The organism is Roseibium sediminicola, from assembly GCF_023156505.1.
GTDB lineage: Bacteria > Pseudomonadota > Alphaproteobacteria > Rhizobiales > Stappiaceae > Roseibium > Roseibium sediminicola.
In genome coordinates, this window is sequence record NZ_JALNMJ010000002.1 from 268,392 (window position 1) to 326,062 (window position 57,671).

The window sequence follows — 57,671 nt, forward strand, 5'->3', positions numbered from 1 at the left end:
GGTTGTGGTAGCGGCTTCTGCGTTGCCGACCGTGGGTCCAACCTGGGTGCCAGCCGTTGCGTCTTCGGCGATGGTGTTGGCAGAAGCGTCGCTGTCGGTGACGGCTGAGACATCGCTTTCATTCACATCAGAGACGCTGATCGTGAAAGTCTCTGTGGACGTCGAACCATCCGTGGACGTCGCCGTCACGGTGATGTCGATGGAGCCTTCGGTCTCCGCATCAAAGCTGGCGCCGCTGGCGACGGTGACAACACCGTCGGCATCCACCGAGAAGCGGCTGTCGTCGATGGAGTAGGAGACGCTGTCGGTAGCGTCTGCATCGGTCGCGAGCGCGGTGACGCCGACCTGCGTGCCGGCCGTTGCGTCTTCGGCGATGGTGTTGGCCGAAGCGTCGCTGTCGGTGACGGCGGAGACGTCGCTTTCATTCACGTCGGAAACAGAGATCGTGAAAGTCTCGGTTGAGGTCGAGCCATCCGTGGACGTTGCCGTCACGGTGATGTCGATGGAACCCTCGGTCTCTGTGTCAAAGCTTGCACCGTCTGCCACAGTGACAACACCGTCGGTGTCCACGGTGAAGCGGCTGTCATCGACGGAATAGGAAACACTGTCTGTGGCATCCGCGTCGGTTGCAAGTGCGGTGACACCAACCTGAGTGCCAGCCGTTGCGTCTTCGGCGATGGTGTTGGCCGTGGCGTCGCTGTCGGTGACGGCTGAAACGTCATACTCGTCGACATCGGAAACAGAGATGGTGAAGGTCTCTGTCGAAGTGGACCCATCTGTGGACGTTGCCGTCACGGTGATGTCGATGGAACCCTCGGTTTCCGCATCGAACGACTCGCCGTCGGCGACGGTGACAACACCGTCGGAATCCACCGTGAAACGGCTGTCGTCGACGGAGTAGGAGACGCTGTCAGTAGCGTCGGCGTCGGTGGCCAGGGCGGTGACGCCGACCTGAGTGCCGGCCGTTGCATCTTCGGCAATGGTGTTTGCAGACGCGTCGCTATCCGCCAGATCCGAAACCGCATATTCGTTTTCGTCAGCGAGTTTCAGCGTGAAAGTTTGTTCGGACGTGGAGCCGTCGGTCGAGGTGGCGGTGACCGTAAAGGAGACCGAGCCTTCGGTCTCCGCATCGAAGGTGGCGCCTTCCGCAATGCTGACGATGCCCTGAGCGTCGATATCAAAACGTGGGTCGTCGATGGCATAGGTCACCGTGTCCGACACATCGCGGTCGGTCGCACTGACCTGGATACCTGTCTCGCTGCCGCCCTCGGCATGTTCCGAGATCTCATCGGCCACGGTACCGACCGTACTGATCGGGCTGACGTCATATTCGTTGACGTCGCGCACCGTGATGGTGAAGGTTTCGGTCTGGGTTTCGCCATCGGAGGCTGTTGCCAGGACGACGATCTGGTGATTGCCGGCCGCCTCTGCGTCGAGCGCGCCCGCGACCGTGACAATGCCGGTTTCAGGGTCGATCGAGAACAGGCCGCCCGCGTCGTCCAGCAGGCTATAGGTCACGGTCGCGCCGGCGGCCACATCGGCTGAGGCGCGAATGCCCGTGTCGGCGCCGATCCCGGCATCCTCGTCGACCACGTCCACGGCGGTGTTGATATCGGTCACGGCGGACAGATCGGACTCAACTTCGCCTTCTTCAGGCGTGTCGTCTTCGGAGGGTGCCGCTTCGGTGCTGCGCGCCTGGCTTTCCTGAACCTGTGCAGACCCGCGCGCGTTCGGTTCAAGTCCAAAGCCATTGGTTTCCGGCTGGTTCGATCCGTTCAGACGATTGGCGGGATCTGAAAAAGACCCATTTGAGGCCGAAGACGTGTCGGAGCCGGTTTCCTCGACCGGCAACGCACCGGCCGCGACAGACTGCAGCGCGGCGGTTTCGCCAGTTGCAAGGATGTCTTCATGGTTCCCGGACATGGTCGGCGACAGGTCGATGGCGTCGCCGTTCTGCTGGCCGCCGCCCGGGGTTTCTTCCAGACCGTAGGGTTGTTCTTCGGTTTGGCTGCCTAGATGCAGGTTGGCATTGACCTGCTCCATGGTTTCACCCATGTCCTGGTCAAGATGATAGTCATGCGCCTTGTCGAGATGTTGGTCGCGATCGTCAAGAAGGCCCGAATGCAGAGCGCTCTCTGAATTCAGAGTCGATCTGGTTTCGGTAGAGCCGCCATCTTTCGATGCGGCGTCTTTGTCTTCGCGGTTCTCAGTATCTCTTGCCATTTCGGTCGCACATCCGCACAATTTCCGATCATGCCAATGAACGTTGCTGTCCTTAATAAAGAGGAAAATTCCCCTTAGTTTCTGGAGTTTAGTTCTAATAAAATTCTGAAATTGGCTCGTAAGGTAAACGCTTTTTAAACCCGATCAGAACAGTTTGAACGAGTAGCTACTCGATTCTGGCCTGGTAATGCTGAATTCGGTTTTTTCATCCTTCTTCCTGCCCCGAATGCGGGTCAGGCACTCGCCGACAGGAAAGTGGATATCCTCGCCCGGATTGCCGCGCGATGTCGTCGTCGCGTCTGTTTTTGCAAACATTTTGAGCCTGGCAATGCCGCTCGCCATTCTGCAGGTCTATGACCGGGTCCTGCCGAATGCCTCGACCGACACGCTTTTGGTGCTCATGCTTGGCGTTTCGGGTGTGCTGGTCGCAGATGCCTGCATCAAGATTTCACGCGCGGCAGTGGTCGGCCGCCTTGGGGCGGGCTTCAACCACCAGGCCCATACGGAGCTGTTTCGGCGAGTGCTCGACGCAGAGCCGACGCAATTCGCCAAAACACCGGTCTCTGTCCAGGTCCACCAATTGCGCTCCCTGCAATCGATCGCCGACCATTATGGAGATCAGCGGCGATTGCTTGCCATTGACTTGCCTGCCGGCGGTATCTTCCTTGCCGTGCTGATCTTCATTGCCGGTCCGTTGGCGCTTGTGCCGGTATGTCTGCTGGCGGTTTTCATGCTGTTCGCGCTGCACCGGAACCGGGAGCTCCAGCAGGTCGTCTCCGACAGGGCGGACCAGGATGACCGCAAGTCCGATTTCATTCTGGAAGTGCTGTCCGGCGCCAAGACCGTCAAGTCTCAGGCCATGGAGGCCCTGATCATGCGGCGTTTCGAGCGTCTGCAGCGGGCGACGGCAGACTTGAGCGCCAAATACATGCGTCTGTCTGGCCAGGCGCGGGACGCATCGGCTCTGTTCGGTATTCTGACCACGGTGTTCGTGGTTCTGTTCGGCGCACTGATGACAATAAATGGCAATTTCAGTGTCGGCGGCGTTGCTGCCAGCACCTTGTTGTCGGGCCAATTCGTGCAGCCGTTTTTGCGTGCGATCAATCAGCTGACCGATATGCAGCGTCTCAAACACGACTATCATCAGGTTCAGGACCTGTTCGAGTTGCCGGAAGTGGCGCCGCAAGAGCCTCTGCCCTTTGAGACAGACGGCTCCATTAGGCTGGACAACGTCTCCGTTGAGGTAGGTGAGGGCGGTCGCAGCATTCTCCAGGATATCAACCTGGCCATCGGCTCCGGCCAGTCTGTCGGCTTCCGGGGCGCCGATGGCAGCGGCAAATCCACCCTGATGAAGATCCTGACCGGAGAACTTGTGCCGACAAGTGGTTCGGTTGCCATCGGCGGTCTGTCCTATGAGGGGGGCTATCAGCAGGCGCTGCGCAAGACTGTGGCTTACGTCGACAACCAGTCGGCCATCTTTAACGGCACGATCCTGGAAAACATCACCATGTTCGGCGCCGTCTCCGACATTGCCCATGCCCGCATGGCCGCCAAGTTGATCGGCCTGGAGAAGGAAATCCATCTTCTGCCGCGCGGTTATGAAACCCAGCTGGGTTCGGATCTCGGCGGCAAGGTGCCGACAGCCACCCTGCAGCGGATCTGCATTGCCCGGGCGCTGGCTGGCGAGCCGAAGATCCTGATTCTAGACGAGGCCAACGCGCAACTCGACCAGCAGGCGGAAAAAGGCCTGACAGACGCGCTCGCCCGGCTGAAAGGCTACCTGACCGTCGTGATCATCTCTCACAGGCCCTCCATGCTGGCCGTGGCGGACCAACAGTATGAATTGCGCGACGGCGCGCTGCACAGCCTTCAACAGGCAGGACAGGGTGCGGCCGGACAAGCAGAAACCGGCCAGCAAGTGAGGCAACCGGCGTGAGCAGGCCTCTCTTCAACCTCGACGACGCACAGATGGGCGAAAACGCCGTTCACCGGCAATGGCAGGATCTGTCCGCGGAACTTGAGCCCGACTCGGGCGCTCATACCCGGCTCGGCCACGCGCGGGAAGGCGCGGCCGCGGCGGAACGCTGTCTTGTGCCGCTGTTGCGTGAGATGCGCTGGCAGGGCAACGACCGGCTCCTGTTCGAAGCCATGCCGCATTTCGATCGCGTGGAAACACTTCAGCATCTTCGAACCGTTCTGACCCGGCTCAACGTCAAGACCGAACTCTTTCGCGGACGGCCGAGTGAACTGAACCAGACCCATTTCCCGTGCCTGCGGGTCACGCCGAAGGACCTGCAGGTCATTGTCGGCAAAACCGAAACGGGTGAATTGCGGGCCTATTCGGGCGACATGGACGAAGCGGTGATCCTGTCGCCGGCCGAAATCGCCGCCGGGCAGATCTATCTGGCGTTCGAGGACACCGAAGAGCAGAGCAATGTGCAGAACGGCAGAAGCTGGTTCTCATCCGTTTCGAAACGGTTCCGCACCAGCATTTATGCCATACTGGCTCTCGGTTTCGTGCTCAACATCCTGGCGCTTGGCCCGCCACTGTTCATCATGGCGATCTACGACAAGGCCATGGGCGCGAAGTCAACCGAAGTGCTTTTGACCATGGCGGTCGGCATCGGCATCATTCTTCTGTGCGAGATTGCGCTCCGGCGCACGAAAACCTGGCTGCAATCCTATCTGGGTGGCCGGATCGACGCGATTGTCGGCAACAAGACGTTCGAACGGATCCTGCATTTGCCGTATTCCATGCTGTCCGAGGCACCCATTGGCACGCAGGTGATGCGGCTGCGCTATTTCGACAGCGTTCGCGATATCTTCCAAAGCTCGCTGTTCAACGCCATTGTCGATATCCCGTTCACGCTGATCTTCATCTTGGCGTTATTCCTGATCGGCGGGCCGGTCGCGTTGCCGCCGCTTGCCTTGCTGGGCATTTACGCGCTGATGGCGGTCTATGTCCTGCCCAAGGTGCAGCGGGAAGTGGCCGCAGTCGGGGAGCAGAAATCCAGGCTCAACAGCTTCATGATCGAGACCTTCCGCAACCAGCGGGCACTGCGGAACCTCTCCGTGGAAGACATCTGGCTGGACCGGTTCTCGATCCTGTCGACGCAGTTCAACAAGCTTAACATTCACGCGCGCAACATTACCCATGTGCTGCAGACCGTGTCGCAGACCTTGATGACGATCTGCGGTGTGCTGGTGCTTGGCATCGGCGCCATGCAGGTGATGGAAGGTGAGATGAGCCTGGGCGCGCTGATCGCGACGATGGCTCTGTGCTGGCGGGTGCTGAACCCGATGAACCAGGCGTTCCTCAGCATTACGCAGTTGGCTCAGAGCCGTACGGTCGTCGAGCAGATCAACAATCTGATGCAGGTGCAGCTCGAGCGCGAGCCGGGCCACTTGCCGAAGATCGCACGTGACATCAAGGGCGACCTGAAGATGTCTTCACTTGTGCTGCGCTATCCAGGCGCAACCGAGGCATCCTTGAAGGGCCTCGAAATGACGGTCAAGGAAGGCGAACTGGTCGCCATCACCGGCCCGAGCGGTTCGGGAAAGACGGCCTTGTTCCAGGCCATCATCGGCCTGTTCCAGCCTCAGGTCGGCTCGATCCTGTTCGACGGTCTCGACGTGCGCCAGCTGGATGCCGCCGAATGGCGCGCTGCGATCGGCTATGCGCCGGACGACCTGGACTTCTTCTACGGCACCGTGAAGCAGAACCTGCTGATGGCCGAGCCGGGCGCAAGCGATGCCCGCCTGATTGAAATCACGGAACAGCTCGGTCTGCTTTCCTATCTGGACGAGCACTTTGACGGTCTGGAAACCCGGCTGAACGGCGAACTGTTGAAGCAGATTCCGGACAACATGAAGCAGCGGATCGTTCTGGCGCGCGCCTTCGTCAAGTCCGTGCCGCTTTACCTGTTCGACAATCCGGGTACGCATCTCGATTTCGAGGGTGACAAGAAATTCATGGCGATGGTCGAGGCGCTCAAAGGCAAGGCCACGGTGATCATCAACACCCAGCGCCCCAGCCACATGAAACTGGCGGATCGGGTGGTGGTGCTGAAATCCGGACAGATCGCCATGATGGGGCCGCCGGAGCAGGTTGTCCCGGCGATCATGGGCCAGCCTGCAAAGGCGGGTTGATCGCAGCTCGGCTGAACCGGGCGTTGGTTGCCGCTTACAAGACCGACGTCATGCCCCCATCAACATAGATGATCTGTCCACTGACATAGTTCGAGGCGTTCGAAGCCAGAAAGATGGCGGTGCCAACCAGTTCCTCAGGCGCGCCCCAGCGCCGTGACGGGGTGCGGCTCTTGACCCAGGCGTTGAAATCATGGTCCGCAATCAGGGCTTCGTTCATGTCGGTTTCCATGTAGCCGGGGCCAATGGCATTGGCCTGGATGCCCATCGAGCTCCATTCGGCCGCCATCGCCTGTGTCAGCAGCTTGATGCCGCCCTTGGAAACCGAATAGGGTGCGATCGTCGCACGCGCCACCGTGGACATCACCGAGCCGATATTGATGATTTTGCCGGACCCGCGACTGCTCATCCGGCAGGCAGCCTCCCGCCCGACCACGAAGGCCGCCGTCAGGTTGACGTCGATGACGCGCTGCCAGTCGGCGGTTTCCAGTTCCAGCATCGGCTTGCGAAACTGGATGCCGGCATTGTTGACCAGAATATCGACCGTAACGCCGTCCTTGTCGAACTTGTCAAAAGTGCCTTTCACGGCAGTTTCATCGGTGATGTCGAAAGCCGCGGTGGTGACATCCAGCCCGTTTGCGCCAAGTGCTGCGGCCGTCTTGGCCAGCCCGACCTCGTTGGTCCCGTTGAGAATGATCCTGGCGCCGGCTTTGCCCAGCCCTTCGGCAAAGGCCCGGCCGAGGCCCCTGGAAGACCCGGTGACGAGTGCCGTTTTGCCGGAAAGATCAAATAGCTGCAGACACATGGGCTTCCTCGAAACAAGATTCGGAGCAATCGTCGGTAAAGCTTACAGGCGGATGCCCGCCACAAACAACAACGGCCGCCCGATGGGCGGCCGTTGCCTGTAAACTCAGTGCGGTTGGGTTAAAGCACGTCGTTGACTGCCTTGACGGTTGCCGCGACCACCTTGTCGATTTCACCTTCGGTGATGCAGAGCGGCGGAGCGAATCCGAGAATGTCGCCCTGGGGCATCGCCCGGCCGATGACACCTTCCTTCAGCAGCGCACCGGCGATCTGCGGACCGGTCTTGGCGGCCGGGTCCAGGTAGGTGCGGCTGTCCTTGTCGGCGACAAATTCTACCGCGCACATCAGACCTTCACCACGGATGTCACCCACATTCGGGTGAGCGCCCAGTGCGTCCTTCAGCGCCGTCTTGAAATAGGCACCGGTTTTGCCCGCATTGCTCACCAGACCAAGCTGATCGATCAGCTTCAGGTTGGCGACGCCGGCGGCAGCGCCGATCGGGTGGGCGGAATAGGTCCAGCCATGACCGATCGGGCCGAATTCGTCAGTGCCGTCCTCCAGGACCTTCCAGACCTTGTCGGAAACAATCGAACCGGACAGCGGCGCATAGGCGGAAGTCAGGCCCTTGGCGATGGTGATGAAATCCGGCTCGATGCCGTAATGCGCGGAGCCAAACATGCTGCCGAGGCGGCCGAAGCCCGAGACGACCTCGTCGGCGATCAGCAGGATGTCATGTTTCTTCAGGATCGGCTGGATGGCCTCCCAGTAACCGGCCGGCGGCGGCACGATCCCGCCGGTGCCGAGAACAGGTTCGCCGATGAAGGCGGCAATGGTGTCGGCACCTTCGCGCGCGATCAGCGCCTCCAGTTCAGCCGCGCAATGGGCGACGAAATCTGCTTCGGACATGGACAGGTCTTCCCGGCGGAAATAGTCCGGAGCGATCGTGTGCAGCACGGTGTCGAGCGGCAGGTCGAATTTCTTGTGAAACAGCTCCAGACCGGTCAGCGAGCCGGTCATCAGGCCTGAGCCGTGATAGCCGCGCCAGCGCGAAATGATCTTCTTTTTCTCCGGACGGCCGAGAATGTTGTTGTAGTACCAGACCAGCTTGACGTTGGTCTCGTTGGCGTCGGATCCACCCAGTCCGAAATAGACCTTGGACATGTTGTCCGGGGCGCGGTCCAGAACCATCTTGGCCAGCGTGATCGAGGCTTCGGTGCCATGGCCGACATAGGCGTGGTAATAGGCGAGTTCCCGGGCCTGTTCGGCAATCGCGTCGGCGATTTCGCTGCGGCCGTAGCCGACATTGACGCAGTAGAGGCCGGCAAAGGCGTCGAGTAGGCGGGTGCCGTCCCGGTCCTCGATGTAGACACCGCTGCCACCGGTAACGATCCGGCTCGGGCTTTCGCCGCGGGCGTGCTGGGCCAGATGCGTCGACGGATGAAAGAAGTTGTCGCGGTCCCAGGCATCCAGTTGATCGTTCTTCAGCATGAGGGTTTCCTTCTTGGTGAGGGCAGGGCGGCTTAGCGCCAGTCCCTGCAGACAAATTTGATTTCGGTGAAAGCTTCAAGACCGTATCTGGCGCCTTCGCGGCCAAGGCCGGACTGTTTGACGCCGCCGAAGGGGATCGGGTAGCCGGTCACCTTGGTCCGATTGACGGCAACCATGCCGTATTGCAGTGCCCGGCTGGCCCGGTAGATCCGCCGGGGATCTTGGGTGTGGAGATAAGCGATCAGGCCATACTCCGTATCGTTTGCCCGGCTGATCACCTCGTCTTCCGTGTCGAAGGGGGCGATAGCGGCAACCGGTCCGAAGGTTTCCTCCCGGAAGATTGCTGCGTCGGCCGGAACATCGGCCAGAACGGTTGGCTCGAAAAAGAGCGTCCCGGCGTCATGGCGTTTGCCGCCGATCAGGAGTTTCGCCCCGAGATCGAGGGCGTTCTTGACCTGGGCTTCCTGTTTGGCGACAGCCCGCTCATGCATCAAAGGTCCGATATCAGGATCGTCAAGGCCGGCGCCGACAGTGAGTTCTGCCGTCCGCCGCGCGAAGGCCTCACAGAAGGCCTCATAGATCGGACGTTCGATCAGCAACCGGTTCGCCGCAAGGCAATCCTGGCCGGAAGTCGCGAATTTGGCGGCGATTGCCTGTTCGACGGCATGGTCGAGATCGGCGTCGGCAAAGACGATGAAAGGCGCATGGCCACCGAGTTCCAGCACAAGGCGTTTCACTGTGTCGGCGCTCTGGCGGTAGAGCAGACGGCCGATTTCGGTCGAACCGGTGAAGGAGACGGCCCGGACACGGTCGTCTTCCATCCACGGCGCGACAATCTCCGGCGCCTTGCCTGGCAGGACGTTGAAGACGCCGGCCGGCAGGCCGGCCTGGTCGGCCAGTTCCGCAAGGGCCAGCGCCGAAAACGGGGTTTCCTCGGAGGGATGGACCAGCACCGTGCAGCCGGCAGCAAGCGCGGCAGCGGCCTTGCGCGTGATCATGGCTGAGGGAAAGTTCCAGGGCGTGATCAGGGCGGCGACACCGAGCGGTTCGCGCCAGACTTCCATCTCCGCGTCAGCAAGATGAGACGTGATGCTTTCAATGTTCGGCCGTTTGGCTTCTTCGGCATAGAACTCGATGAAGGACGCGGCATAGTCGATTTCGCCGTGCGCTTCGGAAATGGGTTTGCCCTGTTCGCGCGTCATGATCAGCGCCAGGTCTTCCTTGTTCTCCAGGATCAGCGCGTGCCATCTGTGCAAAAACGCTGCGCGTTCCTGCGGCAACAGGGCTGCCCATGCGGCGAATGCCTCGTTGGCCGTGTCTACGGCCGCGGAAGATTGCGCGCTGGTCATCCTGGTGACGTCACCCAGCCAGCTGCCATCGGCCGGATCGGTGACGGAAAAAACCGAGCCGTCTTCCGCATCTTGCCAGCGTCCGCCGACATAGCCGAAGCTGCGCACAAGATGCCGGTTGGCGATTTGCCGGAACAGGTCGTTGGCAAGCGGAGCATCCGCGAGAGACAGGTTTTGCATGGCGAAGCCCTTCTGTTGTCTGGGCTTGAGGTTAGACGCGCGGGCGGGAACGAAATGACCAAAGTTTCGGGAGGAACAACCGGATCCGTTCCTAGTCGAGGCTATCTTCGTCCGATTCCGTTCCCAGGAACCCCGCGAGCAGCTTGTCCAGGGGAGGGGCGGCGCTCTGCTTGACCGGCTTTGTCACCACATAGGTGAAATAGCGCACCACGCTGAGCTCCCGGTCGAGCAGCCCGTCCATGAATCGCTGGTAGGCGTCGATGTCGCGGGCAACGATCTGTAACAGGTAATCCAGCCCGCCACCGATCGCCCAGCAGGCAACGACCTCGTCGCAGTCGCGGATCACCCGTTCGAATTTCTGGAAATATTCGGCCCGGTGATGCTCCAGTTCGACCGTGACGAAGACGGTGACATGCGGTGCCAGGTTTCTCAGGGAAATTGTGGCGGCGTAGCCCTGGATGACGCCGCCTTTTTCCAGCCGCTCCAGCCGTTTCCAGCATGGGCTCGGGCTGAGATTGATGCGCTTGGCAAGGTCGGCTTTCGAGATCCGTCCTTCGCGCGTCAGCACGCTCAGGATTTCCAGATCCCGCTTATCGAGTTTCAGCATGAGGGCCTTCTATGTCAGGCGAGTACGGTGGTGCCGGCATTGGCCCGTTTGACCTTGCCAAGCGCAAGCGTGGCGATGGCCGTGTCCTGGACGCCGGTGCCGGTGAGATCACAGACGGTGATGTCGTCTTCGGATTGGCGGCCTTGCGCAGATCCGGAAATGACATCGCCAAGTTCACGAACGGTATCCGTGCCTTTGAGTGCCCCGGTTTTCAGAGCTGAGCGCAACTCGCCCAGCTTATCGCACTGGCTGATGCGGTCGCAAACAAGCACATCGGCGCATGCCAGGATCTTCGGGTCCAGTTCGTTCTTGTCTTCCTGGTCGGAGCCCATGGCTGTGATGTGCAGACCCGGGTGCAGCCAGTCGGCGCTCAGGACCGGCTCCCTGGCCGGGGTGGTTGTGATGACGAGCTGGCTTTGCGCAACCAGGTCCGCAGGATCTGAACAGGCGCTGACATCGATGCCGAGAGCCGTCTTCATCTCCGCGGCCAGCCGGCTGGCCTTGTCAGTGTCCCGGCCCCAGATCAGGGCCCTGCCGACGGCGCGGACCTTGGCGGCGGCAATCAGCTGCAGCCTGGCCTGCACGCCGGTGCCCAGAATGCCGATGGTCGACACATTGGAGGGGGCGAGATGACGGGCGGCGACCGCCCCGGCGGCGGCCGTGCGCACATCGGTCAGGTAGCCGTTGTCCAGAAACACCGCTTCGACCAGACCGGTTTTCGCCGACAGCAGCACCATCAGGCCGTTGAGGCTTGGCAATCCAAGGGACGGATTGCTGAAAAATCCCGGTGAGACCTTCAGCGCAAAGCCTTCCAGGCCCGGCACGTATGCCGTCTTCACGTCGACTTCTGCGTTGACGTCGGGAAGGGCCATCGACAGGACCGGTGGCATCACCACATTGCCGGTTGCCAGTTTGGCAAAGGCCTCTTCGACACAATCGATCGCCTCAAGGTCGAGATGCACAGTCCGGCGCAGCTCCGCCTCTGTGACCAGCTTGATTTCATGCGCCATAGGCAGCTCCTTTGAGGTGATAGTCGCCGAGCTTGATGTCCTGGCCGGTCACAACCCTGGTGAACTGGTCCATATCGACATTCCGGCCCGTGATAATGGTCGCGACGGGGCCTGTGAGACCCGTCAGTTTACCGGAGAGGCACGCGGCGATGCCGACGACACAGGCTCCTTCCGCCACATGGCTGTCTTCGTAATAAAGCACCTGCATTGCCCGGTAGATTTCCTCTTCGGTGACCAGAACCACGTCGTCGAGCAGATCCCGGCACATGCGGAAGGACAGTTTGTTGGTAAGGCCGATACCGCCGCCGAGGGAATCGGCAAGGCTCGCCACCTCAGGCACCTCGACCGGATGGCCGGCGTCAATGGACGCCTTCATCGCCGCGCCGCGGTCCATGGTCAGGCCGATCAGGCGGATGGAGGGGGTGATGGTCTTGGCTGCCAGCGCGACGCCGGCCGCAAGCCCGCCGCCGGACAACGGCACGAGCAGGGTCTTGAGGTCCGGGACTTCTTCGAGAATCTCCAGACCGACCGTGCCCTGACCGGCAATAACGAATGGATCGTCAAAGGGGGAGATTTCGGCAATCCCGTCTTCTTGAGCCAGAGCTAGGCACTCGGCAAGGGCGTCGTCCTGGCTGGAGCCGACGATGCGGGCCTCCGCGCCAAGTGCCTTGATCCCGTCGATCTTGGTCTGCGGCACCAGCGACGACATGCAGATCACGGCCTTCAGCCCGAGGTTTCGGGCGGCATAAGCAACGCCCCGGCCGTGATTGCCCGTGGAACAGCAGGTCAGTGTGTGGGTTCCTTCCGGAACGTTCTGTGCGGCATTGGTTGCGCCACGCAGTTTGAAGGCACCGGTCGGCTGCATCGTCTCCATCTTCAGGAAAAACGGCGCGCCCGTGACAGCGCTCAGGTGCCGGGAGGGCAGCAGTGGTGTCCGCACAACCTTGCCGGCGATTGTCTTTTGTGCCGCCAGGATGTCGCTCAGAGTCAGGTTCATGGAAGCTCTTTCGGTTCGCTTGTGTCCGGATATCTGCAGGAAACCGAGAGCGCCTGCGGCTTCTATAATTGTGTACAAATAGGCTAATAGTCTTCGCAAAGAACGTCAATATCGAAGAAAAAGCTTGCCAGAAGCATGGGTGTTGATGTCATTTGTATACAAATAGTCAGCGAGAGGAGCGAGAATGCCTGGTTTGGATCTGCCTTTCACCCGCGCCGAATATGACCGGCGGCTTGCCCTGATCCGCGGAGACATGGATGCGCGCGGCATCGACGTCCTGTTTCTCGAGGATCCCTCGAACATGGCCTGGTCGACCGGCTATGACGGCTGGTCGTTCTATGTGCACCAGGGCGTGATCGTCTTTCTGGACGAGGACCCGATCTGGTGGGGCCGGCGTCAGGACGCCAATGGCGCCCGCCGCACCGTGTGGATGGATGATGACCGGGTCTGCGCCTATGCCGACAACTTCATCCAGTCGACCGAACGCCATCCGATGCAGGACCTGGCGCGGCTGCTGGCCTCGAAGGGTTATTCATCCAAGCGGATCGGCGTTGAACTTGAAAACTACTACTTTTCCGCCAAAGCTTATCTGACCCTGCGCGAGGAATTGCCGAATGCGGAATTTCTGGACGCGACCAGTCTCGTCAACTGGCTGAGGGCGGTTAAATCCGACGAGGAACTGGTGTTCATGCGCAAGGCCGCGCGCATTTCCCAGAAGATCATGGACGGCGTTTTCGAGCGTGTCGTGCCGGGCATGCGCAAGGCCGATCTGGTTGCGGAAATCTATGCCGACGCCATTCGCGGCCTGGACGATGCCTGGGGCGATTATCCGGCCATCGTACCGCTGCTGCCGAGCGGGGCAGATGCCTCCGCGCCGCATCTGACATGGGACGGCCGTTTCATGCAGGAAGGCGAGGCGACGTTTTTCGAGCTCTCCGGCTGTTTCCGCCGCTACCACGCTCCGCTTTGCCGGACCGTTTTCCTCGGGAAACCTCCGCAATACATTCTCGATGCGGAAAAAGCGCTCGTCGAAGGTCTTGAAGCCGGACTGGAAGCCGCGCGGGCGGGCAACACCGCTGGTGATATTGCCCGCGCGCTCGCCAAGCCGCTGGAAGCGGCTGGTATCGAGCGCGGCGCCCGCGCGGGTTATCCGATCGGCATTTCCTATCCGCCAGACTGGGGCGAACGCACGATCTCAATCCGTGACGAGGATACCACCGTCTTGAAACCGGGCATGACTTTCCACTTCATGCCGGGGCTGTGGATGGACGGCTGGGGACTGGAAATCACCGAGAGCATCCTGATCCGCGAGGGGAGCCGCGCCGAATGCCTGTGCAACCGGCCCCGCGAACTCTTCGTGAAACCTTGAGGCGCTGATGGGACCGCTGCATCTTCTCGACCGGACCGAGACAATCCTGGACAGGCTGATTGGTTTCCCAACAGTCTCCGCCGACAGCAACCTGGAACTGATCGACTATGCGGCCGGGCTTCTGGAGGACTGTGGTGCCCGGGTGAAAGTGTCGAAAGACCGGACCGGCGCCAAGGCCAACCTGTTCGCCACACTCGGGCCTGAGACGTCCGGCGGCCTGGTTCTGTCCGGCCATACGGATGTCGTACCCGCCGACAGCAGCGAATGGACCAGCGATCCGTTCAGGATGCGCCAGGCGGACGGCCGTCTCTATGGCCGTGGCACTTGCGACATGAAGGGATTCATCGCCGCCGCTCTCGCCAAGGCGCCGGACTACGCGGCGCTCGATCTCAAGCGTCCGCTGCATTTCGCGTTGACTTATGACGAGGAGGTCGGCTGTTTCGGGGCCCGGCATCTGGTGGAAGAACTCGGTGAGACCGAGCTTCGGCCCTCTGTCGCGATCATCGGCGAACCGACGGAAATGCGGGTCATCGAGGGCCACAAGGGCTGTTACGAATACACCACCTCCTTTCACGGAACCGACGGCCACGGCTCGGAACCCGACAAGGGTGTCAACGCCATTCATGTCGCGGCCAGGTTCATCCATCGCATGTTGGACATAGCCGAAGACATGCAGAAAAAGGCCGGTCCGGACAGCGCCAGATTTTCTCCGCCCTGGACGACGCTCCAGACCGGGCGGATCGAAGGCGGCCTGGCCCGCAACGTCATTGCCCGGCATTGTTCGGTGGAGTGGGAAATGCGCCCGGTCCGCGACGCCGATGCGCGCGAGGTCAAGGCCGCGCTCGAGAGCTATTGCCAGGACGTTCTGCTGCCGCAGATGCGCGCCGTCTACCCGGAAGCGGACATCGTTACCGAAGTGATCGGCGAGGTCGCGGGTCTTGCCGTGATGAGCGACAACGAAGCCCGGGACATCGTCACCGCGCTGACGGGCGCCAATCTCTGCGACGTCGTTGCCTTCGGCACCGAAGCCGGCCTGTTCCAGGCTCTCGGCATGTCGGTCGTGGTTTGCGGCCCGGGCTCGATCGCCCAGGCGCACCAGCCGGACGAATTTGTGGCGATGGAGCAGTTGGAAAAATGCCTCGGCATGCTCACTGGCCTGGAAAGGACCCTGGTGCAACCGGCATGAATGACAAACCCGACCTCGATACGGCCGATATAGCAAGGCAGCTGGAAGAGGCCACAAGTGCCCAGGAACGTTTTCAGATCCTGTTTTTCGTGTTGCGGGATCGAATCTGCATGCTTGTCTATCCGCCGGGAACCCAGCTCAGCGAGGAGGCCTTGGCGAATGAATTCGGCATCAGCCGGTCTCCCTTGCGCAAGGCCCTTCAGATCCTGGAAGCCGACGGCTTGCTGCGATCCCAACAGGGGGTCGGCACGCTGGTCACCGAAGTCGATCTCGATGAGCTTCAACAGGTCTATCAGCTGCGCATGGAGCTCAATGAACTGACCGGCAAGCTGTCACCGGCAACCGTCGACGCGGCGCTCGTGCAGGCCTTTGACAAGATCCGGGTGCGCGCAGACGTGCTGCGGCATGCGCCGAGCCGGTCGGGATTCGCCCGGCTCAACATCGATTTCTTTCATGTTTTCCAACTGTTGAGCGAAAATCAGCCGCTTCATGATGTTGCGGAAAAACTGTTCTACCAGACCTGCCGCATCTGGCTGACCCTGATCCCGGACCAGGATCTTGCAAGCGAAGTCGCGGTGTTCTGCAACGAAGTCGAGGACATTGCCAAGGCGATTGCAACTCACGATGTTTCGGCCGCGGCCCTGATCCGGCGGGCGCATCTGTCGATGGGTTTCAAGCGGTTGCGGCGGCAAAAGAGCGGAGCCGGTGCAGAATCAACAGACGGCGCATCCTAATTTTCGAAACGCAGCGGTTGTTTTTTCCCGCAAGTCATTCGGCGTCCAGCGATTGCGTAAGACCCGGCAATGGAAAAAAGACGCGCCACGGAAAACCGTGGCGCGCCACAAAAGAAAATCGCTTCAAGAATTTCCTAAAAAATCTCAATAGAACAATGGATTGGCCAATGGAGATTGCGGGTGACTCCGTAGCCACGGCCCATCTAACTTCGGGAAATTCAGGACCGAGTTCCCCAAACAAATCAGCCCCTCAAATCAACTTAACCATACTGCAATCTCACCTTTTGCGGGTGTGAGAAAAACGTAAAAAAAACGCAACTGGTCCAGGCCGCTGATTTGGCGCGGACAAGCTTCTTCGGTAGTCATGGACCTTGGTGAAAGGCTGATACTACCTTTGCAACCTGAGAGTATGGCCCGAAAGTGATGGCCGGGGCGAATGCTTCACTCACATTTGTCATTCCTGCGAAAGCGGGAAACCAGGACCCCGTGAGGTTAGATCGAAATTTATAGAGCCGATTCATGATGTTACTGGGTCCCCGCTTTCGCGGGGAAGACAACCGAGAGGGGGCGAGTTCGTGCCAGGAACGATGAAAACTGCGTCCTAGATCACTTTCGGGCCAGACTCTCAGGAGTGGAGCCGGATGGTGCCGGTGCTCGGCGCGCCTTCGTTAGAACCGAGACGACATCTTTCCAGGTCAGACATCGTCTTGAGCAGATGAAGGTTTGCACCGGTACACCGCGCCTGATCAAGCGACTTCCGTAAAAGAACCTCAGTTCGCCGTGACGGCTCTGGCCGTTTGCCTCGCACAGCCAGGGCCGCTATCCGAAGCAATTCCGCATCAAAATAGCGTTCACCGCTTTGGCAGGCGAACCGGCGCGCCTTCAGCACCCTGTCGAGTGCGTCTTTTTCTTCGCGGCGGTCAATGAGTGCCTCTGCAATCCAGGCTTCCGCATAGGGGCGGGCCAGAACGGCTCCTGTTTCGGCATAGGCACGCAAGCCTTCTTGCAGCAGGTGAAGACCAGAAGCATGGCCGGACCGGTCGCGGACGCGCCCAAGATTGACACGTGCATGCGAGGCTTGCTGAGCAAATCCGTGCCGTCTGCTAAGACTTGAAGCCCGCAATCCGAATGTCTTGGCCTTTCCCAGATTTCCAAGGAAATTGTGCATTGTCGACAGGAAGCAATAGCTAAGTGCCTGACTGAACGCATGGTCTGAACGAGCCGAATGCGCTTCAATGTCATGCGCCGCCTTGGCCGTCTTGTCAGTCCGCCCCATCAGCGCATAGCACCAGCCCAGATAACAGCTGGACAGCAAATGGAGGTCCATACCGTAGCGGGTTATCATCTCATGGAAGTCGGCTCTTTGGGCCAGTTCTACAGCTTTCAGAAAGACACTTTCGGCACGGACAAAGTCACCGAAATAGAAGGCGCCCACACCGCACATATATTGGCCGGCGGCCTCGGCCATGGATCCAGATCTGTCACAGGCAATTTCAAGAAACTCGGAGCTGAGCAGTTCAGCACCGGAGATATTGGCCTTGACGATCTCGGCACCCCAAAGTCCCCAAATCATCTGCAAGCGTTGGTCGGTATCGATCTGCCCGCCGCTATATTGCTGGTTGGCCTTCTCGTAAACTTCTTGAACCTCTGTTGAAGCAAAGCCGTGATTGATGGAGAGTTGCGGCCCGAGCAACAGCAGAAGTCGACCGGTCGCCTGGTCGCGGTCAGTTTGTTCGCCGAAGTCGTTTGCGATTTCGAGTGCTTTTTGGAAATAGGTCCTTGCCTTTTCGCCAGAGCGGGACCGAATGGCTTCGACGCCGGAACGCTCCAGATGTTCGACATACCACCTGCGGAGCCAGGAGTGAAACTCCGAGTTTCTTGGTTGCTGTGCCATCAGCTGTTCGACATAAATACTCGCGTCGCAAACTTCCTTTGCGCGTTTTTCAGCTCGGTTACGCAGCGTGTTGTTTTTGCCCCACGAAGAGGTGTGGCCGGGCACCTCGGACGAGAGCTTCTGCCCGATCATGTCCACCACGATCGATTCCGCGATCTGCCGGGTCATGTCTGACACGATGTCGGACTTTCCCTCCAGAAATTGGGCAATCGAAACCGGACAAGCATGGGTGCCGCACAGTCTGCCCGATCGGGCGTCCGCAATGTCCACGTCGATTTCCAACAGATCCCTGGTGGCTCGGACGGTGCCATAAACGACGAAATCGATCGGGTGGGACGCCGTCAATGATCCGAGATCCGTCTCCGGCGACTGCAGCTGTCGCCCCAGGAGGTGGGAAAAGACGATGAAAAGATTTGCCCTCGAAAGCGAACGCGTCATTTCCTGCGCCAGAACATCACCCAGCATTTCGTTTTGACTGGCGGTGTTCAGAAACGTGAATGGGATGACTGCGACCGTGGGACTGGCAAAGCCGATGCCGGAAGTTTGGACCGGCGCCGCCGAGGCGAAGGGTGGCCCGGCACGTTGTTGTGATAGCCATTTTTGGAATTCCGGCTCGCTGACGGCCAGTCCTTCAAGAAACTCTCCTTCCGATCGGTCGCCAATGAGATGATAGCATCCAGGCCGGAGGCTGATGCTGGTATTCGAGACCTTGAAGATCCGATCAAACTCATCACCCAGCACTTTTCGAAGATCGCTCAGCGCTCGCCTGAGGCTGGCCCGGCCCAATTCGGCTCCGGAAAGAGACCACAAGCGTTCCTGAAGCCAGGCACGCATGCGCATGCCATCCGGTGCGGTCGCCAACAACGCCAGAAGGGCGATCAACTTGGAACTTCTTATGTTGATCGTACGCCCATCCGACCATGTGGCAGTGAACGGACCGTACAACCTAAGTCTTAGATCCTGCATCTTCCTGCAACGCCTCAGCTACCGTGGAAAAACAGACGCGGGAACAGATTTACGAATGTAATCTCGCGTTGAATGAGAATCACGGTTCTTTCACGTCGATGCAAGCCCTCGTTATGTCGGGTTCCTGAAGAACGTCGAAGCGGTTGCGGTCACCAACCAACGATAGCCGGGAAGATCATTGCAGCATTTATTATCGGTTCGACGAGGATCCGCGTGTGCGTGCAGGCTTGGTGCCGCTGAATCGGTCAAAACCTGTCCCGTGCCCCGCGACACGATTGCAAATGGCGAGCTATCGCGTTGAACGCATGTGATCAAAATGTTCAGAAAAGTTGGCTGGGGAACCTGGATTCGAACCAGGACTAACGGAGTCAGAGTCCGCGGGTCTACCGTTAACCTATTCCCCAACTTCAGCTCCATCCAGCATTGTGGCTGGCCGAGCGGCCGGTCGCGATTGGGTGCGGGCGTGGTGCCCGCCGCGATTGGTGTGCCGCATATACATCCATCGTAATCGGGAATGCAAGACCCGTTTCTGACTTTTTTGTGAAATCCGGCACCTGTGGATGGGACATTGTTTGCGCAGCCGCTTTTACGGCCAAGCAGAGCTTTTCCGACGCGGGTCAACCTGTTACAGTTTTGTCAACGAAAGACGCAGTTCCCGGACGCGCCCCTTAAAAAGGCCGGAAGCGCTGGGGATCTGAAAGGCAAAAACGTGACTCAGTCAGGTCAGGAACCGCCCGAAAATGGGCGACGTCCCGCTGACGTGTCCGTTTCCAGCAGGGCTCCCAATGAGCCTGAGGGACCCGGCAGGCGGCGGCGAAAGCGCCGCTCCGGCAAGGGGTCGAAAGGCAAGTCTCCGGTCCCCGTCGCCAACGGCGCGGGCGGACTGCCTCCGACAAATGGACCCGTCCCGGTCCAGGCTGCGAACGGATCCGTCGGCACCGGCTCAAAGGGGCAGGCTGTGCCAGGCCCCGATGAGACTGGAACCTCCGCGAAACGGCGTAAAAAACGCCGGCGCGGCCGATCCCGGCCGGCCGGTGACCCGCAGACCGCATCGCCGCAATCTGAAATTCGCCCGGATGGCAAGGACCCGGCGCAACCTGATGGGCTGACAAGCGCGAAGGGCCGCAAGGCGGCACGTCGGCGCGGCCGCCGGCGGCGACAGTCAGATGCTCAGTTGCCGGGGGACCTCAAGGAGGCAGCTTCCCAGGCCAATGCAGGAGGCCTGTCCGCGTCTCAGGGTAACGCGTCTCCGGGTAACCAGACGTCCCCGAACGCACGCCTGCACAGTCGGGCCGATGGTCAACCGCCCACTGGGCAGGCGGGGAAGCCGCGGTTCGATCGCGCCGCTTCCGCCAGGCCGCGCCACAACGGCGCGAGGCCGAACGCGCCGCTCTACGCCGCCCTTGATCTGGGCACCAACAATTGCCGTCTATTGATCGCCCGCCCGGAAGAACGGGGCTTTCGGGTCGTCGATGCCTATTCCCGCATTGTCCGGCTGGGCGAGGGGGTCGGTTCGAACCGCCGGTTGAGCGACGCAGCCATGGATCGGGCCATCGAAGCGCTGGCCAATTGCCATCGCAAACTCGCCGACCGGGGCGTCGCCAGGTCGCGGCTGATTGCAACGGAAGCCTGCCGGGCCGCTGAAAACGGCGAAGCTTTCATCGACCGGGTCAAGAGCGAGACGGGGCTTGCCCTCGAAGTGGTCAACCGGGAAACGGAAGCCCGGCTGGCAGTTGCCGGCTGTGCTTCATTGGTCGATCACGACGCGGACGGGGTGATCCTGTTCGATATCGGCGGCGGTTCCTCGGAAATCGTCTGGCTGGACCTGCGCAACCGCTGCGGCGCGCGCGGTTATGCCCTGACGCGGTTCATCCGTTCGTGGATCTCGCTGCCGGTGGGGGTTGTCAATCTGGCGGAACGCCATGGCGGCGTTCATGTTACGCCGGAGATTTTCGAATCCATGGTCGAGGATGCGGCGGAGCACCTGGCCGCGTTCAATCTGGCGGACAACCTCACCGAGGCGATCAATTCCGGGCGCGTGCATATGCTTGGCACATCGGGCACGGTGACAACGTTGGCGGGGGTGCATCTGGGCCTCAAGCGTTATGACCGGCGCCGTGTCGACGGCACCTGGCTGGAAGACGGCGATGTTGGAGCGATGATTGATCAACTGCGCGACATGCCTTATGAGGCGCGCGTGGAAAACCCGTGCATCGGTGCGGATCGCGCCGACCTGGTTCTGGCGGGCTGCGCCATTCTGGAGGCCATTCGCCGGCGCTGGAGCTGTTCGAGGCTCCGGGTCGCGGATCGCGGCCTGCGCGAGGGTATTTTGACGGAACTGATGGCCGCTGACGGGGTCTGGTCGAACCGAAGACCGGGCAACAGGCACAATCGCGGCCACCAAAGGAACGGATCATGAGCCGATCGAAAAAAGGGACGGGCGACCGCGGTCTCCATGTCAAGGTCAAGACGGCCGCCGGCCGGCGCGAATCGTCGACCCGCTGGCTGCAGCGACAATTGAACGATCCTTACGTGCGTCGTGCGCAGGCGGACGGGTACCGGTCCCGAGCGGCCTACAAGCTGATCGAGATCGACGACAAGCACAAACTTCTGAAACCGGGGTACCGGGTGGTCGATCTCGGCTGCGCGCCGGGTGGCTGGTGTCAGGTGGCCGTCGACCGGGTTCAGTCGAGCGTCGAGGCGCCGAAAGTTGTCGGCATCGACTATCTCGACATGGATCATGTGCGCGGCACCACCTTCCTGAAAAAGGACTTTCTGGACGACGATGCCCCGGACGCGCTGATGGTAGCGCTCGGCGGTCACCGGCCGGACGTGGTGCTGTCCGACATGGCCGCGCCGACCACAGGGCACAAGCAGACCGACCATCTGCGCACGACGCACCTGTTCGAAATCGCGATCGATTTCGCCCGCCGGAACCTCGTTCCGGGCGGATCATTCCTGGCCAAGGTGTTTCGCGGCGGCACAGAGAATGCACTGCTTCAGGATCTGAAACGCGAATTCAAGTCGGTCTCTCACCTGAAGCCCCCGGCGAGCCGCAAGGAAAGCCCGGAACTCTATGTGATTGCCAAGGGTTTTCGCGGCAGCGAGCTGCAGGAAGACTGAAGCGGCAAGCCGGTTTGCCGCCCATTGGATGGAAAACCCGAACGAACCGGTGCCGTCCCCCTTTTCATTCTGTCACCTGCGTGTTATTGACCCGCGCCAACTTCTCCGGCACAGCCGAAGCGACTCGACAGACGCGGGCCTTTCCCTCAAGGGCCGGCGTTTCAGCTATTTTTTTCAAGGGGAAATGGCAATGGCATCCTTCTTTGTCCCGTCCACCGGACAGCAAGCTTTGACGTTTGACGATGTCCTGCTGATTCCCGGTCACTCCGAGGTTATGCCCGGTGAGGTCGATCTCAGGACCCGGGTCACCCGCGAGCTTGAACTCAACATTCCGATCCTGTCCTCTGCCATGGACACGGTGACCGAGGGCCGGCTGGCGATCGCGATGGCCCAGGCCGGCGGCATCGGCGTCATTCACCGCAACCTGTCGCTGGACCAGCAGGCCGAAGAGGTCCGCATGGTGAAGAAGTTCGAATCCGGCATGGTGGTCAACCCGCTCGTGATCGGACCGGACGCGACACTCCAGGACGCGCTCGATCTGATGAAGCGCTTCGGCATTTCCGGCGTTCCAGTAGTCGAAAACGCCGGGTCCGGCGCCCAGGTGGCTGGCAAGCTGGTCGGCATTCTGACCAACCGCGATGTGCGCTTTGCCTCCAATCCGGACCAGAAGATCCACGAACTGATGACCAAGGACAACCTGGTCACCGTCAGCGAGAATGTCAGCCAGGACGACGCCAAGCGCCTCTTGCACCAGAACCGCATCGAGAAGCTGCTGGTGGTTGACGAGAACCGGAACTGCATCGGTCTGATCACCGTCAAGGACATGGAAAAGGCGCAGCTCAATCCGAACGCCTCCAAGGACCCGCAAGGCCGGCTGCGTGTGGCTGCTGCCACCAGCGTTGGCGAAGAGGGTTTTGCACGCGCGGAACGGCTCGTCGATGCCGGTGTCGACATGGTCGTCGTGGATACGGCCCATGGACATTCCCAGAAGGTCCTGGACATGGTCACGCGGGTGAAAAAGCTCTCCAACTCGGTTCAGGTTCTGGCAGGTAATGTCGCCACGTCAGAAGCGACCAAGGCGCTGATCGACGCTGGTGCGGATGCGGTCAAGGTCGGCATCGGCCCGGGCTCGATCTGCACCACGCGCATCGTCGCCGGTGTCGGCGTGCCCCAGCTGACGGCGATAATGGAATCGGTCAACGAAGCCGACAAACAAGGTGTTCCGGTTGTTGCCGACGGCGGCATCAAATATTCCGGCGACCTTGCCAAGGCGATCGCCGCTGGTGCGGCCTCCGTCATGGTCGGCTCGCTGCTCGCGGGCACCGAGGAAAGCCCGGGAGAGGTTTATCTGCACCAGGGCCGGTCCTACAAATCCTACCGCGGCATGGGTTCGGTCGGTGCGATGGCACGCGGCTCCGCGGACCGCTATTTCCAGGCGGAAGTGCGCGACAGCCTCAAGCTTGTTCCGGAAGGAATCGAGGGCCAGGTGCCCTACAAGGGCGTGCTCAGCAGCGTTCTGCACCAGTTGGCCGGCGGACTTCGGGCCGCCATGGGCTATGTCGGCGGCAAGACCATCGCCGATTTCCAGGAAAAGGCTCGTTTCGTCCAGATTTCCGGCGCGGGCCTGCGTGAAAGCCATGCCCATGATGTCACCATCACGCGGGAAAGCCCCAACTATCCGTCCAACGTCTGATCGGCGTATGGCACTGAAAGACCTGCAAGTTTCCAAAGGAACAGCATGAAAGACGGCGGACGCCTTGCGGCGGCAATTGAAGTCCTGACAGACGTGGAAACCCGGCACAGGCCGGTGCAGGTTGCCCTACGAGACTGGGGCGCAGCGCACAGGTTCGCAGGATCAGGCGACCGCACGGTCATCGGAAATCTTGTTTTCGACGCGCTGCGCAACAAGGCGTCCTTGTCCGCGCGCATGCGGGACGGACGACCGCGGGCGCTGGCGCTCGCAACCTATTGCCTCACCTGGGCGAAGGGAATCGAAGCGCTTGCCGATACACTCGAACAGGACCACCATGCACCGGAAGCCTTGTCAGAAGAAGAACGGGATCGCCTGTCGAACGAAGACCTTGCAGACCTGAAGCCTCATGAGCTGGCGGATGTGCCCGAATGGCTGTGGCCCCGCTTTCAGGCCGCCTTCGGCGACAATTCCATCGAAGAGGGCAGGGCGCTCGCCACGCGGGCGCCGGTCGATCTGAGAGCCAATCCGTTGAAATCCGACAGGGAAAAGGTGCTCAAGCGGCTGGCCCACACAGGGGCTATGCCGACCGGCTTGTCTCCCTGGGGTGTTCGGATCGAAGCCAAGCCGGGTCTCGGACGCATGCCCCATGTGCAGGCCGAGGAAGGTTATCGCAAGGGCTGGTTCGAACTCCAGGACGAAGCCAGCCAGCTGGCCGCCCACCTGGCTCAGGCGCAACCCGGCATGCAGGTGCTGGATTATTGCGCGGGCGGCGGCGGCAAGACACTCGCCTTGGCCGCCGCCATGCAGAACAAGGGGCAGCTTTACGCCTATGATGCCGACCGTCTGCGCCTTGCTCCCATTCATGAGCGCCTTCAGCGCGCGGGTGCGCGCAACATTCAGGTGCGTGACCCTGCCAGCTCCAGCCTTGACGATCTCATCGGCCAGATGGACCTGGTCTTCATCGACGCGCCGTGCACCGGAACCGGTGTCTGGCGCCGCAGACCGGATTCCAAATGGCGTCTCACCGACAGGGCCCTTGAAGATCGCATCAAGGATCAGCGCCATGTTCTGAAAAATGCCAGCCAATATGTCAAACCCGGCGGCCGGCTGGCCTATGCAACGTGCTCTGTTCTGCCTGAGGAAAATCAGGACCAGGCTGACTGGTTCTTGCAGAACGAACCTGACTTCCAGTCTGTATCAGCGGGTGACACCTGGAAGGACACGCTGCCGCAAGCCGCCGCGCCGAGCTACATTTCCGAACGCGGCGACATTTTGCTTAGTCCGGCGTCGACCGGGACAGACGGCTTTTTCATAGCCCTGTTTCAGCGCGCAGGGTAACGCGGAGAAACTCCGTTAGGACCGGTCCTGACGGCGTAACCCCAACACGTTGGGCAACTGATCGCTTCGCACCGTGAGCCCCTCGCTGGAATGCGGGGAGCTGCCGTCGACGGAGGTCGTCGTACCGGAGCTTTCCTTCGGGAGGTCCGACGTTTCCGCGGTTTCTTGCCCGGTCGTTGGCCGAAAGGTTTTGGCCGGGGCTGCCGGCTGGGCGCCGTCTTCCTTTACCAGTTCCTGCACCAGCTTGCGTATGGGGGCCTCCAGCCCTGTACCAGTCGCAAGGCCTGTCAGAACGGACCGGGCCTGGGCTTGATATTTGAGCGCAGCCAGCGCAGCGCCAAGCGCGTTGAGCGCGTCTCTTGATGTTTTGTCCAGGTCATGCGCGGCCAGTGCGTAACTCAACGCCGCCTTGTGATCGGCCGTCTTCCGGGACAGGGTGCTCAGGCGCACCAGTGTCGACAGAGATTTCGGTTCAATTTTCAGCGCCGCTTCAGCCGCTTCGATGGCGTCCTCCAGGGCTCCCTTGCCCATCAGCGCGTCGGACAGCAACTCCAGGGGCAGGGGATCGGCAGGCGCATTCTCGCTTGCCCGGATGGTCAGTTCGATGACCTCGTCAAAGCGTTTGCGCAGCAACAGCGTTTCTGCCAGTCCCAGCAATGCCGGACCGTGATCGGGATCCGATTTGAGGGCTCGTCGATAGGCGGCAATTGCGGCGGCCTTCTGGTCGGTCCTGGCCTGCGTTTCGGCAAACAGGGTCAGGACGGCGGCGCTGTCGGGCAAGAGATCCACCAGATATTTGGCAGCGACCGCTGCCTCATCGGGTTTGTTTTCCTTAAGAAGCACGCTGGCCAGACCGAAAAGAGCGTTTCGATTGGTCGGCACCCTTTCCAGCACTTCACAAAAATTCTGTTTGGCATTGTCCGTATCGCCGAGCAGCAACTGGCAATTGCCGAGGCTCGCGCGGGCGCCGAGATGATCTGGCTCTGCAAAAACAATTCGTCGCAATTGCGATTGCGCTTCTTCCAGATAGCCGGTTTGCAGCAGGGCCGAGGCGGTCCGGTAAGCAATTTCCGTGTCTTCTGGCGACAGCTCCTGCGCCTTCAAATAGGACACCAGCGCCTTGTCCACCTGACCGGCATTTTCCAGGGCAACGGCTTTTTCAAACGCTTCACGGGCAGCTGCGGTCATAGAGGTCGGGTATCCTGTGGGCACCGGGATCTGCCCGGTCTGGGGCGCGGCGCGTTCTTGCGATAGGGTAAGGAGCGGGACGACACCGGTCAAAAGGGAATATCAACCGTACACAGCTTGTCCGCCTAATCTTTGCCGGAAAATTTGTTTCTCTTTGCGGCGGCAGAAAGGCGCGGCGTGGAAAATCCTGTGCGGGAGCGCAAGCTGTGTGAAATTCGGGTTCAATTTGTAGAAAAGACCGGTTAGAAGCTGGCCATGACCCAGCATCAACACCTTCTCATTATCGACTTCGGTTCCCAGGTGACGCAGCTGATTGCCCGGCGTCTGCGCGAACTCAACGTCTATTGCGAAATCCATCCCTACCAGAACGTGACGGACGCCTTCCTCGCGGAGTTCGCGCCGAAGGCCGTGATCTTTTCCGGCGGACCGGATTCTGTGACCAGGGATGGATCGCCGCGTCCGCCTGAAAGCGTCTACAAGCTTGGTGTTCCGATCCTTGGTATCTGCTACGGCCAGCAGGTGATGATGCAGCAACTGGGCGGCATGGTCGAAGGCGGCAAGATCACCGGTGGCGGCGGAACGGCCGAATTTGGACGGGCGTTCGTAACCCCCGCGGACAAGCCTTTGGCGATCCTCGATGGCTGGTTCTCGGAAGGTCGGGAACAGGTCTGGATGAGCCACGGTGACCATGTCAGCCGTCTGGCGCCTGGCTTTGAAGTCTTCGGAACTTCGCCAAACGCCCCCTATGCCATCACCGCCGATACGGAGCGGAATTTCTTCGCGGTCCAGTTCCATCCGGAAGTGCATCACACCCCGAACGGCAAGAAGGTCTACGAAAACTTCGTCAAGCTGGCGGGTTTCACCGGCGACTGGACCATGGGTGCCTACAAGGACGACGCCATTGCCCGGATCCGCGAGCAGGTCGGTGACAAGAAGGTCATCTGCGGCCTCTCCGGCGGCGTCGACAGCTCTGTGGCCGCGGTTTTGATCCATGAAGCCATCGGCGATCAGCTCACCTGTGTTTTCGTCGACCATGGCCTGTTGCGCCTGAACGAGGCCGATGAAGTCGTCTCCATGTTCCGGGATCACTACAACATTCCGCTGATCCACGCCGATGAAACCGAGTTGTTCCTGGGTGAACTCGACGGCGTTTCAGATCCGGAGACCAAGCGCAAGATCATCGGCCGGCTGTTCATTGACGTTTTCCAGAAACATGCCAACGAAATCGAAGGCGCGGAATTCCTGGCGCAAGGCACGCTCTATCCGGATGTGATCGAAAGCGTCAGCTTCTCCGGCGGCCCGTCGGTCACCATCAAGTCGCACCACAATGTCGGCGGCCTGCCGGAAAAGATGGGCCTTAAACTGGTCGAGCCGCTGCGGGAACTCTTCAAGGACGAAGTGCGGGCGCTCGGCCGGGAACTCGGCCTGCCGGACAGTTTCATTGGCCGCCACCCGTTCCCTGGACCGGGCCTTGCCATCCGCTGCCCGGGTGAGATCACCCGTGAGAAGCTGGAAATCCTGCGCAAGGCCGATGCGGTCTATATCGACCAGATCCGCAAACACGGCCTTTACGACGACATCTGGCAGGCCTTCGTTGCCATTCTGCCGGTGCGTACCGTCGGTGTCATGGGCGACGGCCGCACTTACGACTATGCCTGCGCCCTGCGCGCGGTGACCTCTGTCGATGGCATGACCGCGGATTATTTTCCATTCAGCCACGACTTCCTGGGCGAAACCGCGACGCGGATCATCAACGAGGTCCAGGGGATCAACCGGGTGACCTACGACATCACCTCGAAGCCTCCGGGCACGATCGAGTGGGAATGAGGCAGTGCGGCCGCGACTTGCGTGAAGCATGTCGCGGCCGTTTTGTTAATGTGACTGGCAAGAGGAACCCGTACGTGGTGACGCAATGGCCCAACTTCCCGACCTGAAACCGGATTGCGCGGCCTGTGCTGCTCTGTGCTGCGTCGTTTTTGCCTTCGACCGCTCCGAAAGTTTTGCGATCGACAAGGCAGCCGGGGAGGTTTGCCCCAATCTCGACGGTTGCGGTAGGTGCCGCGTTTTTGACGACCGGGATCGTCTCGGTTTTCACGGCTGCATCAGTTACGACTGCCATGGCGCCGGGCAGGTGGTCACGCAAGAGGTTTTCACGGGCAGAAGCTGGCGTGATGACGCCGCTTTGACAGAGCGGATGGGGGCGGCCCTGTCGGTTCTGCGCCAGGTCCATGAACATTTGCTGTTGCTTGAAACCGCGGGAAATTTGCCCTTGGAAACGGTGGAACGGGATCGACTTTCGGAGCTGAAAACCAGTCTGGCACCGGAAGTGCCCTGGACGGAAACAAGCCTCCAAGATTTCCCGCTGGAAAGCACTATCCGTGAGGTGAGGGCGTTTCTGATCGGGCTGCGAAGGCATGTCGCCGGCCACGCTAGCGTGCGCAGCTGATGCAGAAGGCGGCTGCGGGATCCACTTCCAGCCGTTTCGCGCCGATCTCTTCGCCGCATTCGACACAATAGCCGTAGTCGCCGCTGTCCAGCCTGGAAAGGGCCGCGTCGATGCGCTGGATGGTGGCGCGGCGCTGCCGCTCGGATGCCTGGGCCATGGCCTGCCCCTGCAAGGCGTCCATTCGCGACAGGCGGCCAACCGACTGCTGGTCGAGCTGGACCGTTGCCCGGGCCTCGCCGGACATCTCGCTCAGGTCTTCCAGTTCCGCCTTGAGGGCCAGCAACGTGTCCCGAATGTCTTCCGTCTTGCGTTCCGACATCGCCATCCTCCGTAAAGCAGCATGGCGATGCCGGTTGGCTTATGCAAGGTGGCGGGCTCTTAGAACCCGGAGAGCACGATCTTGCCGATGGTCTTGTTGCTCTCGATTTTCTCATGCGCCAGACGCAGATTGGCGGCATTGATCGGTTCGATCGTTTCCGACAACGTCGTGCGGATCTTGCCCGCGTCGACGAGATCAGCCACCTCGGTGAGAAGCTTGCGCTGTTCCTCGATGTCCGGCGTCTGGAACATCGACCGGGTGAACATCAGTTCCCAGTGGATCGACACCGCTTTCATTTTGAACGGCATGATGCTGAAGTTGGCCGGATCGTCGATCAGCAGGAACCGGCCCTGAGGCGCGATCAATTCGGCGATGTCCTCCAGATGCTGGTCCGTGTGGGTCGTGGAAAAGACATAACCGGGAGCCTCCAGTCCGAGCGCCTGGAGCTGGGCAGCCATCGGTTTGGAATGGTCGAGGACGTGATGCGCGCCGAGTTCCTTGACCCAGGCCAGGCTTTCCGGCCGGGAAGCCGTTGTGATCACGGTCAAATCGGTCAGCTGGCGGGCAAGCTGAACGGCGATCGAGCCGACACCGCCGGATCCGCCAATGATCAGCACCGTCTTTGCACCTGAGGGAACCGGATCCTTGACTTTGAGCCTGTCGAAAAGCGCTTCCCAGGCAGTGATGGCCGTCAAGGGCAGCGCCGCTGCCTCCGAGAAGCCAAGACTTTTGGGTTTGCGGCCGACAATGCGTTCGTCGACCAGATGAAATTCGGAATTTGTGCCCGCACGGGTGATGTCGCCTGCATAATAGACTTCGTCGCCGACCGTGTATCCGGTCACATCCGGACCGACCTCGGCCACAACACCTGCCGCGTCATAGCCGAGGACGACCGGCTGCCCGTTTTGGGCGGGACGGGACTTCCGGACTTTGGTGTCGACCGGATTGACCGCAATGGCCTTGATCTCGACCAGCAGGTCGCGGCCGTTGGGGACCGGGCGGGGCAGGTTGAGATCGGTGAGAGCGTTTGCATCGCTGATGGGACGCGGTTCGTAATAGCCGATGGTACGCATTTAAAAGCCTCCTGATTTGCGTACCGCTCAAATTGAGCATAAAATCACTTTATGCAAGAATGCACATTTTCGGCACTTACGAACAAAAAAGAACCATAGGCACACAATGGATACCATGGAAAATAGACGCCCGAAGCAGCGCAAGGATATCTATGGCTGTCATCCGGGCTGCTCGGTCGAAGCCGCGCTCAGCCTGATCGATGGCAAGTGGAAGGGAGTCATCCTGTTCCTGCTTCTGGAAAACGATGTCATGCGCTTCAACGAGTTCCAGAAGGCTCTGCCCGACATCACCCAGCGAATCCTGACCGCGCAGTTGCGGAGCATGGAGGCGGACGGGCTGTTGGACCGGACCGTTTATCCTGTCGTGCCGCCCAAGGTTGAATACCGGCTGACTGACCTCGGAGCTTCGCTTGAACCGGTGATCAGGGCGCTTGCCAAATGGGGCAATGACAACAAGACCCTGTGGCCGAAGGGCTTCAAGCGCGACAGCCACCTGCAGCAGGCCGGATGATCGCGGAAACCGGTGTCAGGTTTCTTCGGAAGCGATGGCCGCGTGTTCCTCGGCAATCATCTCTTCGTGATGCTCTTTCGCCTGGACCTCGATGAAGAGCCGCCTCACTGTCGGCATTTCCATCTTGATGGTTCGTTCCAGCGAATAGATCGTCTCCTCCACCGTGCCGGCGGTCACCTCGTCAATGAAATCGACCGAGAGCGCAAGCAGGATGTCTTCCGGACCCCGGTGCAGGGTGCGGATTTCGTTGAGGTTCTTGATTGCGGGCGTGGCATTGATGATCGATTCGATCTTTGCAATCACCTCCGGCGACGCACCTTCGCCGATCAGAAGCCCCTTGGTCTCGTAGGCCAGCAATGCCGCGGTCGTCCCGAGAATGACACCGATCAGGATCGAGGCGACACCGTCGAGCCAGGCAAGGCCGAGGAACTGAACCCCGAGCAGACCCGCAAACGCAACAACGAGCCCGAGCATTGCCGCCGTATCCTCGAAGAGAACGGTAAAGACCGTCGGATCCTTGCTGTCGCGTACGGCCGAAAGCAGCGACTTCTTGCCCCGGGCCCGGTCGAACTCCCGAAATGCCACCCACCAGGCACCGGCCTCGAAGATCATGGCCAGCGTCAGCACAACATAGGCAATGTAAGGGGCTGTGACCGAATGCGGATGCAGCACCTTCTGAATGCCTTCATAGACCGACACGCCAGCGCCGACGGCAAAGATCAGGATGGCAACGACAAAGGACCAGAAATAGAGCTCCGCGCCATAACCGAACGGATGGCGCTTGTCGGCGGGTTGTTTGGCCTTCTTCAGCCCCTAGAGAAGGAGGCCCTGATTGCCGGTGTCGACGAGCGAGTGAATGCCCTCCGACAGCATAGCGGAGGAGCCCGTATAGGCGGCGGCGGCGAATTTGGTGACGGCGATCAGCGAGTTTCCCGCAAGAGCCGCAAAAATCACCTTTTTCGAACCATGTCCGGCCATGCCTTCTCCCTGGATCTGTTGGACCAGCTGCCTTGGTAAGGCTGGACCCTATGACGCATTCGTGACTTTGATCAAGCCAGTTGGCTTGCAAGGATACCGCCGACGCGACTTGAGCCGGGACCGCACCAGATGACAACCAGACAGAACCGGATTTGGGGATTTCTCGTGGCGCTCGCCTTTTTCCAGTCCCTGCCTGCGGCGGCGAACGACGTCGAGATCGTCAAGGCCACCGCGACACAATCGGGTTCCGGATGGTCCTTCTCCGTTACCTTGAGACATGACGATACCGGTTGGGACCACTATGCCGACCTCTGGCAGGTGTTTGCGCCTGACGGGACGCTGCTCGGCGAGAGGGTTCTGCTGCATCCGCACGAGAACGAACAGCCATTCACGCGTTCGTTGTCAGGTGTTGACATCCCGCAGGACGTGAATGAAGTCATCATTCGCGCCCGGGACAACGTCCATGGTGTCTCGCCACAGGAATACCGGCTGACTTTGCCGCGCTGAGAACTATTTCTGGATGAAGGCCAGTACGCCGTCGGCGACGAACTGGACCGACAATGCCGCGAGCAGCACACCGAGCAGACGCGTGATCACCAGCTGGGCGGTGTCCCCCAGAAGTCGCTCAATCTTGTCCGCCAGCAGAAATGCGCCCATGCAGCTTAACAGGATAAAGGCGATGACGCCGCCAAGGCCGGCGTAGGTGAGCGTGTCCGGCGCCTGGCTGGAGAGCAGGATGATGGCAGAAATGGCGGCCGGACCGGAAATCAGGGGGATCGCCAGCGGAAAGATCGCCAGTTCGTTGATCGTGCCGTGATGGGCTTCCGACTCCATGGCTTTTTCGGCGGTTTCCGATTTGCGCGCCTGGCGTTTTCCGAAAATCATTTCGATCGCAATCAGGAACAACAGGATGCCGCCAGCGACGCGGAAGGCACTGACCGAAATGCCGAGCACGTTGAGCACGGTCTGGCCCGAAGCGTAAAAAACCAGCAGGATGCCGGCCGCCGTGATCGTGGCCCGAATGGCGACCTTGCGCCGGTCGTGCTTGCTCATTCCGGCGGTAATAGCCAGAAACATTGGCGCCAGTCCGACCGGGTCGATGGTCACAAAAAGCGTCGCGAAAGCGTTGATATAATAGTCGAGCATCTCTTTGTCCCGGGGCGGTTTTTCAGGTGCGTTCGGGGCCTTACTATAGAGCTTTGACCTCTGCTTCGAGGCGCTGTCCAAAAATCATTTTTCGAGCCTGTGTATACTCTTTGTAACTTATTGAATTTAAGAGCTTATTACTTAGGTGGAAAAGGGCCAGGAATTTGGACCGCTGCCTTGAATCGGATATAAAAGACACAGCAATAACAATGAAATGAGTGTCTTCCTTGGCTGACCAGGACAACAGCACCCCCTCAGACGGCCTGCCGTCGGATATCAAACCGGTCTCCATCGTCGAAGAAATGAAGCGCAGCTATCTCGATTACGCCATGAGCGTGATCGTCAGCCGTGCGCTGCCCGACGTTCGAGACGGACTGAAGCCGGTTCACCGCCGCATCCTTTATTCGATGCACGAGAACGGCTACGAGTGGAACAAGCCCTACCGCAAGTCGGCCCGTGTGGTCGGTGACGTCATGGGTAAATACCACCCGCATGGCGACAGCGCGATCTATGACGCCCTTGTGCGCATGGCGCAGAACTTCTCCCTGCGCCTGCCGTTGATTGACGGCCAGGGCAATTTCGGTTCCGTCGATGGCGACCCGGCCGCAGCCATGCGCTACACGGAATGCCGCCTTGAAAAGGTCGCGCACAAGTTGCTCGACGACATCGACAAGGACACGGTCGATTTCCAGGAAAACTACGACAACTCGGAAAGCGAGCCTGTCGTCCTGCCAGCGAAATTCCCCAATCTCCTGGTCAATGGGGCCGGCGGCATCGCCGTCGGCATGGCGACCAACATCCCGCCCCACAATCTGGGGGAGGTTATCGACGCCGCCATCGCCATCATGGAAAATCCGGCCATGTCGCTGGAAGAGCTGATGCAGATCGTGCCTGGTCCGGACTTTCCGACCGGAGGCATGATCCTCGGCCGGGCCGGTATCCGCAGCGCCTACGAAACCGGCCGTGGCTCCGTGGTCATGCGCGCCAAGGTCGATGTTGAAGAGGTTCGCAAGGACCGCAATGCGCTGATCGTCACCGAGATTCCGTATCAGGTCAACAAATCCTCGATGATCGAGAAGATCGCTGAACTGGTGCGCGACAAGCGCATAGAAGGCATCTCCGACATTCGCGACGAAAGCGACCGTTCGGGCATGCGGGTCGTAATCGAACTGAAGCGCGACGCGGTTCCGGACGTGATCCTGAACCAGCTTTACCGGTTCAGCCAGCTGCAGACCTCTTTCGGCTGCAACATGGTGGCGCTGAACGGTGGCAAACCGGAGCAGATGAACCTCTCCGACATGCTGCGTGCCTTCGTGGCCTTCCGCGAGGAAGTGATCCAGCGGCGCACGCGGTTCCTGCTGAAGAAGGCCCGTGACCGGGCACATATCCTGGTTGGTCTCGGCATCGCTGTTGCCAATATCGACGAGGTCATCAAGTTGATCCGCAGCGCGCCCGACCCGGCAACCGCCCGGTCCCAGCTGATGGAGCGCAACTGGCCGGCCCAGGATGTCGAGGCGTTGATCCGACTGATCGACGACCCGCGCCACATGGTCCAGGAAGACGGCACCTACAAGCTCTCAGAGGAACAGGCCCGCGCCATTCTCGACCTGCGCCTGCAGCGCCTGACGGCCATGGGCCGCGATGAAATCGAGGAAGAACTCAACAAGATCGGCGCCGAAATCTCCGATTATCTTGACATTCTGAGATCGCGCGCGCGCATCCAGGAAATCGTCAGGAACGAGATGCTGGAGATCAAGGAAGAATTCGCGACGCCGCGGCGGACCGAAATCATCGAGGGCGGACCGGACTTCGACGAGGAAGACCTGATCCAGCGCGAGGACATGGTGGTCACCGTCTCCCATGGCGGCTACATCAAACGCGTTCCGCTGGCGACCTACCGGGCGCAGCGCCGCGGCGGCAAGGGCCGTTCCGGCATGGCGACCAAGGAAGAGGATTTCGTCACCCGGCTGTTCGTGGCCAACACCCACACGCCGGTGCTGTTCTTCTCCTCACGCGGCATCTGCTACAAGATGAAGGTCTGGCGCCTGCCACTCGGTGGTCCGACCTCGCGCGGCAAGGCCCTGATCAACCTTCTGCCCCTGGAACAGGGCGAACAGATAACCTCCATCCTGCCATTGCCGGAGGACGAGGAAAGCTGGGCAAATCTCGACGTGATGTTCGCAACCGTGCGCGGCACGGTGCGCCGGAACAAGCTGTCCGACTTCGTCAACATCAACCGCAACGGCAAGATCGCGATGAAGCTGGAAGAGGGGGACGGCATTGTCGGTGTCGACACCTGTTCCGAGCATGACGACGTCATGCTGACCACCAATTTCGGTCAGTGCATCCGCTTCCCGGTCAATGACGTTCGCGTCTTTGCAGGCCGCAACTCCGTTGGCGTGCGCGGCATTCGTCTGGCGGATGACGACCGGGTGATCTCCATGCAGATCCTGCATCACATCGATGTCGATGCCGAGGAACGGGCCGCCTATCTGAAACTGTCTCGCGCCATGCGCGGAGAGGCCGATGAAAACGGCAATGGAGCGGATGAAGAGGGCGTTGTCGCCGGCGATCTGCCGCAGGAACGCTATGCTCAGATGAGCGCGGCGGAGCAGATCATCCTGACCATTTCCGAAAACGGCTACGGCAAGCGGACCTCGTCCTTCGAATACCGGGTCACCGGCCGCGGCGGCAAGGGCATCACGGCGATGGCCGTCAACGACCGCAACGGCGGCCTGGTGGCGTCCTTCCCGGTGGAAGACAGCCACCAGATCATGCTGGTAACCGATGGCGGCCAGCTGATCCGCTGCCCTGTCGACGGCATCCGTATTGCCGGACGGGCGACCCAGGGCGTGATCGTCTTCAAGACGGCCGCCGACGAGAAGGTCGTCGCGGTGGAAGGCATCTCGGAAGTCGATGACGAAGAAGAGCTGGTGGAAGGGGAAACCCCTGAAGGCGGCGAAGGCTCTGCCGAGGGCGATGCTGGAAGCGACACCGGAGAGACACCGCCAGCTGAAGGCGGAGACGACGCGCCGGAAAACTGATCCGGCCAAAACGTCCAATCAAAACGACAACAGCGGCCAGGGAGAACCTGAGCCGCTGTTTGCCGTTTGGGGAGGAAAGTCTTGGAAGTAGGTCAGTTGGCCGTGGGATACCGGGTCAGGATGGTTTCGTTGACGGTCGGTGTCGCCTTCTCAACGGTGACGAAGGAAACGTTGCGGACCCGGTTCGCGCCGCTCAGAGCTGCGGCGCAATCTTCACTCCAGGCACCCCAGGCCTGCGTCTTGCAGGTCTCGGTGGTCTGAGAGGAAGCGATGCGGTCGCTCTTTGTGGTGGTTAGTCCCTGCGTTGCCGGGCGGGTCAGGTCTTCCGCCTGCGAGGCATTGCTCGGGTGCATGGTCATGACGCCGGCGGCGATCATGGTCAAAAGCGCCAGAACAAACACGGCGGCCATTTTGACATGGAAGGCCGGATCGACTGCCTTTGCGCTGAAGGAAAAGGGCTGGGCCGCGCTTTTCGGTGCGGTGCGGGGGGAAGTGGTCATGCTCCTCATAGTGCTGGTTCCTGCTCACGTCGATTGATTTCGATGGAGCCACCCTGGACCATTGCGGAAAAGACGGATGTGACGGCCGTCACATCTTGTCAGTTCGTGGCAGTTGCTGTGCCTTATTCGGCTTTTCCTTGTGAGCGGCGGACAGGCAGAGTAAGGAAGAGCCATGACTCGTATTGCGCTCTATCCGGGATCGTTCGATCCCGTCACCAACGGCCACATGGACATACTGCGTCAGTCGCTTGCACTGGCCGACAAGGTGGTGGTTGCGATCGGCATTTCTCCGGGCAAATCGCCGTTGTTTTCCTTCGAGGAACGGGTGGAACTCATTCACGCCTCCGCGCAGGCGGAGTTCACGCCTGAAGAGGCGGAGCGGATCGACGTGATTGCGTTCGACGATCTGGTGATCAACACAGCCCGCAGCCAGAATGCCGCCTATCTCGTGCGCGGTCTCCGGGACGGAACCGATCTCGACTACGAGATGCAGATGGCCGGCATGAACGGCACGCTCGAGCCGGAAATCCGCACAGTCTTCCTGCCCGCGTCGCCGACTGTGCGCCATATCACCGCCACGTTGGTGCGTCAGATCGCAAAAATGGGCGGGGAAATCTCCGCCTTCGTGCCCAAACCGGTTGCGGAACCGCTGCGTAATCGGGCACGACCCGGCAACTGATTGTCTTCACCTTAGAAACTGGACCGAACCCTAGGAGTTTCCAGTGTCACGACTCATTGCAATTTTCACTGTACTGGCTTCGCTTTTCATCCTGCCGGCCGTGGCCCAGGCGCAGGGCGATCCTGAAAACACGCTCTATCTGGATCTGAAGGATGGCCGAGTGGTTATCCAGCTGCGGCCGGACCTCGCACCGAACCACGTCGCCCGGATCAAAAAGCTTGCCCGCGAAGGTTTCTACGACGGCATCGTCTTCCACCGCGTCATCGACGGCTTCATGGCCCAGACCGGCGATCCGACCGGCACCGGCCGTGGCGGCTCCAATGAACCGGACCTGAAAGCCGAATTCTCCCAGGCTCCGTTCAAGCGTGGCACGCTCGGCATGGCCCGCGCCCAGAACCCGAACAGCGCCAACTCTCAGTTCTTCATCATGTTCGATGAAGGATCTTTCCTGAACGGCCAATATACCGTCTTCGGTGAAGTCGTCGACGGCATGCAGTTCATCGACAACATCACCCGGGGCGAGCCGCCGGCAAACCCGGACAAGATCATCAAGATGCAGGTCGCCGCGGACGCCCAGTGACGCCCCGGCTGCCTTATTCCATTTTCAAAGACCAAAGGAGACCCCAATGGCCGATATCAAAGACGCCGAAAACACCTTGCTGATGGAAACCAGCCAGGGCCCGATCGTGATCGAAATGAAGCCGGACCTGGCCCCGGGCCATGTTGCCCGCATCAAGGAACTGGTGCGTGAAGGCTTTTACGACGGTATCGTCTTTCACCGCGTCATAGACGGTTTTATGGCCCAGACCGGCTGCCCGCAGGGCACAGGCACCGGCGGTTCCGGTCAGAAGCTGAAAGCCGAATTCAGCAAGGAAAAGCATGTCCGCGGCACCTGTTCCATGGCCCGTGCCATGGACCCGAATTCCGGCGACAGCCAGTTCTTCATCTGCTTCACCGACGCACCGTGGCTTGACGGCCAGTACACGGTCTGGGGCCAGGTGATCGAGGGCATGGACAATGTCGACAAGATCAAGCGCGGCGAGCCGGTCACCGATCCGGACAACATCGTGTCCCTGAAAGTGGCAGCCGACGCGGCCTGATTTCGGCGCATTCCGAATTGCATTGCGGCGCGGCCTCCGGGGCCGCGCCGTTTTGCTGAGCGGGACAGGCCGGGCGGTTGACCCTAGGCGCGTCCGGCATTATGAGCCGCAGTCAGATCATCCGGCAATCAGGCCCGCTTAAACTGGCGAGCGCCCTTTGCGCCGGTCACTCCCACGGAAACGGCAGTTCATACGCAATGCGCGTCGACCAATTTGATTTTGACCTTCCCAATGAGCGGATCGCGCTGCGTCCGGCGCGCCCGCGTGACGCGGCCCGGATGCTGGTGGTTCGTCCGCAAACCGATGCCGTGCTGAGCGATCTGGGTGTCCGGGATCTGCCCGATCAGCTTGAGCCGGGCGATGCGTTGGTCTTCAACGACACTCGTGTGATCCCGGCCCAGCTTGAAGGTACGCGCCTGCGTGGCGACATTTCCGCCGGGATCGGCGCGACGCTGCATCTGCGCGCAGGACCGGACCGCTGGAAGGCCTTCGTCCGGCCGGCCAAGAAACTCCAGGTCGGCGACGACGTGTTGTTCGAGGGGTTCGGCACGCGGCTGACTGCGGAGGTCGCCGACAAGGCCGACGGCGGTGAAATTCTGCTGGTGTTCGATCGCTCCGGCCCGGCGCTAGACGAAGCAATTGCCGCGGTCGGCCACATTCCGCTTCCGCCCTATATCGCCCAGAAACGCGGCGAGGACGATCAGGACCGACAGGACTATCAGACGATCTTCGCCGAAAAGGATGGTGCCGTCGCCGCTCCGACCGCAGGTCTGCATTTCACGCCTGAATTGCTGCAAGCCCTGGAAGACCGGGGGATCGAACAGCATCGTGTAACGCTGCATGTCGGCGCCGGCACCTTCCTGCCGGTCAAGGCGGATGACACGGACGATCACAAAATGCATGCCGAATGGGGCGAGGTGTCCGGGCAGACCGCCGAGGCGCTGCTTGCGGTCAAGGCGCGCGGCAACAAGGTCGTCAGCGTCGGCACGACTTCTCTACGTATCCTGGAAAGCGCATCCCGCAAAACCGGTGCGATCGCGCCTTTCCGGGGCGAGACCTCAATTTTCATCACGCCCGGCTATCGCTTCAACGCGATCGACGCGTTGATGACGAATTTCCACTTGCCACGGTCCACCCTGTTCATGCTCGTCTCGGCCTTTTCCGGTCTGGAGACGATGCGGGCCGCCTACGCACATGCCATTGAACAGGAATACCGTTTTTACAGTTATGGCGACGCCTCGCTGCTGTTTCCGCACAAAGAGGCTGTCTGAGGACAATCAATGACCGACACACACCCGAAATTCGGCTTCAAGCTGATGGCAACCGACGGCATGGCCCGGCGGGGCGAAATCACCACGCCCCATGGCGTCGTCCGCACTCCGGCCTTTATGCCGGTGGGTACACAGGCGACCGTCAAGGCGATGTATCCGGGCCAGGTGCGTGAAACCGGAGCTGATGTGGTTCTGGGCAATACCTATCATCTGATGCTGCGGCCGACCGCGGAACGCGTGGCGAAACTGGGTGGCCTGCACAAATTCATGAACTGGCCGCACACGATACTGACCGACAGCGGCGGGTTCCAGGTCATGTCGCTTGCCCAGCTGCGCAAGCTGGATGAAGACGGCGTGCGCTTCCAAAGCCATATTGACGGCCAGAAGTACCACCTGACGCCGGAGCGGTCCGTTGAAATCCAGGGTCTCCTTGGCTCCGATATCCAAATGCAGCTCGACGAATGCATCAAGCTGCCGAGCCCGAAGGAAGAGGTCCAGCGGGCGATGGAACTGTCGCTCCGCTGGGCCGAGCGCTCACGCCGGCAATTCGAGGCAATGGGCGGTCCGGGCAAGGGGCAGGGGCTCTACGGCATTGTCCAGGGCGGAGACCAGCCGGACCTGCGTATCCGCTCGGCGGAAGAACTCGGCAAGATGCCGTTCGAAGGCTATTCCGTGGGCGGTCTTGCGGTCGGAGAACCGCAGGAGGTGATGCTGAAGATGCTGGACATCACCACACCGGTCATGCCGGTGGACAAACCGCGCTATTTGATGGGAGTTGGCACGCCTGACGATCTTCTGGAAAGCGTCAAGCGCGGCATCGATCAGTTCGACTGCGTGATGCCGACCCGTGCCGGCCGGCACGGTCTGGCCTATACGCGTTTCGGCAAGGTTAACTTGAAAAATGCACGCCACCAGGAAGACCCGCGCCCGCTGGACGAAGCCAGCGACTGCCCCGCGGCAAGTATTTACAGCCGCGCCTACCTGCATCATCTCGTCCGTGCAGGAGAAGGGCTCGCCGGCATGCTGCTGACCTGGAACAACATCGCCTATTACCAGACGCTGATGCAGGGCATGCGGGATGCCATCGAGGAAAGCCGTTTCGAGGCCTTCTATGCCGAGACCAAGGAGAACTGGGCGCGCGGCGACATTGCCGCGCTTTGACCTGTCCAGATCAATTGGCTAGGTGACGGCTCAGGCGGAGAAGCCGGGGGACGTTGTCAGATAACATCCGGATATGCGCCAGCTGCCATCGTCCTGCTGCTCGAAACTGTAAAGTGCCAGCCAGTTCTTGCCCTTGGGGCCGGTCACATAGACTTCCTGGGTCGGCCCCAGTTTGGTCATCTTGGATCGGCCGAATGTCACGCTTTTGGGCTGATAAACAGGCTGATAGCCCTGGCGCACCATTTCCATGAAGAATTCAGGGGTCTGGAAGCGCTGCTGCAAGGAATTCGTTGCGAACGAGAAGGCCGCCTTGGCATTGCCGGACGCAAAGGCGCTCATCTGGTTCTTGATGATTTTTTGGAACGCCGTGTTGTCCAAGCCGTCCTCGGCCTTCACGGCAGTGGTCGCAAGCAACAGGCTTGTGCCCGCTGCAGCTGCCCATTTCCAGAAACGAGCATGAGCCATGATCGGTGTCTCCTTTCCTGAAACCCGATCAGTATACGGCCCAAAATCTTTCACAGATCTCTAAATTCGACGAAATCCCCGACGTCAACTGAAGCGACTGGAACTCACATACGCCCGGAAGACAGCAGCGGAACGGCCTTTTCCGGCGAACAAGTCCGGTACGAAATGAAATCGCCCAACGAAATCAAAGCCGCCACAGACGGATCCCCTCGGGAACGCTCGTCCGGTCGAGACGCGCCGGGATGTCCGCCACAAGCCCCTGACCGTTTTTCAAGACATCTGTCACGGAACTCCAGCCATTTTCCTCCTGACAGAATTGCCGATGAGGAACGGCAAGAACGGCCACGTCAGCTGCGGTGAGCCGGTCTTCGGGCGTCAGGGTGATTCCATATTCCTCCGCCACCTGGCCGGGGTCGGCAAGCGGGTCCATGACCTCGACGCTGGCACCGAATTTTTCGAGTTCGCGGATCAGATCCACGACCTTCGAATTGCGCGTGTCCGGAACATCTGCCTTGTAGGTCATCCCGAGCACCGTGACCTTTGGCGGCATGGGCAGGCCCAGCTTGACGCTTTCCTGGATGATCTTGCCGGCGACAAAGGCAGGCATGGCTTCATTGGTGCCGCGCCCCGCTAGGATCACCTGCGGGGTCATGCCGATCTCATTGGCCTTGTGGGTCAGATAATAGGGATCGACACCGATGCAATGGCCTCCGACCAGTCCGGGTTGAAAGGGGAGGAAGTTCCATTTGGTCGCCGAGCCTTCGAGGACGTCCCTTGTGTCGATGCCCATCTGGTGGAACAGCATGGCAAGTTCGTTCATCAGCGCGATGTTGAGATCCCGCTGGGTGTTTTCAATCACCTTGGCCGCCTCTGCCACCTTGATTGATGGGGCACGGTGGATGCCGGCAGTCACAACGGCTCCATACAGCGCCACAAGAAGATCCGTGGCTGCCGCCGACGACGCAGACACGATCTTGGTGATCTCCGCGAAGCCGCGTGCGGTGTCGCCCGGATTGATCCGTTCCGGCGAATAGCCGACCTCAAATCCGTCGCCAAGTCGCATGCCCGATTCCCGTTCCAGAATGGGGACGGCCACCTCTTCGGTTGCGCCTGGAAAGACCGTGGATTCGAACACGCTGATCGCACCGGCCTTCATGTTCCGACCGACGGTGACCGCGGCGCTTTCGAAGGGGGAGAGGTCCGGTCGTTTGGCACTGTCGACCGGCGTCGGGACGGCGACGATGAAGACATCCCGGTCCTGCAGATCCTGTTCCCGATCAGAAAAGGAAAGTGTCGGTTGCAGAAGGTCCCCGGATGTCACCGACGCCGTGCCGTCCTTGCCAATGCGTAATTCCTCAAGGCGCGCGCGGTTGATATCAAAACCGAGCACGTCAAAACCGCGGGCGGCAAAGGCAGTTGCGACCGGCAGTCCGACATAACCAAGACCGATAATGGCAATCTTCAGGGACTGGATCGAGTTGTTGGGCATTTGGGTTCCGGGGCAGGACGAAAGGACTGGGCCGGATCGCACGAAAGCGACCCGGCCCAGTCCTAATCGTTTCTTGAAGGCGTTTTCAAGGGAGCAATAGCGCGAAGACGACTATTCCGCAGCTTCGGGCCGGTCGATCATTTCCTGCATGAACGGCAGCAGTTCCCGCGCGAGCTTCGGATCGTCCATGCCAAAGGCAATGTTGGCGCTCAGGAAACCGGCCTTGTTGCCGCAGTCATAGCTGCGTCCCTCGAATTTCAGCGAAGCGAAAGGCTGGTTTTTCATCAGGGCCAGCATGCTGTCTGTCAGCTGGATCTCGCCGCCGGCACCGGTGGCCTGGTGGGAGAGAAGTTCAAAAATCTCCGGTTGGAGAATGTAGCGGCCGGTGATCTGCAGGTTCGACGGCGCCGTTCCCTGGGGCGGTTTTTCAACCATGTTCGTGATTTTGTGCGCATTCTTGCCGATTTCATCCGCCAGTTCGACAATGCCGTAATTGTGGGTCTGGTTCTCCGGCACTTCTTCCACGGCAATGATGTTGCCGCCTGACTGCTCGTAAATGTCGACCATCTGCTTAAGACAGCTGACCTTCGATTTGATGATCACGTCCGGCAGCAGAATCGCGAACGGTTCGTCGCCGATAATGTCGCGCGCGCACCAGATGGCGTGACCAAGTCCCAGAGGTGCCTGTTGACGTGTGAAGCTGGTTGAGCCCGGCTGAGGGCGGTGCTGCTCCAAAAGCTCCAGCGCTTCCTTTTTATTCCGCGCCTTGAGCGTGTCCTCAAGTTCGTAGGCCATGTCGAAGTGGTCTTCGATGACTTGCTTGTTCCGGCCCGTGACGAAGACAATGTGCTCGATTCCCGCAGCGCGAGCTTCATCAACGACATATTGGATGATCGGACGGTCAACAATCGTCAGCATTTCCTTCGGAACCGCCTTGGTCGCCGGGAGAAACCGGGTGCCAAGACCGGCCACTGGCAGGACTGCTTTGCGAATGGGCTTATTCATTTTCTAGATCTTCCAATGCTTGTCGACAGGTCAGTCTATAACGCCGTGCCGATCAATAGTTAACCCGGTCGAGAGCTTCAATCTGATTATCCCTTTTTGTGGCCTCAAAATGGTGGGCCGACTTCCAAAACCAAAGAAACGCGGCTTCGTTTCCTATCCTTTCCGAAAAATTCAGCCGGCAAATGGAGCGACATTTCTATCCGGTGGGAATCCGATCGGGGCTAAATCGATTTAATCAGAAGTTTGCACCGCGATGGGCACCGGTTGCGGGTTGGCGAAAAGAACGCTATGGAACACGCGAATTCTTGCTGGGTGTGGGCGTCCTTCAAGGATGTGCCGGGAACTCCGGGCTCCTTTTGAAAAATGGTGAAAAATGACCGAGGCAAATCGAAAAGTAACCGTCGGCAATGTGACCTTCTGCAATGATGCGGCCTTCAGCCTGATCGCAGGGCCTTGCCAGATGGAAAGCCGGGACCATGCCCTGGAATGTGCCGCGGCCATCAAGGAAATTACCGGATCGCTCGGAATTCCGGTCGTTTTCAAGGCTTCCTTCGACAAGGCAAACCGGACATCACTCGGCGGCAAACGCGGCGTCGGACTAACAGATGCACTGCCGGTCTTCGCGGAAGTCAAAGAAAAATACGGCATGCCCGTACTTACCGACGTGCACGCGGCGGAACAGTGCGCTCCCGTCGCCAAGATTGTTGATGTTCTTCAGATACCGGCGTTCCTCTGCCGCCAGACGGATCTTCTTGTTGCCGCAGCCAAGACAGGCGCGGTCATCAACGTGAAAAAAGGGCAGTTCCTGGCGCCTTGGGACATGAAGAATGTTCTTGCGAAAGTCACCGACTCCGGAAATCCGAATGTGCTCTTGACCGAACGCGGCGCGAGCTTTGGTTACAACACCCTTGTGAGCGACATGCGGTCTTTGCCGATCATGGCGCAGACCGGCGCGCCGGTTGTATTCGACGCCACCCATTCCGTTCAGCAGCCAGGTGGTCAGGGCGCATCGTCTGGTGGCGATCGCACGATGGTACCGGTCCTGGCCCGTGCCGCTGTTGCTGTCGGTGTTGGAGGCCTGTTCATTGAAACACATCCGGACCCAGACAATGCGCCGTCCGACGGACCCAATATGGTTCCCCTGAAGGACCTGGGAGCATTGCTCGCCCAACTCAAGGCGCTGGACAATGTGGTCAAGGCGCCTGCAGCCGCTGCCGAATAAACACAAGAACAGCCGCATCCTTCGGGTGCGGCTTACTTATCTGGAGCCAAGCTCCCGTAAAAACGCCGGCCTGCCGGTTTCGCCTCGCGCCGGGGATCTCCGGCGAAAGTCAGTTCAGGTACATGTGACAAGGGAGTTCTTTCCATGACCGCAATTATCGATGTCATCGGCCGTCAGATCTTTGACAGCCGCGGTAACCCGACCGTCGAAGTCGATGTTTTTCTCGAGGACGGTTCTTTCGGCCGGGCCGCGGTTCCCTCCGGGGCGTCCACCGGCGCGCATGAGGCCGTCGAACTGCGTGACGGCGGCAACCGTTACATGGGCAAGGGCGTCCAGAACGCCGTCGATGCCGTCAATGGCGAAATCTTCGAAACCATCGGTGGCCTCGACGCGGAAGACCAGTTGCAGATCGACCAGGCCATGATCGATCTTGACGGCACCGCCAATAAGTCCCGCCTTGGTGCCAACGCCATCCTAGGCGTGTCACTCGCCGCCGCCCGTGCCGCAGCCCAGGCTTCTGGTCTGCCGCTCTACCGCTATGTCGGCGGCACGTCCGCCCGCACCCTGCCGGTTCCAATGATGAACATCATCAACGGCGGTGCGCACGCGGACAACCCGATCGACTTCCAGGAATTCATGATCATGCCGGTCGGCGCCGACAGCCTCGGTGAAGCCGTGCGCATGGGATCGGAAATCTTCCACACGCTGAAGAAGGCCCTGAACGCGGCCGGTCACAACACCAATGTCGGCGACGAAGGCGGCTTCGCCCCGAACCTGGAATCCACCGACGCGGCTATCGGCTTTGTCATGAAGGCGATCGAGACTGCCGGCTACAAGCCGGGCGAAGATGTCTTCCTCGCCCTGGATGCGGCTTCGACCGAGTTCTTCAAGGACGGCAAATACGTTCTGGCAGGCGAGGGCAAGACCCTGGCACCGGAAGAAATGGCGCAATATCTTGGCGATCTGGCTGCCCGTTACCCGATCATTTCCATCGAAGACGGCCTGGCGGAAGACGATTGGGAGGGCTGGAAGGCCACCACGGACCTGATCGGCAACAAGTGCCAGCTGGTTGGTGACGACCTGTTCGTGACCAACTCCGAGCGTCTGCGCAAGGGCATCGACATGGGGGTCGCCAACTCGATCCTGATCAAGGTCAACCAGATCGGCACGCTTTCCGAGACGCTAGACGCGGTCGAAACGGCGCACAAGGCTGCCTATACCGCCGTCATGTCGCACCGCTCCGGCGAGACCGAGGACAGCACCATTGCCGACCTGGCAGTCGCCACCAATTGCGGTCAGATCAAGACCGGCTCGCTGGCGCGCTCCGACCGGCTCGCGAAATACAACCAGCTGATCCGCATCGAAGAAGAACTGGGCCCGCAGGCCATCTATGCCGGCCGGTCCATCCTGAAGGGCTAACACCCAAAGGCACAAACAAGAAAGCCCCGCAGATCCTGCGGGGCTTTTTTCTTGCCTGGGACATCAACGGTTTATTGTGACATCGCGGCTTGCGGATTGGCGCGGGTTTCCTCAGCGTGCAGCAGCGCTGCGGCAATCGTCTCGGCTTTCTCGGCGCCCGCCAGGACAAAGCGCCCGTCGATGATGAAACACGGAACGCCAGTGATACCCGAGTTCTGGGCGTTTTCGATTTGCGCGGTGACCTTGTCGAGATCCGTTTCCGTTTCCAGCAGCTGTTCGACGAGATCGGACTGCATTCCCGCTTCATCCGAAATGCGCACCAGGGTTTCGGATTTGGTCAGATCCTGTCCTTCCAGGAAATAGGCCTTGAACAGGCGTTCCACGACCTCGTCCTGCAGATCATCGTCGTTGGACCAGAGGATCAGTCGGTGGCAATCCAGCGTGTTCGGTGACAGGGTGATGGCGTCGAAGGCAAAAGGGATGCCTTCTTCCTGACCCGCCGCACGGATCTGGCTGTAAAAGGCGTTGGCACGGTCCAGGCCGCCGAACTTGTCGCTGAGATATTTCTGCCTGTCCTTGCCGGTCTTCGGCAGGGTCGCATCCAGCTGAAACGGGTGCCAGCGCACCAGGACATTCAAATCCGGGACAGACCGTAACGCCGCTTCCAGCCGCCTCTTGCCGATAAAGCACCACGGGCACATCACATCCGATACAACATCGACAGTAAGTGGAGGTGTTTCAGTCATGCGGCATCCCGATCTTTCGTGTGTTCTTATAAGGCTAGTTGCTCTGACAGATTTGCCAAGCCCGATTTCATGGCAGCGTTAAGGCAGCTCCCGCAATTTGGCGTGAAAAGGGTGATTTTTTAGAGAACCGTGTGGCTCAGGATCGAGTTGATCCGTTTTTGCAGCCGTGTCGTGCCTTCTTCGTTCTTCAACACCGCAACCGGACCGAATTCGCGCACCAGGCAGACCAGGTCTTCATCCCGGCTGGTCGCGTCGGCGATGGACAGGAGGGTGGCGTTGATTTCCTCCAACTCTTCCCGCGACGTAACCTGAATGCCAAAATTTTCCGGCTGCAGCCGCATTTCCCAAAGATCAAGACCGCGCACGGCCAGCGCGTTGCTGCAGGCCTCCAGATAAGCGGTATATTCCTCAACGCCCAGTCCGCCGACCGTGACCTGCCGGCGCAGCCACGTGTGGCTCTCGGCCAGGACCCTGTCGGCAAGACGCCGCCGCTTGCCGAATCGGATCGCTGCGTTCAGCCGTTGGCCGAGCGTTTCCTTGCGGTTCTCGCCGACCAGAACATCGGAGGCGCCGTGCCGGAACAGTTGTACCAGGTCTTCTTCCCGCTCACACACAGCCAGAACCGGCAAGCCGGCAAACCGTGCGTCCCGCCGGATCTGCTGCATATAGTCAACCGCATCCTCAAAGGGAGCATCGATCACGACCGCGTCGAAGGCGCGTTTCGACATGAATTCAACGGCCATGTTGCCGTCAAAGGCGCCGACCACTTCAACCTTCTGCTCGCTAGCGTCCTGCCATTCCAGAAACCGGCCGCTCAGGCCGACGACCAGCAGGCCGCTCGAACCTGAATGATGGGGGGCGGAGCCAAAGCCGGGAATACGGCCGAACACCCTGCGCCGGTGCTGCGCCTCTTCGGAACGCAACAAGGCCCGCTGGTGGATGCAGATCAGCATCAGCAGCACCTCGTCCGGAACAATCCGGTCGATTATCGCAGTCGGCTGGAGGCCGCGCGGCAACAGGTCATCGCTGCCCGTCAGCAGATAGAATGGAACTTCGCAGTCCAGCCCACGCAACTGCGGCATCAGCCAGTCAAAAAAGGCATCGCGGCGGACCTCGTCTATGGCGTCGATGTCGACGACAACTGCCGCAGGCAGGGCCATGGGAAGGCGGCTTCCCCGGTCGAACATTTTAACGAGAGATACGTCAAGTGCTTCCGGCGCGTCGCCATTACTGTTGCGCCTGGGCCTGCGCCCGGCATACCAGTAAGGACCGCGCCAGGAGAGCGAGGTTTCTACATCCATTCCCTGTCCCCATCTATGCCACGGCAGCCGGCAGTCGCTGGGTCCGCATGGTGAGCCGGTCTCGGCAAATGGTTCCATCCGGGTTCCGTGGCAATGACTGTAAAATCAACACACGATGGGGGATCTTGGCAAGGTCTACGCCTTCCGCATCGAGATAAGCAAAAAATGCACCGGCGTCCGGGACATGACCGGCATCAGGTACCAGAGCCGCATACATCCTTGCGCCGAGAACCGGATCCTCGACGATAAAGGCTGCGGCCTCCCGGATTCCCGGATAGTTGCCGTAGATCACGTCGATCGTTTCAAGATTTCCGGTACCGAGGGCATATTGTCCCGGAATGCCGAAACCGGAGATGCCGTCTTCGGTCAGTTCGACCTTGATATTGGTATTGAGAAAGCCGGTGCCTTCCCAGCGCACCCGGCGCTGGTCGCCGTTGAGGGTGCGCCAGCCGATCTCGGGAACCATCGGCCCTTTTACCAGGAGTGTTTGAATCTGCGTGTCGACCTCATCGGTGACCGCAATTTCCAGGAGGGCTGGCCCGCTTTCGCACCCGTTCGGCCCGCTATGCTTTCCCAGCGCGGTCGCCTTCATTTTCGCCGAAGGCCCGCGTGCCTTGGCGACCAGGGCAAATTCATCGGCGATGTGAAGATCGACAAGCCGCCTGCGAGCGACAAAGGTTGTCGGATGCGGCGAGGCGATGTTCCAGGCGGCCAGGACAGTGGTTTTGTTGTTGGTCAGCTTGCGGTCCAGCGTCTGCGCCAGCGGCCCCGGCGTCATGACGACGTCGGCTTCGACGTCATTGGCATGGGCGGCCAGATTGGCAAGCGAGGTCGGATGATGCAGATGCAGCGTGCTTCCGGTCAGAAGCCAGGGCACGACTCCGCCACCGAGACCGGTCAGGCCGCTCAGGGAATAGGGCAGGACAAGGCTGCCGCCATCTTTGAAATGGGCTTCGTGGACAATCATCTGCGCCGCGGAGACCCAGTGATTGTGGCAGCGCGTGACGGGTACGTTTTCCTCGCCGCTGCGGCTCCAGCAGATCGTCGCCGTGTGATCGGCGGGATCGGGCCGTTCGCGCGGAGTGAATGTGAGATCCTTGCCCATCTCCGCAAGCATGGGACCGAGTTCGATCAGGCCATCGGGGACATCCTTGCCAAGACCGAAGACAAAGCGAAGTGAAAACAGGTCTGCGGCGACATCGCGTGCCGCCACGCCAACCTCGCGTGTCTCGACACGGTCAGCGGCAATGAACCCTTTCGCGCCTATGGAGTTCAGGGCTTCCAGGACATTTTTCTGACGCCAGTGCAAGGGCAGGGGCGAGACAATCAGATCGGCACGCAAGGCTGCCAGCACCGCTATCACGGCGTCGACCGTGTTGGGCGCCTGAACACCGATGACGTGATCGGCTGACAGGCCGACGGTTGTGTAGAAGGCCGCAAGGCGGTCGATTTCCTGATCCGCCTCGGCATAGGTCAAGCGCCTGGGAGCGCCTCCGGTCCAGGTGGACCGGTCCGGAGCATCCACAAGCGCAAGCCGGTTGGGGTGCTCAGTGGCGGTTTGCCTGAAAAGCTCATCAAGCGGCACATCGGACCAGGCTCCGCTTTCGTGATACTCCTTGGACAGGCTTTCTTGGGTGGCTTTCATTTTGTCTTTCGTCCGTTGGTCCGATTATTGGGCCGCAGCTGACCACCAAGTGTCATATTCATGGCCATAGAGAGAATCCTGCTGCGGGGGGGCAACCGTCTTCCAATACGCGACCCAGTCATCCGATACATGATAAAGCGGTACGGCATAGGCGCCTGAAATCAGCACCCGGTCAAAGGCCCGCACGGCATCGACGAAATGCTCGTGGCTGCGCGCGGCGACAATCGCATCGATCATGGCGTCAATGGCCGGTTCCTTGGCACCGACAAAATTGAAAGAGCCTTCGGCATCGGCGGCCTTGGACGACCAGCGTCCGTATTGTTCCGCGCCAGGAGAAAGGGAGGCGTACCAGGTGTTGAACACCATATCGAAATCCCGCCGTGTCCGCCGGTCCTCGAACTGGGACGGGTCGACACTGCGCACACTGGCCTCGACACCGAGCAGCTCCAGGGTCTTGATATAGGCTAGGGCAAGCTTTTCCTCGTCCTCGTTCTTTGCCAGGATTTCAAAGGCCAGCGGCTTGCCGGTTTCCTTGTGAACCAGCTTGCGGTCCTGCAGGCCGTAGCCGGCGGAGGCGAAGACATTCAGGGCTTCGCGCAGCACCTTGCGATCCTGTCCGGAACCATCCGCATCGGCCGGACGCCAAGTGCCGTCCATGACCTCGGGATCGACCGCATCCGGGAAGGGCGCCAGAAGCTCTTTTTCGCGCGCGCTGGCCGGATGACCGATCGACGACAGATCCGAATTGTCCCAATAGCCGGCCGTTCTGGTGTAAAGGCCGTAATAGAGATTGTCGTTCACCCATTTGAAATCGAACAGCATCCGCAGAGCCTTGCGCACGTTGCGGTCAGAGAACTGGTCCCGGCGCGTGTTGAAGGCAATGCCCTGCATGGCCGCGGGAATACCGAGCGGGATAGACCGCTGGACAACATCGCCCTTCTGGGCGGCCGGAAAATCGAACCCTTTGGACCATCGCGCGGGATCGCGGAACTGCAGCGCGTTTACGAGCCCTTTCTTGAAGGCCTCCTGGAGCGTTGTTTCATCACGGAAATACTCGACCCGGATCTCGTCAAAATTGTCGAAACCCGCCTTCACCGGCAGATCCTTGGCCCAATAGTCCGGGTTCTTTTCATAGACCACCAGGCGGCCTGGCTCGATGGTCTTGAATGTATAGGGACCGGAGCCGAGCGGAGGCGTCAGCGTCGACTTGTCGAAGGTGTCGAAATCGGTGTTCGCCTTCGAATAGATCGGTGCCAGCCCGATCAGAAGCGGCAATTCCCTGTTGTCGCCGTTTTCAAAAACCAGTTTCAGGCGGTTGGGCGCCGTGATTTCCTTTTCCTTGATGGCAGCGTACCAGTTGCGATAGGGCGGGCGACCCTTCGCCTCGATGGTTTCCAGGGAAAAGATCACGTCTTCGACGGTCACCGGCGAGCCGTCCGAGAATTTGGCTTCGGGGTTGAGTTCGAATTCGATCCATTCCCGGCTGTCGGGCATACGCACCTTGTGTGCCAGAAGGCCGTAAAGGGAAAACGGTTCCGCGTAGGAACGCACCAGCAGACTTTCCAGGATATTGGTGCCGAACTCCCGCTCGCGCATGCCGCGCGCCGAGGTCCAGCCGCCCTGGACAATATGCTGGTTGAGGCTGTCGAAGGTGCCCTGGACGCCAAGTGTTATGGTCCCGCCCTTGGGCGCATCCGGATTGACATAGGGAAATGGCTGGCCCGGCTCAAGGGCCGGTTTGCCGTGCATTGATATGGCATGTGACCAGGGAACGCTTTCGTCCTGCGCCTGGGCGGCGGGAAATCCGGCCAGGAAAGACATCAGGACAGCGCCCGTCACAAGCCTTCCGGCGCGCTTGAAAAAAGGTTCGATCACAAGAGCACTACGCATAACCACCGCCTGAGATTCTGTTGATTCTCGCCCGTCAGGGTATCACAGGGTTAACGTAAACGCCCCCGGCGCAAGCAACTATCGGCAAGATATTCAGATTTGAATTCAACCTGTGTCCGGCGTTGCAAATCGGCCACCCTCTTGCCCAAATTAAGTGTCTTACCATGGTTTGACGGATTGATTGTTCCAACGGGCCTTGCGGTTGATACCGGAATGCCGCAGAACAACGCGAAAGTTTAATACACGCACGATTGAGGACGTTTCGATGAAGAGTGTTTTGAAAAGAGGATTGTTCGGATGCGCAGTCGGTGCATTCGTTGGTCTATCTTCTTTTGCAGGTGCTCCCGCAATCGCCCAAGAAGAAAAAAGCCCTTGGACGAAGGCGTGTAACACCAATCAGAAGACGCAGAAGGAAGTCTGCTTCATTTCGATCGAGTTGCGCACCAATACCGGCCAGTTCCTGAGCAACATCGCCATTCAGGAAACGGAAGGCGAGGCACGCAAGAAGCTGTTGGTCGCCACGCCGACCGGTGTTCTGATCCAGCCGGGTGTGCGCATTCAGATCGACGACGGCAAGCCGATCCAGGGCAAATACAGCATTTGCGCCCCGAATGCCTGTTATGCCGAGCTGGCCATTGATGACTCGTTCATCAACACCATGAAGCAGGGCGGCGAAATGATCGTCGCGCCGTACAACCAGCAAGCCAAGGAAATCGTCTTCAAGATGACCCTGATCGGCTTCACCAAGGTTTATGACGGCGAGCCGATGAACCTGGCCGAGCTGCAGAAGCGCCAGGAAGAGCTGCAGAGCGAACTTCAGAAGCGCGCCGATGAGGCCCGCCAGAAGCTGATCGACGCGCAGAACCAAAGCCAGTAAGCGTTCAAGTGAATAAGCAAAAAGGCCGGATCCGAGATCCGGCCTTTTTCATTTGAAGCTTGAAAAAGAAACGTCAGTGAATTTCGACACTGCGCGGCACATACGAGCCGTCTGTCTGTTCCTCGAAGATCTCTTCGACCTGCGGATGCCGGACCGGTTCACCGGTCATGTCCGGCTCGAGATTCTGCTCGCTGACATAGGCAACATATTCAGTTTCCTCGTTTTCCGCGAGGAGATGGTAGAACGGCTGGTCGCGCAGCGGACGCACATCCTCGGGGATCGCGTTCCACCACTCTTCCGTGTTGCTGAAGGTCGGATCGACATCGAAGATCACGCCCCGGAAGGGGTAGATACGGTGCCGGACGACCTGACCAATTCTGAATTTTGCCGTACGCATGGTTCTTCGTCCGCTTAGTGCATGCAATGCCGGGATACCGTTTTGGCGGCCTGCTTGCAAGCGTTGTAACATTAAACCTTAGCGCTGGAGCCTTGCGAATTTCTAAAGACCGTAGACGGCGGCCAGCTCTCTGTCCTTGGATGCAACGAGTTTCGCCAGATCCACAATCACCTTGGCCTGCTTCCAGGTTGCATCGTCCTGCATCTTGCCGTCGATCATGACCGCACCCGTGCCGTCCGGCATGGCCTCCAGGATCCGTTTGGCGAAAGCAACTTCCTGCGGATCGGGCGAAAACACCTTCTTGGCGATGTCGATCTGGGTCGGATGCAGCGACCAGGCGCCCAGGCAGCCCATGAGGAACGCGTTGCGGAACTGGCTTTCACATGCGGCCATGTCGGAAAAATCGCCGAAGGGACCGTAAAACGGTTTCAGGCCATAGGAGAGGCACGCATCGACCATCTTGCCGACGGTGTAATGCCAGAGATCCTGCTGGTAGGCGGTGCGTGCACCGTCTTGCGCACCGTCGGAGAGGACCGCGTAATCGGGATGACCGCCGCCGACACGGGTGGTTTTCATGCCGCGGGAGGCCGCCAGATCCGCCGGTCCGAGGCTCATGCCGTGCATGCGGGGGCTGGCGGCAGCGATTTCCTCGACATTCTTGACACCTTCCGCCGTCTCGAGGATGGCGTGGATCATGATCGGCTTGGTGAGGCCCGCCTTGGCTTCGAGCTGTGCCAGCAGCTGATCCAGGTAGTGGATGTCCCAGGCACCCTCGACCTTGGGCAGCATGACGACGTCGAGCTTGTCACCCACCGCCGGTACGATCTCCATCAGGTCGTCCAGGAACCAGGGGCTGTTCAGGCAGTTCACCCGGGTCCAGAGGCCCGTCGCACCGAACTCATTGTCCTGCGCCATCTGGATGAAACCTCTGCGCGCGTCGGTCTTGGCGTCGGCGGGAATCGCGTCCTCCAGGTTGCCGAGCACAACATCGACCTTGCTGATCAGGTCAGGCACCTTGGCGCGCATCTTCTCCACATGCGGCGGCACGAAGTGAATCATGCGCTCCAGTGTGACCGGACGCTCCCGGAACGGGAGCGGAGCGCCAATGGCAAGCGGCTTGTAGAATGCGCTGGGGGTTTTCATGAAACGGCTGTCCTCCACCTTTTAAACGCATAGCTATAACGTCAATGCTGCGCTGCAACCATACCCCGAAAGGAGAAGGATCGAAAACTCACTCCGAAGCGCGCGCAGCCTTGGCGGTGGCAGCGCGTCGGGCCTGTTTCTGCGCAGAGGTTTTGCCGGGAGGGGCCCACTTCTTGTGGATCCACATCCATTGTTCTGGATGCTCCCGGATCCAGCCTTCGAAAATCGCGTGGATCTCGGCGGTGGCCTTTTCAATGTCGCTGTGGCGATCGTCCGTGACCGGTACGGAAATCGCGCGGCCCTCGATCTGGAAATGGACGCCGTTCTTGCGCACGACGCGGCCAAGCACGATCGGCACGTTACAGGCCCGGGCGAGGGAAGCGGGAACCGGATTGGCATAGGCCATGCGGCCGAAGAACGGCACCTGGATGCCGCGGGTTTCCCTGAGATCGCCCATCATGGCCACAACGCCGCCGGTTTTCAAGGTCGACAGGATCTTGCGGGCGGTCTGATGCCCCTTGGAGAGAAGGCCGCCTTTATAAAGGTCCTTGCGCAGATCCCGGAGGGCTTTGTCGGCCTCCGGATTGCGCAGCGCCTGGTATACTCCGGTGATCTCAAGCCCCTGACAGACAGCCGGCTGCACGCACAGTTCCCAATTCGCGCTGTGGAACGAAACGAACAGGCATGCCTGCGTACCGTTGAGGACGTTTTCGGTGATCTCGTCTGCGATAGCCTCGAAGCGGTAGTCCTGCTTGAGCAGACGGTCGATGTGAAAGGTCTCCGCGGCCACGCGGCCGAGATTTTCCCACATGCCGCGCACGATCCGCTCGCGCTCGTTTTCCGCCATGTCCGGAAAGGCTTTTTCGAGATGTTTCAGGGCCCGTTTGTGGCGTGCATTCAAAGGCGCCAACCGGCGCCAGGACGCGCCCATGACGGCGGACGCGATATCGACCGGGATCAACCGGAACAGCCAGATCGCGGCATTGAGCGCGAGACCTTCCACGACATTCTGGGCGGCGATCAGTTTCGGATGTTTGCGCTGTCTCTTTTTCCGGGACATTTGCAACGAATACTCTCACGTTTTGCCGCGACGAAAGGGAATTCCGTGCATAACAGCCTGTTTCGGCCCTTGCGGTGCGGCCCCAGACCTGATTGGTATGCGGGTCACCGGTGCAGACTGAAAGGTCACGCGTCCTTATCCAAGCCAGGCGCAAGATGCAAGCGTCAACACCCACCCGAATGAAAACCCGAGCATAGCCAAACAACCCTGGAAGTCGAATGCAGGACGTCATCACACTGGCCCTCCCGTTTTTCGGGCTGATCCTGTTGGGTTTTGCCGCCGGAAAACTCCGCAACCTGCCGGAAGCCGGTCTGAGCTGGATGAATTTTTTTGTGGTCTATCTGGCCTTGCCGGCGTTGTTTTTCCGGCTTCTGTCTGAGACCCCGTTCGAGCAGCTGGCCAATGTATCCTTCGTCGCCGCAACGACCTTTACCACCTATATCGTCTTTGCGATTTCCTTCTGCATCGGCGTAATCGCGACGCGCGGAAATATCGGTGAAAGCACAATCCTCGGCATTGCCGGCGCCTATTCCAATGTCGGCTACATGGGCCCCGGTCTGACACTTGCCGTTCTGGGGGAACAGGCGACGGTTCCAACCGCGCTGATCCTTGCCTTCGACAATGCGCTGATGTTCATTCTGGCGCCGCTGTTAATGGCTCTTGCCGGTTCGGACGATGACAACATCCTCGGCACGTTGAAGCAGATCGGGATCAGGATTTTCACCCATCCTTTCATTCTGGCAACGATTGCAGGCGTTCTGGCGGCCGCGCTTGAGTTTCAGCCACCCAAGGCGATCAACACGATGCTGCTTTATCTCAGCAACGCGGCCGCGCCTTGCGCACTGTTCGCCATGGGCGTCAACATCGCGCTCCGGCCGCTTGGCCGCGTCCCGCTGGAACTGCCGCTGGTGCTGTCGATCAAACTCGTGGTGCACCCGGTGCTGGTGTTTCTGCTCCTGAGTTGGCTCGGAGGTTTCGAGCCGCTCTGGGTCGCGACGGCCGTGCTGATGTCCTGCCTGCCACCGGCGACCAATGTCTTTGTGATCGCCCAGCAATACGGCACCTATGTCCAACGGGCCTCGAGCTTCGTGCTGATCGGGACGGCCGTGTCCATTGTCACGGTCACAGGCTTCATTTGGGCCCTGACGAGCGGGTTTCTGTAAGACAGGAGTTTGGCTGTGAAAGACAATCCAGACGTTCTGGCGCTGTTGGATGGCTATCCGGAAGATCTGCGCATAGTCTTGCTGAAAATCCGGTCGCTGATCCTGGAGATCGCGTCTGAGAACGACGCGGTCGGCACGTTGCAAGAGACGCTCAAATGGGGCCAGCCGAGCTATCTCACCGTCAAACCGAAGACCGGAACCACGATCCGTATTGACAGGGATACTTCGGCTACGGGCGATGTCGCGCTTTATGTCAATTGCCAGTCGTCGCTGGTCTCCGACTGGCGCGGCATGTTTCCGGATATCACCTTCGGTGGCGACCGCAGCGTTCATTTCCGGCTGGATAAACCGCTGCCCGAACCGGAACTGCGCCAGATGATCACCATGGCGCTGACCTACCATTCAAGAAAGCGGAGCTCTGTTAGGAGTTGACTGGCGGGCGGCCTGCCGGACGGCCGGGCCGGAACGAACTGCCCGGCGTCATGCCTTCGTGCATCAGCAATCGGCGCAAGGGGCCGAACTTCCCGGCCAGATAAAGTCCGGTGCTGCGAGCCGCCTGGACCGGCAGGAACGAGGTCAGCAACGACCTGTTCAGAAGATCGACCGCGTTGGTTCTCGTCTTGATATCGCCGCGCCGTTTGGCCTCGTAGGCGGAGAGCACCGCGGTCGAGCCGGGATCCGCCTGTCTCACACGTGCTGAAAGCAAGATGTCGCGCAGGTCCAGAATATCGCGCAGGGACAGGTTCAGGCCCTGGGCGCCGATCGGCGGAAAGACATGAGCGGTTTCGCCGATCAGCGCCAGGCGTTCGCCAGTCAGGGTCTTTGCATTCATGCCCGAGAGTGGAAAACTCTGCGGCTTGGAGGCCAGTTTGAACGCCCCGACAATGGAATGGGAACGCCGCTCCAGCTCCCGTTCAAGCTGCTCCTGTTTCATCGCCAGCAGTTTGGCCGCGCCGTCTTCGGTTTCGACACAGACCAGCGCGGATTGGCGGCCGGGCAGGGGAACCAGCGTGAACGGACCTGTGGCGGTATGGAATTCCGTCGAGACGTGTTGATGGGGCAGGCGATGCTCCAGATTGAGCACGACAGCCACCTGGGGATAGGACCAGCGCTTGACGTCAATACCGGCTGTTTCCCGCAGGAACGAATTGCGGCCGTCGGCCGCAACCGCGAGCCGGGCGGAGACAGACTGTCCGTCCCGGGTGGTCAAACGGGCACAACTTCCGTCGAAACATGCGGCTTCAACGCTCTCGCCAACGATTGTCAGGTTTTCCTGCTTGTCGCAAAAAATCTCAAGAACTGCATTTAGGTTTGAGTTCAAGATAT

Annotated in this window: 49 protein-coding genes, 1 tRNA gene and 1 pseudogene (1 of these 51 only partly in view); 24 read left to right on the forward strand and 27 right to left on the reverse strand. The window is 60.1% G+C overall.

The annotated features are described in order from the left end of the window. Positions 1-2,223 (reverse strand): cadherin domain-containing protein (locus M0H32_RS04235; RefSeq protein WP_248151082.1); only part of this gene is annotated, 2,223 nt, incomplete at its 3' end. A gap of 144 nt (positions 2,224-2,367) precedes the next feature. Continuing rightward, positions 2,368-2,565, reverse strand: coding sequence for a hypothetical protein (locus M0H32_RS04240; protein WP_248151085.1), 198 nt, complete (start codon positions 2,563-2,565; stop codon positions 2,368-2,370). Between M0H32_RS04240 and M0H32_RS04245 the strand changes: the two genes are divergently transcribed. Together M0H32_RS04245 and M0H32_RS04250 are read left to right on the forward strand one after the other, a co-directional pair. After that, positions 2,552-4,159, forward strand: coding sequence for a peptidase domain-containing ABC transporter (locus M0H32_RS04245; protein ID WP_248151091.1), 1,608 nt, complete (start codon positions 2,552-2,554; stop codon positions 4,157-4,159). The genes M0H32_RS04240 and M0H32_RS04245 overlap by 14 nt on opposite strands. Then, positions 4,156-6,372 (forward strand): peptidase domain-containing ABC transporter, encoded by a 2,217-nt coding sequence (locus tag M0H32_RS04250; RefSeq protein WP_248151094.1) that lies wholly within the window; start codon positions 4,156-4,158, stop codon positions 6,370-6,372. The genes M0H32_RS04245 and M0H32_RS04250 overlap by 4 nt, the downstream gene beginning before the upstream one ends. Before the next feature lie 34 nt (positions 6,373-6,406). Here the strand turns inward: M0H32_RS04250 and M0H32_RS04255 are convergent, their stop codons facing one another. The 6 genes from M0H32_RS04255 to eutB form a co-directional block, all read right to left on the reverse strand. Next, positions 6,407-7,174, reverse strand: a complete 768-nt coding sequence (locus M0H32_RS04255) for an SDR family oxidoreductase (RefSeq protein WP_248151096.1) — start codon at positions 7,172-7,174, stop codon at positions 6,407-6,409. Positions 7,175-7,293: 119 nt separating this feature from the next. Then, positions 7,294-8,661: an aspartate aminotransferase family protein gene (locus M0H32_RS04260; protein WP_248151099.1), complete on the reverse strand. Its 1,368-nt coding sequence runs from the start codon at positions 8,659-8,661 to the stop codon at positions 7,294-7,296. A gap of 32 nt (positions 8,662-8,693) precedes the next feature. Continuing rightward, positions 8,694-10,190, reverse strand: coding sequence for an NAD-dependent succinate-semialdehyde dehydrogenase (locus M0H32_RS04265; protein WP_248151103.1), 1,497 nt, complete (start codon positions 10,188-10,190; stop codon positions 8,694-8,696). A gap of 91 nt (positions 10,191-10,281) precedes the next feature. Beyond that, a complete protein-coding gene (locus M0H32_RS04270) occupies positions 10,282-10,797 on the reverse strand; it encodes an Lrp/AsnC family transcriptional regulator (RefSeq protein WP_248151106.1) in 516 nt (171 codons plus the stop codon). 14 nt (positions 10,798-10,811) lie between these two features. Then, positions 10,812-11,807 (reverse strand): cyclodeaminase, encoded by a 996-nt coding sequence (locus tag M0H32_RS04275; RefSeq protein ID WP_248151109.1) that lies wholly within the window; start codon positions 11,805-11,807, stop codon positions 10,812-10,814. Beyond that, positions 11,797-12,804, reverse strand: coding sequence for a hydroxyectoine utilization dehydratase EutB (gene eutB / locus M0H32_RS04280; RefSeq protein ID WP_248151112.1), 1,008 nt, complete (start codon positions 12,802-12,804; stop codon positions 11,797-11,799). The genes M0H32_RS04275 and eutB overlap by 11 nt, the downstream gene beginning before the upstream one ends. A gap of 184 nt (positions 12,805-12,988) precedes the next feature. On the opposite strand from eutB, the gene doeA reads away from it, so the two are divergent. The 3 genes from doeA to M0H32_RS04295 are packed head-to-tail and all read left to right on the forward strand — an operon-like array spanning position 12,989 to position 16,093. Continuing rightward, complete coding sequence (doeA, locus tag M0H32_RS04285) at positions 12,989-14,173, forward strand: ectoine hydrolase DoeA (protein WP_248151114.1); 1,185 nt, start codon at positions 12,989-12,991, stop codon at positions 14,171-14,173. 7 nt (positions 14,174-14,180) lie between these two features. Beyond that, positions 14,181-15,359, forward strand: a complete 1,179-nt coding sequence (gene argE, locus M0H32_RS04290) for an acetylornithine deacetylase (RefSeq protein ID WP_248151116.1) — start codon at positions 14,181-14,183, stop codon at positions 15,357-15,359. After that, a complete protein-coding gene (locus M0H32_RS04295; protein ID WP_248151119.1) occupies positions 15,356-16,093 on the forward strand; it encodes a GntR family transcriptional regulator in 738 nt (245 codons plus the stop codon). The genes argE and M0H32_RS04295 overlap by 4 nt, the downstream gene beginning before the upstream one ends. A gap of 625 nt (positions 16,094-16,718) precedes the next feature. Here the strand turns inward: M0H32_RS04295 and M0H32_RS04300 are convergent. Together M0H32_RS04300 and M0H32_RS04305 are read right to left on the reverse strand one after the other, a co-directional pair. After that, a complete protein-coding gene (locus M0H32_RS04300; RefSeq protein ID WP_248151121.1) occupies positions 16,719-18,869 on the reverse strand; it encodes a hypothetical protein in 2,151 nt (716 codons plus the stop codon). A gap of 414 nt (positions 18,870-19,283) precedes the next feature. Next, positions 19,284-19,357, reverse strand: a tRNA-Gln gene (locus tag M0H32_RS04305). A 554-nt stretch (positions 19,358-19,911) separates the two neighbouring features. Here M0H32_RS04305 and M0H32_RS04310 point away from each other — a divergent pair. From M0H32_RS04310 to M0H32_RS04325, 4 genes are all read left to right on the forward strand, one after another. Further along, entirely contained in the window at positions 19,912-21,372 is a 1,461-nt protein-coding gene (locus tag M0H32_RS04310) for a Ppx/GppA phosphatase family protein (protein WP_248151123.1), read from the forward strand. Continuing rightward, the gene (locus M0H32_RS04315; protein ID WP_248151125.1) at positions 21,369-22,076 is read left to right on the forward strand and encodes an RlmE family RNA methyltransferase; all 708 of its coding nucleotides are present in this window, start codon (positions 21,369-21,371) and stop codon (positions 22,074-22,076) included. The genes M0H32_RS04310 and M0H32_RS04315 overlap by 4 nt, the downstream gene beginning before the upstream one ends. A 190-nt stretch (positions 22,077-22,266) precedes the next feature. Then, positions 22,267-23,769, forward strand: a complete 1,503-nt coding sequence (gene guaB / locus M0H32_RS04320; protein WP_248151127.1) for an IMP dehydrogenase — start codon at positions 22,267-22,269, stop codon at positions 23,767-23,769. 45 nt (positions 23,770-23,814) lie between these two features. Beyond that, positions 23,815-25,107 (forward strand): RsmB/NOP family class I SAM-dependent RNA methyltransferase, encoded by a 1,293-nt coding sequence (locus M0H32_RS04325; protein ID WP_248151129.1) that lies wholly within the window; start codon positions 23,815-23,817, stop codon positions 25,105-25,107. A 15-nt stretch (positions 25,108-25,122) separates the two neighbouring features. Here M0H32_RS04325 and M0H32_RS04330 read toward each other — a convergent pair whose 3' ends face one another. Next, complete coding sequence (locus tag M0H32_RS04330) at positions 25,123-26,295, reverse strand: tetratricopeptide repeat protein (RefSeq protein WP_248151131.1); 1,173 nt, start codon at positions 26,293-26,295, stop codon at positions 25,123-25,125. A gap of 255 nt (positions 26,296-26,550) precedes the next feature. On the opposite strand from M0H32_RS04330, the gene guaA reads away from it, so the two are divergent. Further along, a complete protein-coding gene (gene guaA, locus M0H32_RS04335; RefSeq protein WP_248151133.1) occupies positions 26,551-28,122 on the forward strand; it encodes a glutamine-hydrolyzing GMP synthase in 1,572 nt (523 codons plus the stop codon). Between the two features lie 85 nt (positions 28,123-28,207). Beyond that, complete coding sequence (locus tag M0H32_RS04340; protein WP_248151136.1) at positions 28,208-28,741, forward strand: hypothetical protein; 534 nt, start codon at positions 28,208-28,210, stop codon at positions 28,739-28,741. On the opposite strand, the gene M0H32_RS04345 is transcribed toward M0H32_RS04340, so the two are convergent. Together M0H32_RS04345 and M0H32_RS04350 are read right to left on the reverse strand one after the other, a co-directional pair. Next, entirely contained in the window at positions 28,725-29,066 is a 342-nt protein-coding gene (locus tag M0H32_RS04345; RefSeq protein WP_425607289.1) for a TraR/DksA family transcriptional regulator, read from the reverse strand. The genes M0H32_RS04340 and M0H32_RS04345 overlap by 17 nt on opposite strands. A gap of 53 nt (positions 29,067-29,119) precedes the next feature. Then, positions 29,120-30,133 (reverse strand): zinc-binding alcohol dehydrogenase family protein, encoded by a 1,014-nt coding sequence (locus tag M0H32_RS04350; RefSeq protein ID WP_248151143.1) that lies wholly within the window; start codon positions 30,131-30,133, stop codon positions 29,120-29,122. A 115-nt stretch (positions 30,134-30,248) separates the two neighbouring features. Here M0H32_RS04350 and M0H32_RS04355 point away from each other — a divergent pair, with 115 nt between their 5' ends. Continuing rightward, complete coding sequence (locus tag M0H32_RS04355) at positions 30,249-30,644, forward strand: winged helix-turn-helix transcriptional regulator (protein ID WP_425607290.1); 396 nt, start codon at positions 30,249-30,251, stop codon at positions 30,642-30,644. Between the two features lie 15 nt (positions 30,645-30,659). Here the strand turns inward: M0H32_RS04355 and M0H32_RS04360 are convergent. Further along, positions 30,660-31,622, reverse strand: a pseudogene (locus tag M0H32_RS04360) (cation diffusion facilitator family transporter). 129 nt (positions 31,623-31,751) lie between these two features. Between M0H32_RS04360 and M0H32_RS04365 the strand changes: the two are divergent. Then, on the forward strand, positions 31,752-32,129 hold the full coding sequence (locus tag M0H32_RS04365) for a hypothetical protein (protein ID WP_248151148.1): 378 nt from the start codon (positions 31,752-31,754) through the stop codon (positions 32,127-32,129). Positions 32,130-32,132: 3 nt separating this feature from the next. Here the strand turns inward: M0H32_RS04365 and M0H32_RS04370 are convergent, their stop codons facing one another. After that, a complete protein-coding gene (locus M0H32_RS04370) occupies positions 32,133-32,768 on the reverse strand; it encodes a MarC family protein (RefSeq protein ID WP_248151152.1) in 636 nt (211 codons plus the stop codon). Positions 32,769-32,995: 227 nt separating this feature from the next. On the opposite strand from M0H32_RS04370, the gene gyrA reads away from it, so the two are divergent. Further along, positions 32,996-35,812: a DNA gyrase subunit A gene (gene gyrA, locus M0H32_RS04375; RefSeq protein ID WP_282449153.1), complete on the forward strand. Its 2,817-nt coding sequence runs from the start codon at positions 32,996-32,998 to the stop codon at positions 35,810-35,812. Positions 35,813-35,904: 92 nt separating this feature from the next. Here the strand turns inward: gyrA and M0H32_RS04380 are convergent, their stop codons facing one another. Then, entirely contained in the window at positions 35,905-36,312 is a 408-nt protein-coding gene (locus M0H32_RS04380) for a phosphopantetheine adenylyltransferase (protein WP_248151154.1), read from the reverse strand. A 172-nt stretch (positions 36,313-36,484) separates the two neighbouring features. Between M0H32_RS04380 and coaD the strand changes: the two genes are divergently transcribed. From coaD to tgt, 5 genes are all read left to right on the forward strand, one after another. Then, positions 36,485-36,991 (forward strand): pantetheine-phosphate adenylyltransferase, encoded by a 507-nt coding sequence (gene coaD / locus M0H32_RS04385; RefSeq protein WP_248151156.1) that lies wholly within the window; start codon positions 36,485-36,487, stop codon positions 36,989-36,991. Between the two features lie 43 nt (positions 36,992-37,034). Then, entirely contained in the window at positions 37,035-37,571 is a 537-nt protein-coding gene (locus tag M0H32_RS04390; protein ID WP_248151158.1) for a peptidylprolyl isomerase, read from the forward strand. Between the two features lie 46 nt (positions 37,572-37,617). Continuing rightward, positions 37,618-38,091 (forward strand): peptidylprolyl isomerase, encoded by a 474-nt coding sequence (locus M0H32_RS04395; RefSeq protein WP_248151160.1) that lies wholly within the window; start codon positions 37,618-37,620, stop codon positions 38,089-38,091. Positions 38,092-38,288: 197 nt separating this feature from the next. After that, a complete protein-coding gene (gene queA, locus M0H32_RS04400; RefSeq protein ID WP_248151162.1) occupies positions 38,289-39,362 on the forward strand; it encodes a tRNA preQ1(34) S-adenosylmethionine ribosyltransferase-isomerase QueA in 1,074 nt (357 codons plus the stop codon). 9 nt (positions 39,363-39,371) lie between these two features. After that, positions 39,372-40,523: a tRNA guanosine(34) transglycosylase Tgt gene (tgt, locus tag M0H32_RS04405; protein ID WP_248151164.1), complete on the forward strand. Its 1,152-nt coding sequence runs from the start codon at positions 39,372-39,374 to the stop codon at positions 40,521-40,523. Positions 40,524-40,553: 30 nt separating this feature from the next. On the opposite strand, the gene M0H32_RS04410 is transcribed toward tgt, so the two are convergent. The 3 genes from M0H32_RS04410 to galU form a co-directional block, all read right to left on the reverse strand. After that, on the reverse strand, positions 40,554-40,988 hold the full coding sequence (locus M0H32_RS04410) for a DUF4864 domain-containing protein (protein ID WP_248151166.1): 435 nt from the start codon (positions 40,986-40,988) through the stop codon (positions 40,554-40,556). A gap of 184 nt (positions 40,989-41,172) precedes the next feature. After that, the gene (locus M0H32_RS04415; protein WP_248151171.1) at positions 41,173-42,477 is read right to left on the reverse strand and encodes a nucleotide sugar dehydrogenase; all 1,305 of its coding nucleotides are present in this window, start codon (positions 42,475-42,477) and stop codon (positions 41,173-41,175) included. Positions 42,478-42,588: 111 nt separating this feature from the next. Continuing rightward, the gene (gene galU / locus M0H32_RS04420) at positions 42,589-43,482 is read right to left on the reverse strand and encodes a UTP--glucose-1-phosphate uridylyltransferase GalU (protein ID WP_248151172.1); all 894 of its coding nucleotides are present in this window, start codon (positions 43,480-43,482) and stop codon (positions 42,589-42,591) included. A 373-nt stretch (positions 43,483-43,855) separates the two neighbouring features. Here galU and kdsA point away from each other — a divergent pair, with 373 nt between their 5' ends. Together kdsA and eno are read left to right on the forward strand one after the other, a co-directional pair. Continuing rightward, entirely contained in the window at positions 43,856-44,704 is an 849-nt protein-coding gene (kdsA, locus tag M0H32_RS04425) for a 3-deoxy-8-phosphooctulonate synthase (protein WP_248151173.1), read from the forward strand. 144 nt (positions 44,705-44,848) lie between these two features. After that, the gene (gene eno / locus M0H32_RS04430) at positions 44,849-46,123 is read left to right on the forward strand and encodes a phosphopyruvate hydratase (protein ID WP_248151175.1); all 1,275 of its coding nucleotides are present in this window, start codon (positions 44,849-44,851) and stop codon (positions 46,121-46,123) included. A 71-nt stretch (positions 46,124-46,194) separates the two neighbouring features. Here eno and M0H32_RS04435 read toward each other — a convergent pair whose 3' ends face one another. From M0H32_RS04435 to M0H32_RS04450, 4 genes are all read right to left on the reverse strand, one after another. Continuing rightward, positions 46,195-46,869 (reverse strand): DsbA family oxidoreductase, encoded by a 675-nt coding sequence (locus M0H32_RS04435; RefSeq protein WP_248151177.1) that lies wholly within the window; start codon positions 46,867-46,869, stop codon positions 46,195-46,197. 119 nt (positions 46,870-46,988) lie between these two features. Beyond that, positions 46,989-48,170, reverse strand: coding sequence for a PleD family two-component system response regulator (locus tag M0H32_RS04440; protein ID WP_248151178.1), 1,182 nt, complete (start codon positions 48,168-48,170; stop codon positions 46,989-46,991). A gap of 13 nt (positions 48,171-48,183) precedes the next feature. After that, positions 48,184-49,815, reverse strand: coding sequence for an AMP-binding protein (locus tag M0H32_RS04445; protein ID WP_248151181.1), 1,632 nt, complete (start codon positions 49,813-49,815; stop codon positions 48,184-48,186). 24 nt (positions 49,816-49,839) lie between these two features. Then, positions 49,840-51,705 (reverse strand): extracellular solute-binding protein, encoded by a 1,866-nt coding sequence (locus M0H32_RS04450; RefSeq protein ID WP_345779315.1) that lies wholly within the window; start codon positions 51,703-51,705, stop codon positions 49,840-49,842. Positions 51,706-51,970: 265 nt separating this feature from the next. On the opposite strand from M0H32_RS04450, the gene M0H32_RS04455 reads away from it, so the two are divergent. Then, positions 51,971-52,582, forward strand: a complete 612-nt coding sequence (locus M0H32_RS04455) for an invasion associated locus B family protein (protein ID WP_248151184.1) — start codon at positions 51,971-51,973, stop codon at positions 52,580-52,582. Positions 52,583-52,655: 73 nt separating this feature from the next. Here M0H32_RS04455 and hspQ read toward each other — a convergent pair whose 3' ends face one another. The 3 genes from hspQ to M0H32_RS04470 form a co-directional block, all read right to left on the reverse strand. After that, on the reverse strand, positions 52,656-52,979 hold the full coding sequence (gene hspQ, locus M0H32_RS04460; RefSeq protein ID WP_248151187.1) for a heat shock protein HspQ: 324 nt from the start codon (positions 52,977-52,979) through the stop codon (positions 52,656-52,658). A 102-nt stretch (positions 52,980-53,081) separates the two neighbouring features. Further along, entirely contained in the window at positions 53,082-54,122 is a 1,041-nt protein-coding gene (locus M0H32_RS04465) for an HpcH/HpaI aldolase/citrate lyase family protein (protein WP_248151190.1), read from the reverse strand. 88 nt (positions 54,123-54,210) lie between these two features. Further along, positions 54,211-55,182, reverse strand: a complete 972-nt coding sequence (locus tag M0H32_RS04470) for a lysophospholipid acyltransferase family protein (protein ID WP_248151193.1) — start codon at positions 55,180-55,182, stop codon at positions 54,211-54,213. A 218-nt stretch (positions 55,183-55,400) separates the two neighbouring features. On the opposite strand from M0H32_RS04470, the gene M0H32_RS04475 reads away from it, so the two are divergent. Continuing rightward, entirely contained in the window at positions 55,401-56,345 is a 945-nt protein-coding gene (locus M0H32_RS04475; protein ID WP_248151195.1) for an AEC family transporter, read from the forward strand. A gap of 15 nt (positions 56,346-56,360) precedes the next feature. Next, entirely contained in the window at positions 56,361-56,777 is a 417-nt protein-coding gene (locus M0H32_RS04480; protein ID WP_248151198.1) for a DUF1801 domain-containing protein, read from the forward strand. On the opposite strand, the gene M0H32_RS04485 is transcribed toward M0H32_RS04480, so the two are convergent. Further along, on the reverse strand, positions 56,767-57,671 hold the 3' portion of the coding sequence (locus M0H32_RS04485) for a UbiH/UbiF family hydroxylase (protein ID WP_248151201.1). The gene runs 325 nt beyond the window's last position; the window shows 905 of its 1,230 coding nt (coding positions 326-1,230); its start codon lies off the right edge, out of view — the gene reads right to left on this strand; it ends in the stop codon at positions 56,767-56,769. The two genes, M0H32_RS04480 and M0H32_RS04485, sit on opposite strands and share 11 nt — an antisense overlap.

Bases quoted from the DNA above. Each gene is read 5' to 3' on its own strand.
- M0H32_RS04245 (WP_248151091.1), top strand. From the start codon at position 2,552: ATGCCGCTCGCCATTCTGCAGGTCTATGACCGGGTCCTGCCGAATGCC.
- M0H32_RS04240 (WP_248151085.1), bottom strand. From the start codon at position 2,565: ATGGCGAGCGGCATTGCCAGGCTCAAAATGTTTGCAAAAACAGACGCG.
- M0H32_RS04255 (WP_248151096.1), bottom strand. From the start codon at position 7,174: ATGTGTCTGCAGCTATTTGATCTTTCCGGCAAAACGGCACTCGTCACC.
- M0H32_RS04260 (WP_248151099.1), bottom strand. From the start codon at position 8,661: ATGCTGAAGAACGATCAACTGGATGCCTGGGACCGCGACAACTTCTTT.
- M0H32_RS04265 (WP_248151103.1), bottom strand. From the start codon at position 10,190: ATGCAAAACCTGTCTCTCGCGGATGCTCCGCTTGCCAACGACCTGTTC.
- M0H32_RS04270 (WP_248151106.1), bottom strand. From the start codon at position 10,797: ATGCTGAAACTCGATAAGCGGGATCTGGAAATCCTGAGCGTGCTGACG.
- M0H32_RS04275 (WP_248151109.1), bottom strand. From the start codon at position 11,807: ATGGCGCATGAAATCAAGCTGGTCACAGAGGCGGAGCTGCGCCGGACT.
- eutB (WP_248151112.1), bottom strand. From the start codon at position 12,804: ATGAACCTGACTCTGAGCGACATCCTGGCGGCACAAAAGACAATCGCC.
- doeA (WP_248151114.1), top strand. From the start codon at position 12,989: ATGCCTGGTTTGGATCTGCCTTTCACCCGCGCCGAATATGACCGGCGG.
- argE (WP_248151116.1), top strand. From the start codon at position 14,181: ATGGGACCGCTGCATCTTCTCGACCGGACCGAGACAATCCTGGACAGG.
- M0H32_RS04295 (WP_248151119.1), top strand. From the start codon at position 15,356: ATGAATGACAAACCCGACCTCGATACGGCCGATATAGCAAGGCAGCTG.
- M0H32_RS04315 (WP_248151125.1), top strand. From the start codon at position 21,369: ATGAGCCGATCGAAAAAAGGGACGGGCGACCGCGGTCTCCATGTCAAG.
- guaB (WP_248151127.1), top strand. From the start codon at position 22,267: ATGGCATCCTTCTTTGTCCCGTCCACCGGACAGCAAGCTTTGACGTTT.
- M0H32_RS04325 (WP_248151129.1), top strand. From the start codon at position 23,815: ATGAAAGACGGCGGACGCCTTGCGGCGGCAATTGAAGTCCTGACAGAC.
- M0H32_RS04330 (WP_248151131.1), bottom strand. From the start codon at position 26,295: ATGACCGCAGCTGCCCGTGAAGCGTTTGAAAAAGCCGTTGCCCTGGAA.
- guaA (WP_248151133.1), top strand. From the start codon at position 26,551: ATGACCCAGCATCAACACCTTCTCATTATCGACTTCGGTTCCCAGGTG.
- M0H32_RS04340 (WP_248151136.1), top strand. From the start codon at position 28,208: ATGGCCCAACTTCCCGACCTGAAACCGGATTGCGCGGCCTGTGCTGCT.
- M0H32_RS04345 (WP_425607289.1), bottom strand. From the start codon at position 29,066: ATGGCGATGTCGGAACGCAAGACGGAAGACATTCGGGACACGTTGCTG.
- M0H32_RS04350 (WP_248151143.1), bottom strand. From the start codon at position 30,133: ATGCGTACCATCGGCTATTACGAACCGCGTCCCATCAGCGATGCAAAC.
- M0H32_RS04355 (WP_425607290.1), top strand. From the start codon at position 30,249: ATGGAAAATAGACGCCCGAAGCAGCGCAAGGATATCTATGGCTGTCAT.
- M0H32_RS04365 (WP_248151148.1), top strand. From the start codon at position 31,752: ATGACAACCAGACAGAACCGGATTTGGGGATTTCTCGTGGCGCTCGCC.
- M0H32_RS04370 (WP_248151152.1), bottom strand. From the start codon at position 32,768: ATGCTCGACTATTATATCAACGCTTTCGCGACGCTTTTTGTGACCATC.
- M0H32_RS04380 (WP_248151154.1), bottom strand. From the start codon at position 36,312: ATGACCACTTCCCCCCGCACCGCACCGAAAAGCGCGGCCCAGCCCTTT.
- coaD (WP_248151156.1), top strand. From the start codon at position 36,485: ATGACTCGTATTGCGCTCTATCCGGGATCGTTCGATCCCGTCACCAAC.
- M0H32_RS04395 (WP_248151160.1), top strand. From the start codon at position 37,618: ATGGCCGATATCAAAGACGCCGAAAACACCTTGCTGATGGAAACCAGC.
- queA (WP_248151162.1), top strand. From the start codon at position 38,289: ATGCGCGTCGACCAATTTGATTTTGACCTTCCCAATGAGCGGATCGCG.
- tgt (WP_248151164.1), top strand. From the start codon at position 39,372: ATGACCGACACACACCCGAAATTCGGCTTCAAGCTGATGGCAACCGAC.
- M0H32_RS04410 (WP_248151166.1), bottom strand. From the start codon at position 40,988: ATGGCTCATGCTCGTTTCTGGAAATGGGCAGCTGCAGCGGGCACAAGC.
- M0H32_RS04415 (WP_248151171.1), bottom strand. From the start codon at position 42,477: ATGCCCAACAACTCGATCCAGTCCCTGAAGATTGCCATTATCGGTCTT.
- galU (WP_248151172.1), bottom strand. From the start codon at position 43,482: ATGAATAAGCCCATTCGCAAAGCAGTCCTGCCAGTGGCCGGTCTTGGC.
- kdsA (WP_248151173.1), top strand. From the start codon at position 43,856: ATGACCGAGGCAAATCGAAAAGTAACCGTCGGCAATGTGACCTTCTGC.
- eno (WP_248151175.1), top strand. From the start codon at position 44,849: ATGACCGCAATTATCGATGTCATCGGCCGTCAGATCTTTGACAGCCGC.
- M0H32_RS04435 (WP_248151177.1), bottom strand. From the start codon at position 46,869: ATGACTGAAACACCTCCACTTACTGTCGATGTTGTATCGGATGTGATG.
- M0H32_RS04440 (WP_248151178.1), bottom strand. From the start codon at position 48,170: ATGGATGTAGAAACCTCGCTCTCCTGGCGCGGTCCTTACTGGTATGCC.
- M0H32_RS04445 (WP_248151181.1), bottom strand. From the start codon at position 49,815: ATGAAAGCCACCCAAGAAAGCCTGTCCAAGGAGTATCACGAAAGCGGA.
- M0H32_RS04450 (WP_345779315.1), bottom strand. From the start codon at position 51,705: ATGCGTAGTGCTCTTGTGATCGAACCTTTTTTCAAGCGCGCCGGAAGG.
- M0H32_RS04455 (WP_248151184.1), top strand. From the start codon at position 51,971: ATGAAGAGTGTTTTGAAAAGAGGATTGTTCGGATGCGCAGTCGGTGCA.
- hspQ (WP_248151187.1), bottom strand. From the start codon at position 52,979: ATGCGTACGGCAAAATTCAGAATTGGTCAGGTCGTCCGGCACCGTATC.
- M0H32_RS04465 (WP_248151190.1), bottom strand. From the start codon at position 54,122: ATGAAAACCCCCAGCGCATTCTACAAGCCGCTTGCCATTGGCGCTCCG.
- M0H32_RS04470 (WP_248151193.1), bottom strand. From the start codon at position 55,182: ATGTCCCGGAAAAAGAGACAGCGCAAACATCCGAAACTGATCGCCGCC.
- M0H32_RS04475 (WP_248151195.1), top strand. From the start codon at position 55,401: ATGCAGGACGTCATCACACTGGCCCTCCCGTTTTTCGGGCTGATCCTG.